This window comes from Streptomyces lothianensis (genome assembly GCF_047779955.1).
In the GTDB taxonomy this organism is placed as follows: domain Bacteria; phylum Actinomycetota; class Actinomycetes; order Streptomycetales; family Streptomycetaceae; genus Streptomyces.
The window spans coordinates 115344-173014 of the sequence record NZ_JBLMKT010000027.1 but is presented as its reverse complement, the minus strand read 5'-3'; the positions used below and the strand labels follow the sequence as shown (position 1 = coordinate 173014).

Here is a 57671-nt window from a genome sequence, read left to right as displayed (position 1 = left end):
CGTACCGCCGGAGTCAGCTCCTTCGGCGCGGGCGGCGCCAACGCCCATGTCGTACTGCAGGAGTACGTACCGGACCCGGCGCGCCTGCGCTACGCGCCGACGCGGGATGGCGAGGAGCAGGTCTTCCTCCTCTCGGCCCGCACCGAGGCGCAGCTGCGCACGCAGGCTGGACGGATCGCCGACCGGCTGGCGCGGGACACCGAGGCGGCCACGCTCGCGGAGCTCGCGTTCACCAGCCAGGTAGGACGCCACGAACACCCCGTACGCCTTGCCGTTCGCGCCGCGGACCCCGCCGGACTCGAACGGCGGCTGCGGGCCCACGCCCTGGGCGAGAACTCCCCCGACCAGATCACGCCCGACCTGATCACGGGTCAGGCCGGCCGTCGCCGCCAGGGCGGGCCCGCGGACGAGGGAGCCGTCGAACAGCTCCTCGACGCACGCGATACGGCTGCCCTGGCCCGCCTGTGGACCGCGGGCACCCACGTCGAGTGGGCCCGCCTGTGGCCCGCCCCGCGGCCCCGCCGCGTCCCGCTTCCCTCCTACCCCTACGACAGGACCCGGCACTGGCTGCCGGCCGAACCGGAGGTGCTACCGGTGACTCCGCCCGCATCCGACGGCAGGACGCCCGATGAGGGACAGCCGGCCGCGGGAGTCCGATATCTGCGGCCCATCTGGGAACCCGCCCCGCGGGCGGTTCCCGGCCCCGCGCCGCGTACGATCGCGCTGATATCCGACGATGCCGCCCTGGGCCGCGCCCTCGCGGCCGCCGCCGGGCGCCGGGGCAGCCACTGCGTGCTGCTCGGCCACGGCGAGCGGCTCGCCGAGACACCCGCGGGCTGGAACCTCGACCTCACCGACCGGGAACAGCACCGGCAACTGGCCGATGCGCTGGCCGAGCGGGGGATCCTGCCGGACGCGGTGCTGCGGCTCGCGGGCGGGGATGCCGCCGCCGAACCGGCTCCGGGCGGGGAAGGTGCCGTCGAAGCGGCTCCGGGAGGGGAAGGCGCCGTCGAAGCGGCCGATGACGCCGTCGCCCCGCTGGAGCAGGGCGTGCTGCCGTTCCTGTGGTCCGCCGCCGCGCTCCTCTCGCGTCGCGGCGAGGGCACCGTACGAGGGCTGTACGCCCATCTGTCACCGTCCGGCACCCCCCAGCCGCAGCACGCGGCCTCCGGGGGCGCGATCCGCACGCTGGCGGTGGAGCACCCGCGCTTCCGCGGCGGCCGGGTCGTCGTCGAGGAGTCCTGGACGGCCGAGACGCTGGCCGAGCAGCTGCTCACCGAGCTGAGTGCACTCGGCGAGGAGCCCACCGAGACCGCACTGCGGCCCGACGGCCGCCGGCAGCTCCGGCTCACGGAATTCACCCCCCGTACCGCAGGCCTTCCGCAGGAGCTGCCGCTGCGGCCCGGCGGCACCTACCTGGTGACCGGAGGCACGGGCGCGCTCGGGCTGCGGATCGCCGAGTACCTGGCGGAACACGGCCGCCCGCTGCACCTCGTCCTCGCCTCCCGCACCGCACCCGACACCGCCGCACGCGCCCGGATCGACGCCATGAGCAAGGACGGCGTGAGCGTGCGCTGGGCGCGGGCCGATGTCTCGCGCGCCGAGGACGTCCAGCGGCTCGTCGAGGAGATCCGCGGCAACCACGGCGCCCTGCACGGCATCGTGCATGCGGCGGGTGTCACCAGGGACGGTCTGGCCGCCCGCAAGACCCGCGCCGACGTGGACGCGGTCTGGGGGGCCAAGGCCGCGGCCGCGGTCCATCTGGACGCCGCCGTCGGCGACGGACCGCTCGACTTCTTCGTCCTCTTCTCGTCCCTCGCCGGGCGTACGGGCAACCTGGGCCAGGCCGACTACGCCTGCGCCAACGCCTACCTCGACGAGTTCGCCGCACTGCGCCGCGGCCGCGTCCTCGCCGGTGACCGCTTCGGCACCACCGCCTCCGTCTGCTGGCCCCTGTGGGAGGACGGCGGCATGACGGTCGACGAGGCGGCCCGTGCGCGCTTCGCCCGCAGGTGGAAAATGGTGCCGCTGAGCACGGAGGCCGGACTGACCGCGTTCTGCCGGGCGCTGGCGGGGGAGGAGGGACCGTGCTTCGCGGTCCTGGAGAGCCCCTCCGCCGAGGACGCGGGGACGGCCCCGGGGGCCGCCCCCGGGGTGGCCCCGGAATCCGTGGCCCGTGGGCCGGTGGCCTCGGAACCGGTGGTCCACGAGCCCGTGGCCTCGGAATCCGTGGTCCACGAGCCGGCGGCATCCGAAACTGCGGTCCGCGAACCGGTGGCCCCCGGTTCCGCCGCGTCCGAACCGGGCCCGTCCGTCGAGGAGCTCGTCGGGCGGATCGAGCAGGGCCTGCGCCGTACGGCGGCCGGTTTCCTCCTTGTCGACCCCTCCGACGTACCGCTCGACGAGGAACTCCTCGAAGTGGGCTTCGACTCCATCTCCCTCACCCAGCTCGTCAACGAGGTGAACGAGGAGTACGGCATCGACCTCCTGCCGACCGCGCTCTTCGAGGCGCCGACGCTGCGGGACTTCGCGCGCCACCTGGAGCGAGAGAACGGTGCGGAGATCGGCCGGGTCCTGGCCGATCGCACCCATCCGGCCCAGACCCAGAACCAGACCCAGAACCCGACCCAGCCCCAGCCCCAGACCCAGAACCCGGACACGCCCCCGACCCCGGACACGGCTCCGGCCCGGGACACGGCTCCCGCCCCGCTCACGACGCCGGGCCCGCAGGCCGCCCGGCCCACCGCCCAGGCCGGTACCGGCGCACAGCCCCGGCCGGACGTACCCGCCGAGGCCGTCCCGACCGCCACCCCGCAGTCCACGGCCCCCGCGGAGACCACCGAGCCCACCCCGCAGCCCACGGCGCCCGTGACGGTCACCGAGACCACCGCCACGCCCGCCGCCACGCCCGCCGCCGCACACGCGGAAGGCGGCACCCGCCCCGTCGCCGTGATCAGCATGGCCGGTCTGCTCCCCGGCTGTGACGACCTGGAGAGCTTCTGGCAGCACCTTGCCGCGGGCGACGACCTCGTACGCCCGGTCCCCGAGGACCGCCCGTACCTCCTCGGCCACCTGGGCCTGGAGAACCTGCGCGGCGGATTCCTCGACCGCGTCGCCGAGTTCGACGCCGGCTTCTACCGCATCTCCCCGGCCGAGGCCGCCCTGATGGACCCGCAGCAGCGGCTGTTCCTCGAAACCGTCTGGCAGCTGCTCGAACACGCCGGTCACCGCCCCGCCGACCTCGCGGGCAGCGCGACCGGACTCTTCGTGGGCGTCTCCACCTCGGACTACGCGGAACTGATGCGCGCCGAGGGCGGCGAGGTCCAGGCGCACGCCGCCACCGGCCTCGCCCATGCGATTCTCGCCAACCGCGTCTCGCGCCATCTCGATCTGCGCGGCCCGAGCGAGGCCGTCGACACCGCCTGCTCCAGCGCCCTCGTGGCCCTGCACCGAGCGGCCCGCGCTCTCGCCGACGGCGAATGCGAACTCGCCATCGCCGGCGGCGTCAACCTGACCCTGAGCGCGGGTCTGTTCAGCGCGTTCACCAAGTCGGGCATGCTCAGCCCGGACGGCCGCTGCAAGACCTTCGACAAGGACGCCGACGGATACGTACGCGGTGAAGGCACTGGCGCCGTACTGCTCAAGCCGCTCGACCGGGCCGAGGCGGACGGCGACCGGATCCTCGCCGTACTGCGCGGCAGCGCCGTCAACCACGGTGGCCGCTCCACCTCGCTGACCGCCCCCAACCCCGAGGCACAGGCCCGCGTCGTCGCCGAGGCCTACCGCCGCGCCGGCATCGACCCGGCGACCGTCAGCTACATCGAGACCCATGGCACGGGCACCCGGCTCGGCGACCCGGTGGAGCTCGAAGGCCTGAAGAAGGCCTTCACCCAGCTGTACGCGGAGACCGGACGCCCGCTGCCCGCCGAAAAGTCGGTCGCCCTCGGCTCGGTCAAGACCAACATCGGCCACCTGGAAGCCGCGGCGGGCATCGCCGGCGTCCTGAAGGTGCTGCTCAGCCTGCAGCACACGGAGCTGCCGCCGACGCTGCACGTCGAGGAGCTCAATCCGTATCTGCGGCTCGACGAGACCCCGTTCCACGTCAACGACCGCGTCCGGGCCTGGGAGGGCGTGGCCGACGGCAGCGGCAGGCCCGTGCACCGGGCGGGCATCAGCTCCTTCGGCTTCGGCGGCACCAACGCGCATGTCGTCCTCGAAGGCCACCGGGCGCCCGCGCGTCCCGCCGTGCCCGTACCGCCGGGCGCCGGGGTCGCGGTGCTGTCGGCGCCCGACGGCGAGGCGCTCGCCGACTACGCGCTGCGGCTCGCCGGATACCTCAAGGACGAGCGCGAGACGGACCTCGCGGCCCTCCTGTGGACGCTGCAGACCGGCCGCGAGGAGTACGCGGAACGGCTCGCGGTGGTGGGCACGGACCGCGAGCAGCTCGTGGAGCGGCTGACGGCCGCCGCGAGCGGGGAGTTCACCGCTCCCGGGATCCACCGGGGCACCGCGGGACCCGCCCCGGCGCACGCTTGCGGTGCGGACGCGGAGGCCAACGCGCGGGCCTGGGTATCGGGCGCGCCCGGCACCTGGTCCGCCCTGTGGGCGTCCGCCCACCCGGTCCGCCTCGCCCTCCCCTCGTTCCGCCGTACGGGCACGCCGTACTGGTTCACCTCGCGCGGCGCGGGCCGGGCCACGGCTCCGGCTCCTGCGCCCGCGCGGGTACCGAACCCCGTCCCGGCACCGGAACAGGATCCGGCTCCGGCCGAGGTGACGCCTCCCGCGCAGGCCCTGGCCCCGGCGCCGACCAGGTCTCCGTCCGCGGTGCGGCCCCCCGCGACGGCCGGGGCACCGGCCCCGGCACCCGTACGGACCCTCGCACCCGCCTCCGCCACGACAGCCTCCCCGGCGGTAACCCACCCGGCAGTGCCGAGCCGCGGCCGTGGCACCCCGCTGCGGCTCGCCCCGGTCAACACGGCGCCGAAGCAGTCGCCTTCCGTGGCGCAGGCACCACCGCGTGACGAGCCGTCGCCGCGCCGCCCGGAAGCCGCACCGGCGCCCGCAGCGGCTCCGGCGGAGGCCGGCGCACCGGCGCACACCCCGGAACCGACGAACTCCCCGGCGCCGGCGACCCCGTCGGCACCCACCGCCGAGCCCTCGGCCGACCGGAGCGCGGTCGCCGAGACGATCCGCACCTCGCTCGCCGACATCATCGACGTGCCCAGCACCCAGATCGCCGACGGAGACTCCTTCACCGATCTCGGCCTGGACTCGATCTTCCGGATGCAGCTGGTCAGGGAGCTCAACGAGACCTATGGCCTCGACCTCAAGGCCGCCGAGCTCTACGAATGCGACTCCGTCGCCGCCCTGGCCGCCCGCACCTGGGAGGAGATGACGACGACCGCGAGCGGCCCGGCCCACACCCCGGCCCCGGTCATGGCACCGGAACCCACCCCGGCCCTGACCCGCACCCCGGCCCCGGTCATGGCACCGGAATCCACCCTGGCACCGGAACCCACCCCGACACCGGAGCCCAGCCTCCCGCCCGTACCCGACGCCGACCCCCGCACCCTCCTCGCCGAGGTCATCACCCGAGTCGTCGGACGCGTCCCCGAAGGCGGAGAGAGTTTCGCCGACGCCGGGTTCACCTCCTTCGACATGCTCCGCACCATCAGCGCCCTGGAGCGCAGGTTCGGCGCCCTGCGCAAGACCCTGATGTTCGACCACCCGACCCTGGAGGCTCTGACCGGGCAATTGCTCGCCGACCACGGCCCCCGCACCCGCACCCTCCTGTCCGAGACGGCCCAGGCCCTCGACGCGGGCGACAAGCAGCAGCCGTCGCCGACGCCCGCCCCGGCCCCCGAGCGCACCACGGCCGGGCACTCCGCACCGGCCGCTCCGCAGGACGAGGGCCCGCTCATCATCCGCAAGCGCAGTCTGCCCGAACTCCCCGACCTGGCAGCGCTGTTCGCCGACCTCGACCGCGCCCACGCGAAGGAGGGCGGTCTAGCGGGCCGTGACATCGCCCCGCTCGCCTTCCTCGGCAGGGACCGCGCCGGCTACTTCAACTTCTCGCGCCGCGACGACGTGCTCTTCGCCTGGAGCTACGTCGGCTCCGCCGAGTACTTCCCGGTGCTCGCCGCCGAGTACCTGGCGTATGCCGACCGGGAGGGCCTGAAGCCCAACTTCCTGTCGGTCCTGCGCCTCGACGAGGTCGGTGGCCGCCGCCTCACGGCTACCCCGTTCGGGGCGATCCAGCGCCTGGAGAACCTCGACACGTTCACCATGTCCGGCGGCCGGATGCAGCGACTGCGGTACCTGATCGGCAAGTTCACCAAGAACAGTGCCTGCCGCACCGAGGAGTACGAGGTCGGCTCGGACCCGGCGACCGACGCGGGCATCGTCTCGCTCATCGACCAGTGGGCCTCCGTCAAGCAGATGACCAACCCGTACGTGGACGTGGTGCGCCGCGAACTCGGCGCCGGGCGCCTCGACTCCCGGCACCGGATGTTCCTGACCTACCGCGACGACGTGCTCGCCAACGCGGTGATCGTCACCAAGCTCGCCTCCGAGCCGACGTACCTGCTCGACCTGGAGTTCTACGCGAAGGGCCTGCCGCCGGGCGGCATCGAGTACGCGATCGTGCAGATCGTGGAGCGGCTGCGGCCCGAAGGCATCACCTGCTTCAGCTTCGGCGCCAGCTTCGGTGTCCGGCTCGGCGATTCACCGAACGCCTCGCCCGCGGTGGCCGAAGGCATGGCGGAGCTGCGCTCGGTCGGCATCTTCAACGAGGGGAACTTCCAGTTCAAGAACAAGTTCCGCCCCGTGAACACGCCCGTCTACCTGTGCCAGCCCGATGACGAGAGCCGTACCGGGGTCTCGGACGTCATCCTGATGATCGCCAACCCGGACCTGGACGCGACGGCCCCCGGCGAACTCACCCCCGAAGGCGCCCCGCACCGGCCGGCCGGCCACCCCCGGCCCACCCCGGACGCGCGCCCGGCGGCCACCGCAGCCACCACGCCGCCCACGCCCCCGAGCCCGGCGGCCACACAGCACCCGACCCCGACCCCCACCTCACACCCGACCCCCGCACACACCCCGACCCCGACCCGAACCGCCACCACGTCCACTCCCACGTCCACTCCCACGTCCACTCCCACCTCCACCTCATCCCGCGACCACCTCCTGGCCGCCCACGCCCACAACCCCCTCGCCCTCCCCACCGAATCCGTCGAACACGACCTGATCACGGACTCCTGGGCCGAACTCGACCTGCCGGCCGTCACCACCCGGCTTCACGAGCTCGCCACCACGGCGGCCGCCCTCCCTGCCTCGGCCGGGAACGAACTCCGCCTGCCCTGGCTGCCCTTCGACTGTGTGATCCCCACCCAGTCGGGCCGCGCCGCCGAGACCCTCCTGTGCCGCAACTGGCCGGGCGCACCGGGCGCGGTCGTGCACAACAGCCTGTTCCCGACCTGGACCCTGAGCCTCCTGGAGCACGGTTTCGAACCCGTCCCCGCCGGCGGCCCCGCGGTCGCCGAGGGACCGGCCCTGCGCGGCGGGCTCACCCCGGACAGCCTCGACCAGGCGCTGGCGCGGCATCAGGCACGTACCGCCTTCGTCTGCGTCGAGCTCAGCGACAACGCGCGCGGCGGCTACGCCTCCGCGCTGGCCGAGCTGCGTGCCGTACGGCGGACCGCGCAGGCCCACGACGTACCGCTGGTGCTGGACGCCTCCCGTGTCCTGGAAACCGCCCACCAGCTCATCGAGCACGAGCCGGAGCAGTCCGGCCGTGAGGTCTGGGCGGTCGTACGGGACATCCTGGGCACGGCCGATGCGGTCACCCTCAGCCTGTCCAAGGACTTCGGGCTCGACTTCGGCGGCCTGGTCGCCACGAGTGAGCCGGCCCTCGCCGAGCGGCTGCGCGAGGCGGTGTCGCTGCGCGGCCACCAGATCGGCCGCGGCGCCCGCAGGACCCTGGCCGCGGCACTCGCCGACCAGGACTGGGCCGCGGAGCAGGTCCGGCTGCGGATGCGGAACGTGCGCACGCTGTGGCAGCGCCTGACCGACGCGGGAGCACCCCTGCTCGCCCCGGCGGCGGGGCACGCCGTCGTTCTCGACGTCGGCGCCCTGCCGGCCTTCGCGGACCACGAGGAGCCGGTGGCCTCCTGCCTCGCCTGGATCTTCCGGCACACCGGGGTACGCGGCGCGCCGCAGCTCCTCGCCGGTGACGAGGGCGCGGCCAGGCCGTGGATCAGGCTCGCCGTGCCCGTGGGCCTGGGCGCGGCCGAGACGGAGGAGATCGCGGACCGGCTGGCCACCCTGTTCCGTACCGCGCCCGAGCCCGTACGTCTCGTACGGGTCGACGCGGCGGACGGCATCGGCTCCGGCGCCACGGCCGCCTACCACCCCGCCCAGGCGCTCCCGCAGGACGTCCGCGCCTCCCTGCACGACGGATCGCGCGCCGCCGACGACAACCCGGGCGTCCTGCGTGAGCTGGGCGCCGACGTCCACCACCACATCCTCACCCTCCCCGAGGGCGAGGTGGAACTCTTCGAGGCGGGCCAAGGCTCCCCGCTGCTGCTCATCCACCCGTTCAACATCGGCGCCGGCCTGTTCGCGCACCAGTTCCGGGCGCTCGCCCGGGAGCACCGGGTGATCGTGATGCACGCACCCGGCGTCGGCCGCACCACCGCGATCCCGGAGCTCACCCTGAGCGGACTCGCCGGCCTGCACCACGCGGCGCTGCGGGCGCTCGGCGTGCAGGGCCCGGTGCATGTGGCGGGCGCGAGCTTCGGCGGTCTGACCGCGCAGCGCTTCGCGCTCGACCGGCCCGAGGAGACCGCCTCGCTGAGCCTGCTGTGCAGCTCGTACAAGTGCGGCAACCGCGTCGGGGAGGTCAACCGGCTCTCCGTCGTCGTCGGCGAGGACTTCGACGCGGTCGGCGAGCACGTGAGCCCCGCCGACCGCGGCCGCTTCGAACAGCTGCTGCTGCGCTGCGAGAGCATGGACCCGCAGACCGGGCTGCGCTATCTGGACGTCTTCGCCCAGGAGCCCAACCTGCTCGCCGTGCTTCCGGAGATCGCCGTTCCGACCCTGATCGTGCAGGGCGCGCACGACTCCGTGATCCCGCTCAAGACGGCCCACCTGCTGCACGGAGCCATCCCCGACGCCCGGTACGTCCAGATCGAGGGCGCCGGCCACTTCCCGACGCTCACCCACCCCGACGAAGTGCACGGCGCCCTGCGCGAGTTCCTCGCCGTACAGGAGTCCGCGCGCACCGAACGAAAGGGTTCCTGACCATGACCGACACACTCACCACCGCCCCGCAGCCGCGGGACCGGGTGCGGCACTTCGCCCGGACCGAGCGCACCGGTGTGGCGACCGTGCGCCGGGAGGCGACCGTGCAGCCCGGGATGTGCGGGCCGAACTCGCTGCTCATCGGCCGCATCGGGGACTGGACCTGGGAGACCGTCAGCGAGGTCTGCGGCACCGATGTCTTCAACGCCCGCGATCCCAAGGGCCGTGCCACCTACCTGTCCTTCTACTACTACCGGGTGCGCAGCGGCGGCAGCCTGCTGCACCCGCGGGCCATCTCCTTCGGCGACCGCCTGGAGGTGATCTCCCGGGTGTTCGGCTACGGCAGCGAGTCCGTGCTGACCCTGCACCGCATCCGCCGGATCGGTTCGGGGCCCGGCAGCCTCGACGCCGAGGTGCTCAGGGAGGACTCCTTCGAACCCGAGGAGTTCTACGAACGCCCACGCCCCGACTGTCTGTACGTCGAGAACTTCAACCGCTGGGTGGCCCGCGGCCGTTCGGACAGCAACGTCGGTCTCGTCCGAGCCTCGCCCGCCGACTTCTGCCATGCCCAGCTGCCCAGGCTGCCCGATGCCTACTCGCCGCGCCTGGCCTGCAACGGCGCGCGCAGCGAACACCGCTTCCTCGACCCCCTGACCGCCGGATACGTGCCGCTCGGCGAGGAGTTCACCACCGAACACCCAGTCGACGTCAGCAGCGACGTCAACGGGGTGGGGCTGCTCTACTTCGCCTCGTACTTCGCCATCGCCGACGGCGCCCTGCTCAAGCTGTGGCGCAGCCTCGGCCGCAGCGACCGCTCGTTCCTCGACCGGACGCTGCTCGACTCCCGGGTCTGCTACCTCGGCAACGCCGATGTCGACTCGACACTGCGGCTGCGCGCCCGCCCCTGGCACCGGGCCGGCGACCGGGCCGAGGAACTGGTGGAACTGGTCGTGGAGGACCTCGCGACCGACCGCACGCTCGCCGTGTGCAGCTTCGAGATCCGCAGGGAGGTGGAGCGTCATGCCGACGCAGCATGAGACGGGACAGCGCACCGGCCAGCACACGGGCCAGCACACGGGGCAGCACACGGGCCAGCACCCCGGACAGGACACCGGGCGCGCCGAGATCGAGGCGCTCGTGCACGACACGATCCGCTCGATCCTGCCCGGCCTGCCCGCGGGCGCGGTCGACGGCGGGCGGCATCTGAAGGAACTCGGCGCCGACTCGGTCGACCGGGTGGAGATCATCATGGCCCTGATCGAGCAGCTGGGCATCGAGGCGGACATGTCCCGGTTCAGCGAGATCCCGTCCGTGGACGGCCTGGTCCAGTTCCTGTGGGAGGAGAAGCGCTCATGACCGCACAGCCCGTCGAGGCCCCTCAGGGCTACGGCATCGAGGCGCTCAACGTCTACTGCGGCGCCGCCCATCTGCCCGTCAGGACCCTCTTCGAAGGCCGCGGCCTCGACCTGGCCCGCGTGGACCATCTGATGATGGAGACCCGCTCCGTCAGCCTGCCCTGCGAGGATCCGGTCACGCACGCCGTCAACGCCGCGAAGCCGCTGGTCGACGCGCTCGACGCGGAGGACAAGGAGCGCATCGAACTCCTCATCACCTCCAGCGAATCGGGCGTCGACTACAGCAAGTCCATCGCCAGCTATGTGCACGAACACCTCGGCCTGAGCCGGCACTGCCGCGTCATCGAGGTCAAACAGGCCTGCTACGCCGCCACCGCGGCCCTGCAACTCGCCGTCGCCTACGCCGCCTCCGGTGTGTCACCGGGCGCCAAGGCCCTCGTCATCGCCACCGACGTGGCCATGGTCGACGAGAACGCGCACTACGCCGAGCCGGCCACGGGCGCCGGGGCGGCCGCCCTGCTCATCGGCGACCGGCCCGAGGTCCTCGCCCTCGACGTCGGCGCCTTCGGCACGTACAGCTACGAGACCCTCGACTCGGCGCGCCCCGGCCCCGACTTCGACATCGCCGACGTCGACCGCTCCCTCTTCGCCTACCTCGACTGCTTCTCGCACGCCTTCGCCGACTACCGCAGGAAGGTCCCCGAGGCCGATCTGCGCACCGACTTCGCACAGTTCGCCCTGCACACCCCGTTCGCGGGCCTGGTCAAGGCCGGACACCGCAAGCTGATGCGGGACGTCCTGCGGGCCTCGCCCGAGGAGATCGACGCGGACTTCACGGCACGGGTCACCCCCTCGCTCACGTATCCGCGCATCGTCGGCAACCTCTGCTCCGGCTCCGTGTACCTGGCGCTGAGCAGCATCATCGACAACCTTCCCTACGAGGGGGAGCTGCGCGTCGGCCTCTTCTCCTACGGGTCGGGGTGTGCCTCGGAGTTCTTCAGCGGGGTCGTCTCCCAGCACTCGCGCGCCGCGCTCGCCCGTCAGCGGATCGGTGAACGGCTCGCCGCCCGCGCCGAGTTGTCCTTCGCGGACTACGAGGACCTGCTGGCCGAGAACATGCGCTGCCTCGTGCCCGCGCGCTCCCGGGAGGTCGACGTGGCGCGCTACAAGCCGCTGCTGCACGGGGTGACCCGTGACGGCGGGCATCTGGTGCTGCGCGGTGTCGAGGAGTACCACCGCGTCTACGAGTGGGTGTGAGCAGGCGATGACGACGTACTCCCCGACGCAGGCCGTGACCCACCCGGCACCCACGGCCCACCCGGCACCCACGGCCCACCCGCCGGCCGCGCCGGTGCCGCCCGCGGGACGGCCCCCGACGGCGACACCTCCCGCCACCGCACCTGCGTCCGCGAATCGCTGGCTGGGCGGTGTGCCGCCCGGCACCGACGCCCCCGTGCGACTGTTCTGCTTCCCGCACGCCGGGGGCGGCAGCAGCGCCTTCAGGGGCTGGCACCAGGCGCTCGCGCCGCTGGCCGAGGCCCGCCCGGTGGTGCTGCCGGGACGCGAACGCCGGCTCAGAGAAGTGCCGTACGTGGCGATGGAGCAGCTCGTCGAGCCGCTGTACGAGGGGCTCCTGCCGTTCCTCGACCGGCCCTTCGCCTTCTTCGGGCACAGCATGGGGGCGGCCGTCGCCTACGAGATCGCCCGCCGCTGCACCGCCGAGGGGCGGCCGCCGGTCCGCCTCCTCGTCTCAGGACGGCGGGCCCCGCACCTGCCGTCGCGGCGCAGCTCGTACGCCGAACTCCCCGACGAGGCCTTCCTCGAAAAGGTGGGCGGCCTCAACGGCACCCCCGCCGACGTCATGGAACAGCCCGAGCTCTTCCGGCTCTTCCTGCCGTGCCTGCGCGCCGACTTCGAGCTCAACGACACCTACCGACCGCTGCCCGGCCTGCGCCTGGCCTGCCCGGTCACCGCGCTCGCCGGCAGCGAGGACCCCGAGGCGAACCGCACGGAGCTGAGCGCCTGGTCCCAGGTGACCTCGGGGCCGACGGAGGTGCACACACTGCCCGGCGACCACTTCTACCTCAAGGACGCGCCGCGCGCGCTGCTCGACCTGGTCCGCAGCCGCATCGAACAGTCCGCGGCAATCTGAGCACACGGCCGCGGGCCGCCCCCACCATGAGCAAACGGCCGCGGGCCGCCCCCACCAGGGGACGGCCCGCGGCCCGCTGCCCTGTTCAGCCGCCGATCTCGTACTCCAGCGTGAACAGCCGCTCGTCGCCGCGGTGCACCCAGGTGCACTTCCCGGTGAGCCCGCTCAGCGCACCCCGGCCCGAACCCGGCACCACATAACCGGTCGCGGGCTCCGGCGGGGCATCACCGCCCATGATGTTGGAGTGGTGCAGCACGAAGCTGCCCTTGCGCCCGCCCAGGGTCCCCTCGAAGCGCTCGCTGGCCACATAGCCCGCGGAGCCGTCCTCGGACTGGCTCATCAGCAGCACCGCGGTGCTCTCGCCCTCCAGGTCGCCGCGCCACACCCGGCCCACCTCACCGCGCACCATGCGCGGGCCCTCCTCGGGCTCCAGGTACGGGTGCTCCTTCCAGGAGACGCTGTCGAATTCGGCCGATGCCGTCTGGCCCATGCCTCAACTCCCTTGTGCCTCAGCGGAACAGCGGGCACCTCCGAGCCTGTGGATGCCCCGGCCGCCGAAACTACCCGAGCACCCCCGCGGGCACGCGCAACCTTGAGCAGACGGCGTGGATCACAGCCTTCTAGCTTCGGCTCAGGGGCTGTCCGGTGATCCGCCGGACACCCGCCAGAGGGTGTCCCCGACCCACCGGACACCCCCTGAGCCGCCGAGCCGAGGAGCCTTCCGTGACCGAGCCCAACCACCTCGTCGTCCCCGACCTGCTGCGGATCCGCTCGTCCGACACCCCGGACCAGTCGGCGCTGATCGTCGACGGAGTGCAGAGCCTCAGCTACGGCGACTGGGAACGCCGTTCCAATGCCGTCGCCCACCAACTGATCGCGCGCGGCGCCCGCCGCGGCACCCGGATCGCGCTGCTCTTCACCGGGATGGACTGGATCCACTACGCGGTCAGCTACCTGGGCCTGCTCAAGACGGGCGCGACCGCGGTCCATCTCACCGACCAGCTCGACACGGCCGAGCAACTGCGCCGCCTCGGCCAGACCTCGGCGACCGGCCTCCTGCACACCGCGGGCGTCAAACCGCCCGCCGGCTTCACCGGATGGTCGGCCCCGGGCGCGGCACTCGAAACCGGCGACGCGTCACCGGTCGACGCGTCCATCGCCATCGAGGACCTCGCCGACATCCTCTACACCTCCGGCACCACGGGCCCGGCGAAGGGCTTCGGCAACCCGCACGGGGTCCTGACCTTCGGCCGTGGCCCCGAAGGGCTGCGGAACTTCGACGAGCGGTCCCCGCTGATGGCGCCCATGCCGCTCGGTACCACCTCCAGCGCGACCACCTGCGCCGTCGTGGCCCTCACCGCCCCCGGACCGACCGTCGTGGTCGACCCCGAGAACGTGGAGCGGATGGCCGAACTCGTCGGCCAGCTCGGCGCCGGATCCCTCATGCTCCAGCCCTGGACGGCCATCCAGCTGGTCGCCTCGCGGGCCCACGAACGTCACGACCTGTCAAGCGTCACCCGCATCGGCTCCGCCTCCGCACCCCTGCCGCCGCGGATCGCCAAGGCGCTCCTTGCGATGATGCCCGGCGCCCAGGTGAACAGCGCCTACGCCCAGGGCGAGGCGGTACCCGCCGTCATCCTGGGGACCGTCGACCCCGAACGCCCCATGGTGATGGGACGGCCCGCACCCGGCACCGAGGTACGCATCGTGGGTGCGGACGAACAGCCGCTGCCCGCGGGCGAGCTGGGCGAGATCTGGCTGCGCTGCCCGGCCCCCAAGCGCCGCTACCTCGAAGAAGCGCGCAACCGCGACAAGTGGCGGGACGGCTGGGTGCGCACCGGTGATCTGGGCCGGCTCACCGAGGACGGCGAGGTCGTCCTCTTCGACCGCCGCGAGGACGTCATCAACACCGACGCCGGGCCGGTCTCCAGCATCGAGATCGAGGAGACGGTGTACGACCATCCGGCCGTCCTGGAGGCCGCGGTGATCGGCCTGCCCGAGAGCGGCGGCGCCGGACACCAGGCCGTCACCGCCGTCGTGGTCCTCGACGGCCCCGAGGAGCCGGACCTCAAGTCCTTCCTCGCCGAGCGCCTCGCACCCCATCAGGTGCCGACCGTCTGCCACTTCGTCGAGGAACTGCCCCGTGGGGTGACGGGCAAGGTGCTCAAGCCGCTGCTGCGACGCCGCCTCACGACCACGCCCGCATGAGCGCACCGCCCCGCGTCGGCCCGCGGGCGCCAACCCGTGCCCGCACACGCTCAGTTCTGAGCATCGCACCCTCCACCCGCGAACCTACGCTGAGCCGGCCTCAAGGGCACGGCCGCGCCGTGACCAGGAACCAAGTCCACCTCCACCTGCGACGATCGGGGACACCGGCATGTACGACGTGATCGTGGTGGGGGCGCGCTGCGCCGGATCCACCACAGCGCTCCTGTACGCCCGCGCGGGCCTCAGGGTCCTGCTCCTCGACCGGGCCCGCTTCCCCTCCGACACCCTGTCCACCCTCTACATCCAGCAGCCCGGCGTGGCCCGCCTCGCGCGCTGGGGCATCCTCGACGCGCTCACCGCCACCGGCTGCCCCCGCCTCGACCACGTCGTCTACCAGCTCGACGACGTACGGGTCGAGGGCTGCGCCTCCGCCCACGAAGGCATCACCGGGGCCATCGCCCCGCGCCGCCACACACTCGACCGGATCCTCGTCGAACACGCGGTCGCGGCCGGCGCGGAACTGCGCACCGGCTGCCAGGTCACCGGCCTGCTTGAGGAGGACGGCCGGGTCGCCGGCGTCACCTGCAAGGAGGGCGGCCGCTCCTTCACCGAGCGGGCCCAGCTGGTCGTCGGCGCCGACGGCATGCGCTCCACCGTCGCCCGGCTCACCGGCGCCGAGGAGTACCACGAGGCCCCCCGGCTCACCTGCGCCTACTACACCTTCTGGGACGGACCGAAGACCCACTTCGAGCTGTACGAGGGCAAGTCCGGCTGGGTCTCGGCCGTACCGACCAACGACGGCGCCGTGCTCGTCTCCGCGTACTTCCCGCAGGACCGCTTCGACGAGGTACGCGCCGACGCACTGGCCGCGTACACCGAAGGCGTCCGCATCAACGCCCCTGAGATACACGAGCAGTTGAAGTCCGCCGAGCGGCTCGAACGGCTCCGCGGCACAGGGGAGCAGCGCAACTACTTCCGCCGCGCGGCAGGCCCCGGCTGGGTGCTCGTAGGCGATGCCGGCCACCACAAGGACTCCCTGACCGCCCGCGGCATCGGCGATGCCTTCCTGCAGTCCGAGCTGCTCGTCGAACTGACCGCGGGCGTGCTCCACGACCCGGAGCGGCTCGCGGACGCCCTCGGCAGCTACGGCACCCGGCGCGACGAACAGCTCATGGAGGCCTACCAGGGCGCCCTGATGGTGGCGAGCACCGAGGCGAAGGACAAGCGGCGCGCCCTGCTCTCCGCCGTCCGCACCAGCCCCGACCTCACCCAGCGCTACTTCGACACGGTGGCGGGCCTGCGTCCGGTCGCCGACCTCTACACCCCCGAACTCCTGGCCCTGATGTCGGCCAGGTGACCCAAGCCGCATCCCCGCACGGGACGCGCCCCCGTACGAGAAAGGACCGCGCATGCCCGCGCTCGCACAGCTCAAGGGCGTCACGCTCGACTGCCCGGACCCGGTGGCCCTCGCCGAGTTCTACCACCGCTTCACCGGCTTCGACATCGCCTTCAGCACGCCGGAGTTCGCCGGACTGACCGTGCCGGACAGCCCCGGCCTCGGCTTCCAGAAGGTCACGGACTACCGCGAGCCGCGCTGGCCCGGCCAGGACGCCCCGCAGCAACTCCACCTGGACTTCGCCGTGGACGACGTGACCGAGGCCGAGAAGCGCGCCGTGGAACTCGGCGCCACGGTGCCGGCCGACCAGCCCGGCGGCGAGCGCTGGCGTGTCCTGCTCGACCCGGCGGGCCACTCCTTCTGCCTCTCGGCGTCGAACTGACCCCCACACCCGGAAGGTTCCCCAAAGATGTCCGCAACCGCTTCACAGACCCCGGCCGGCAAGGCGCCCGGCTCATCGGGGGGCAGCGGCCTGGCCCTGACGGTCATCGCCGTCGCCCAGCTGATGGTGATGCTGGACGCCACGATCGTCAACGTCGCGCTCCCCGAGGTCCAGAAGGACCTGGGACTCGCCACGACCGACCTGTCCTGGGTCGTCAACTCCTACACCCTCGCCTTCGGCGGCCTGCTCCTGCTCGGCGGGCGCATCGGTGACATCCTGGGCCGCCGCCGGGTCTTCCTCGGCGGTATCGCCCTGTTCACCCTCGCCTCCCTGGCCGGCGGCTTCGCCCAGTCCTCGGTCTGGCTGATGGCCGCGCGGGCCCTGCAGGGCGTCGGCGCCGCGGTGATCGCCCCGTCCATCCTGGCCCTGATCGTCACGACCTTCCTCGACGAGGGCATGCGCAACAAGGCCTTCGGCGTGTACGCGGCCGTCTCCGGCTCGGGTGCCGCGATCGGCCTGCTCGCGGGCGGGGCGCTCACCCAGGCGCTCTCCTGGCGCTGGGTGCTCTTCGTCAACGTGCCGATCGGTATCGCCCTGTACCTGGTCATCCCGAAGGTGCTCCGCGAGACGGACCGCCAGCCCGGACGCTTCGACCTCTACGGCGCCCTGACCTCCACCCTCGGCATGGGCGCCCTCGTGTACGCGTTCATCCGGGCCGGCGACAAGGGCTGGGGCGACTCGGCGGCGCTCGCCACCTTCGCCGCGGCGGTGGCGCTGCTCGTCGCCTTCGTGGTCGTCGAATCGCGCACCAGGATGCCGATCATCCCGCTGCGCATGTTCCGCGACCGCAACCGGGCCGGGATCTACGTCATCGGACTGTGCCTGACCGGTTCGGTGATGGGGCTGTTCTTCTTCCTGACCCTGGTGATGCAGAACGTCTTCGCCTACGACCCGCTGCAGGCGGGCCTCGCCTTCCTGCCGGTGAGCGTGTCCATCGTGTTCACGGCGGCCGTGGCCTCCAAGCAGCTGCCGAAGATCGGCCAGAAACTGCCGCTCGTCCTCGGCGTCAGCCTCAACACGGTCGCGCTGCTCTGGCTGTCGAACGTGACCACGTCCACCGGGTATCTGACCGGTCTGATCGGCCCGATGCTCCTCTTCGGCATCGGCACGGGGCTGCTGTTCGCGCCGCTCGCGCAGCTCGGCGTGTCCGGCGTCCCGATGGAGGACTCGGGTGCCGCCTCCAGCCTGCTCAACGCCACCCAGCAGGTGGGCGGTTCGCTGGGCCTCGCCGTCCTGATGACGGTCTTCGGCGCCACCACCCGCTCCAGCACCTCGGGCGACCCGGCCGCCGTCCTCACCGACGGCGCCTCGGCGGCCTTCCTGACCGCGGCGGCCTTCGCCGTAGTCGCGCTGCTGATCGCCGCGGTCGTGGTGAAGGTGCCCGGCCAGGAGCCCGCGGCGGCCGAGGCGAAGGACCAGGAGCCGGCACCGGACGCGTCCGCCGCACAGTCGCCCGCCTGACGTCCGCCCGTACGAGCGCCTGACGTCCGCCCGTACGAGGAGGGGCCGGGCCTTCACCGTCGAAGGCCCGGCCCCTCGCCGTGCCGTCCGCCCCGGCGCTCAGCCCACACTCCGCGTGGCCAGCCCCAGCAGACCGGCCACCGAGTGGTCGAGGACGGGCAACGGCGGCTCGACGGGGCGGATCCCGCCCGAGGACCCGGGAGACCCGGGGACGCGGACGCCCCCCTCATCCGCCCCGACCACCCGCCAGATCATCTCGTCCCGCAGCACATACGTACCCGAGGTGACCACCTTCTCGCCGCGGACGGCCATGATGCAGCGGGCCATGATCGTGTCGTCGGAGTGCATGTACTCGTGCATACCGATGAAATCGAGACCGAGTGCCCAGTCCTGCGCGATGCGTTCCCGGATCGCCTCGCGGCCCTTGACCACCCCCTGGAGACGGAGCCACTCCGCTTCGGGATGGTAGGTGGCCATCAGGGCGTCGAGATCATGCCGTGCGAGGGCGTCCAGCTGCTTCAGGAAGACGGGGTGGATCCGGGGTCGCGCTGTCTCGTGCGGAGTCATCACCAATGATCCTCTCCGGCATGACGGATGCGCCGATGGCTGATGTGCCCCGATGGTCCGTACATTTCCGGCCGTTGTCCGCTCACAGTTGAGCGGGCCACGCCGGATTCCGGTTCCACGGGTTAGAGTGCGCCCCGGTGCGGCTCGGGCCGGAAGGTATGACGGGGGAGTACCGGAAGGTATGACGGGGGAGTAATGGTCAGGGTTCTGCTGGCTGAGGACATGCCGATGCTGCGTCGGGCGCTCGTGTCCCTGCTGGAACTGCAGGAGGACATCGACGTCGTCGCCGAGGTCGAATCCGGTGACGCGATCCTGCCGAAGGCGCTCGAGGTCCGGCCCGAGGTGGCGGTCCTCGACATCGACCTTCCGGGCATGGACGGCATCCGTGCGGCGGCCCTGTTGCACGAGGAGCTGCCCAAGTGCCGCACGGTGATCCTCACCAGCCTCGGCCGGCCGGGCAATCTGCGCCGTGCGCTGTCCGCGCACGCCTCCGGTTTCCTCCTGAAGGACGCCGATCCCGACCAGCTCGCCGGTGCGATCCGGGATGTGGCGGCGGGACGGCAGGTCATCGACCCGCAGCTGGCGGTGGCCACCCTGCAGGCCGGGGACGGCCCGCTGACCGAACGCGAGACCGAGGTGCTGCGCCTTGCGGCCGACGGCGAGGAGGTCCCGGCGATAGCCAGGACGCTGTTCCTCTCCTCGGGGACCGTACGCAACTATCTGGCCACCGCCGTCACCAAACTCGGCGCGCGCAACCGCATGGACGCGGTCAGGATCGCCCGGGAATCCGGCTGGCTCTAGTCCTTCCGGCTCTGGTCCTTCCGGCTCTGGTCCTTCCGGCTCTGGTCCTTCCGGCTCTGGTCCTTCCGGCTCTGGTCCTGGTTCTCGCGCGAGGCGCGGCAGGCGGGGAATCGCTGACAAGACCTGAGCAGGACCTGAGACAGGGCCCGGGATGGGGACGGGGCCGCCCTGCGCCTACGGTCTCGTGCTGAGCCGCAGCGCCTCCTCACCGCCGTCCCGGCTGGCATCGCGCGGTACGACCGCGGTCAGTTCGAACCAGCCGTCGGCGTCGCGCACCCCCGCATCCAGCCGCCCGCCGAGCGACTCGACCCGGGCCGTGAGGCTGTCGAGGCCGTTGCCGCCGTCGTCCGCCTCCGGGCCCAGGTGTGCGAACGGGGTGCCCACACCGTCGTTCGCCAGGGTGAGCCGTGCCATGCCGTCCTCGGTGTCCACGGCCTCGATCAGACAGTGCTCCGCCTTGCTGTGCCGGAGCATGTTGGTGATGCCTTCGCGCAGCACCGTGGCGAGCACGGTGTCCGCCGCGGCCGACAGCGTTCCCACCTGAGAACGCTCCGCCGTCTCGATGCCCATCGCGTTGAGCAGTGACTGGGCCGCGCCGACCTCGGTGGACAGACACAGCTTGCGGTAGCTGCTGGCCACCGACCGCATATCGGCGAGCGCCTGGTTGCTGAGCGCGAGGATCTCCCGCATCTCCTCCTCGGCCTGTTCCGGCCGCAGGGCGATGAGCCGGCAGGCGAGTTCGCTCTTCAGCTTGACGGTGGCGAGGCTGTAGCCGAGCAGATCGTGCAGGTCCCGGGAGAAGCGCATCCGCTCCCGGTCGACGGCCATCCGGGTCAGCTCCCCGCGCGCCGCCTGCACCTCGTGCATCAGACCCGTGAGCCGGCTGAGCCCGTAGACCACGAGCCCGGTGAGCACGGTGGCCACCGCGTTGTAGCCGACCTCGTCGGTGCCGAAGCCGACAGCGAACTGGATGCCGATCACCGAGGCCACGACCGCCGCGCAGAGCAACAGGCTGGTCAGGCCCCGCAGCAGGAGCAGCACCGAACCGAGCAGGAACCCCGGCATCCCCATCCACGCGGCACCGAAGACGGCGAACGGCGCGTAGGTGAGCACCGCCTGGGCACCCAGCGTCCGCCATCCCCGGTAGCGGGCAACCCAGGGGACGAGCGAGGGGATCGAGTGGTTCAGCTGGAGCACGAACAGGCCGCCGAGCAGCACGAAGCAGCCGGCCAGGCTGAGTGTGGTGTACGGGGCGCGCAGCACGTACGTGATGGCGACGGCGAAGACGCAGAAGATCACCACGAGGGTGATCGTGGCCGCGAAACGGGGCGCGAGGTCCGACTCGGCGACGGGAGCGCGGCGGGGGCGGTGCGGAAATGAACTGGGCATATGTATACGCACCATGGGCAGCACCTCACCAGCGGATTGGCCAAGTGTGCGTAGCTTAGGCCAACTTCCGTCATTCAACGGTCGGTTGATCGCACATCGGAGGTCTGCGAAGCGTGTGCGGTCCACAGGCCGAGCACACGTCGGCAGCGCTCCTGCCAGTCCGGCCCGTTGACCGGCGTCTCATGCTCGGCGGCCGGAGTGAATCCGGGGGGTCCCTGAGGCAACGGACCGAGGACGAACTCGCCGATACTCGACTCCTTCGACCAGTCGAGCCCGAGCGCCCGCGCCGACAGGTCACTGTCGCCGACGGCCAGCGCGCACGGGGCGAGCCCCATCGCCGTGCACACCAGATAGAGGGTCTGCTGCAGCACCCCCACGTCCTTGAGCAGCCCGCTGTAGGCAAGACCGCTGAACCGGGCCATGACCTGCTGGAACCTGGCGGTCATCACGATGAGTACGGGCGGGTCCGCCACGAGCCCGCCGACCTCCCGTGCCTCGACGACCAGTTCGGCGGCGAGCTCCGGATCCGCGTCGACAGGCCTGAGCGCATGCGCCACGGGGTCGTAGTGGTACGCGCCGGGAGCAAGCCCCTCACAGCTGCTGACCAGCAGATAAAGCTCCAGGGCATACGAACGGCCGACACTGGGATACGGGCGGCTGCTCGCCGCATCGCCCGGCCCGCCCGCCTCCTGGGAGCCGTGCGCAGCCCCTTTTGCCGCCCCTGCCACCGAACCCGCGGACGCCATCGTGCGGACCCGTGCCGCCCGGAACAGCAGTTCCGCGAGCTGCGCCAGCGTCAGCGGACGCGCTCCGTAGGCGCGTACGGAGCTGCGGGCCTCCAGGGCCGCAGTGAGCGGCGGATCCTTGTCGAGCAACGCGTCGAGTTCCGGTCGCGGCAAAGCGATCGGCTCGCGTACGACAGGGGCGGCCGCACCCGCGGCCACCGGCTTGTCGCGTGGCACACCGGTCGCCCCGACCGGCCCGTCGTCCCGTCCGGTCCGGCTGCGCGCGTGCATCATCAGCTCGACCGGCGACCAGGAGGCGAGCGAGGGATCGTGGTCCTCCTCGAACGAGGGCTGCGCCGCACCGGGCGCCACGGCACCCCGGACCAGCACCCCGGCCCCCTCCAGATACCCCACGACCGCGCGCACCACGCCCAGCGGCAGCCCCATCCGTCCCGCCAGCTCCTCGACCGTGGCCGGATGGGCGAGTGAACACACCAGCGCGGCCGCCTCGAACCGGTGCAGCACCACCCGCTGTTTGCGCAGCGGAGATTCGACGCACAGCTCCTCGGTGTCGCCGCTCACCATCGCGTAACGGGACAGCCGCAGCAGCGTGTCCGCCCGCGGAACCAGCGGACGGAACCGGGCGTCGCGCGCGATGGGCACCACGGAGAGCAGCGGCCTGCTGCCGTCGACCGACAGGGAACGCACCATGACGTTCTCCAGCGTCTCCAGGGTGCTGTCGAGCAGGTCGCGTTCCCTGCGCGCGGCCTCGGTGATGTCGGTCGTGACCAGGTTCCGCAGGACCACAGGGCCGTACGACATCCGCTCCAGCGCGGGATGCAGCCGGGGCGGCAGCCGTACCTCGCCCCACCGGGTGGCGAGCACCAGGCTGTCCTCGTCGCCGTCGGGCAGCTCGACGAGCGTGTCCTCGCGCAGCGACCACAGCTCGACGACTTCCGGCGCGGGCTGGGGAGGCGGTGCTGCGGGAGGCGTGGACACGGGGGGCCTTTCGGTACGGGATGCGTGCGGGTTTCACAGGAACAGGGGGACCGGGTTCAAGTCCTCGTAGGCGGTGGGAGTTTCGAGCCGTCCGAGCCGGACCGGCACGTCGTAGAGCCGGCCTGGGCCGAACCGCGTCCAGAAGGTGCGCAGCCCCGGCACGATCACCTTGACCACCGGCACACCGAGATCCGGCCGGGTCTGGTCGAGCACGAGGAGCTCCATCCCGTGGCGGCGCACCAGCTCCTCGACGAACCTCAGATCGTCGAGGAGATCGGGGCGCTGCTCGTACGGGAAGTCGGCGGCGGTGCGGGCCCGCCCGCCGGACGCGGGAACGAGGTAGGGCAGGTTCGCCGCGGTCGCCTCCCGCCACCAGGCGAGCGCGGCCGGATCATCGCAGGCATAGCCCGAACCGTCGGCCCGTGCGCCCACGACGGGCGGGAGCATCTGGTTGAGCTCGGCCAGGGCCCGGCGCAGCGCGGTCCGCGGGTCGAAGTGCGCGCCGAACCCGAGGGTGATGTCCTCGGCGGGCTTGTCCACACGGCGGGAGAGCGCGGCGAACACCGGGATGCCGAGATCGCTGCTGACGTCGAGGACCCACACCTCACGCCCCAGGCCGCGGTGCGCCGACCGGACCTGGGCCACCCAGGGGTCGTCGAAGGAGTCGAGGTCGACGCCCGCCTGTCGGGTGCGGTTGTACCACCACAGGCCGACGGCATCGCGTTCGACCAGCTCCAGGAAGCCCTGGACGACGGCGTCCTCCACACAACTGCCCGCGGCCGAACCGTTGGAGTGCGCGAGGCAGGCGGCGGAGCCGGGGGATTCGGGGGCGTTGTAGTAGAGCAGGGACGTCGGCAGCAGACGGTGGGTGCGCTCGGTCAGCGACCAGACCGGCGTCCAGTCGAGCGGCGCGTTCTCGTCGAAGGGCTCGGGAACCCGGTGCGCCGCGGTGTGCACGGCGTTCCAGCGCTCACGCCCCGCGTACTGCCGCGGATGGAACAGCTGGACGAGATCGGGGTGTACGGCCCGGTCGTCGGCGTCGGCGAGCTCGGTGAACGTGGCCCGTAACGTGGGCTCGTCGCCCTGGAACCAGCCGCTGTGCCGCTCGATCGCCTCGCACATGGCGCTGATCCGGGCGTGCTGCTCCGAGGTTCCCTTGCCGCTGCTGTGACTGCGCAGCCCACGCCGCACGGAGGCGAGACCGGAGGGGTCGGTCACCGGGTTGTGGCCGGCGTGGAAACAGTTGAGGAACCGAGGGCCACGGGTGTCGCGCCGTATCTCCTTGACCACACCCGTCAGGGGGTCCACGAGATGCCCGTACCGCTCCAGCATCTGATCCGGCGTCAGCCACCGGTCGCCCGCGCTGCCCTGGGCCGCCTTCGGCCGGCTCCGCAGCTCCAGCGGCTCCCGCACCCGCCTGGCCACGAGCTCGGGGTCACCGCAGCTCGGGCACTGCGGGCGGCGGCGCACCGCGTGGTGCCGCCCGGCAAGCTGCAGACTGTCGAGCGTCCAGATGGCCTCCTGGCCCGGATACCGGTAGCCGGCCAGCCATTTGGAGGCTTCGAGCGCGGCCAGCTGAAGCCCCATGCCGTGGCCGGCCAAGAGGCAGGAGCGCGGCGCGGACACCGGATGGCCGAGCAGTCGTCCGACGTATGTCTCCGCCTGCCGGTTGCGGCGCAGCTGATCGGCGAGACACCGCCAGCAAGGGCCCTCGCCGGGCCGCAGGAACGGCCCGATCCAGGGCTGGTTGCCGTGCAGCCGCACCGGCAGCCAGGGACGGCCCGCGGCCCGGTGCTCGGCATCGATCTCGCGCAGCGCTGGGTCGAGATAGTCCTCGCAGAGGACGACGCTGAGCGCTGTCTCCGGTTGCGGGCCGCCGGAGGCGTCGGCCACCCGCAGACCGGCCTTGTCCAGGGCCGTGCGCAGCCCCTGGCCGTCGGCCGAGCCGACGGCCAGGGCGGCGACCCGGCTCCGGCGCATCCGGTGCACGGCCGCGTCCCCGTCGAGACCCGCGAGCTCCCAGAACGCCCGCTCCGCCGCATCGCCTTGATCAGGTGTGTCGGGAAGGCAGAGCAGGCCGGCGTCGCTGAGCAGCGACACCAGCCGCCCCGCCTGCTCACCAGGGACCGCGGGGGAGGCGTCCCTCTTGAGCTGCTCCAGATCGCGGGTGCCGTCGAGGAGCGGCACGAGCGCGGCGACGCCCGTGCCGCGCAGCGCGGTCACCCCTTGTTCCGACACCAGATAGGCGCCTTGCCCGGGAGCGATCTCGGCCTTCAGGTGCGGCTTGAACGCCAGTCCGTGCGCAGTGTTCCGCGAGCTGTCCATGGCTTCATTCCTGCCTTAGAAGGGGGAACCAGGGGCTGTACGCGTGGGGGGGGGACCGTGAGCGCGGGAGCCGGACCCGGGTGGCCGGCGGGCAAGATGCCTGTGGGGGGGTGTCAGGGGTGTCCGGCGGCATGATCCGCCGGACACCCCCTAGGCGGCCTAGCCGTCGGCGGACTGGGTCCAGCAGATGCAGGTGCCCGGCTGGAACTCCTCGGCGGACAGCTGCGTGAGGTTCTCGATGACCAGCTCGTCGGCGGTGGCGGCCGGAGCAGTGAGAGCGGTGGAACCAGCGGTGATGTTCATGGCGGGATCCCGTCTGTCGTCGAGTACGCCGTGGCCGGCGTCTGCGCCCTGGGTGGCGCCGTATCGCCTCGGCGGCGATGACCGGAAGTTTTCCGCCGCCGAGGCGGCCGGCGCCAGTGCCGGCCGCATGCGAGCCATGTGCATTCCTCACATGTCCTGTGTGCGCCTTGAGCGGCACTTGGGGAGCGCTGCACTGGTCCCCGGAGCCCGCCCGGTGAGAGCTTCGGTACAGCTCGATTCAGGCCGGGTTCGGTACGGCTCGGTTCAGGGCGTGACAGCTCACCGAACCCCCACGTAGGAGGTCCTCCATGGAGATCAGGCTGCTCGGACCGTTGAATGCGCGGACCGGTCGGGGCTCGTTCGCGCCGACCGCCGGCAAGCCCCGGCAGATCCTCGCGATGCTCGCGATGTGCCCGAACCAGGTCGTCCCCGTGGGCACGCTCATGGAGGAGCTCTGGGGCACCAAGGTCACCCGCGGCTCCCAGACCACACTGCAGACGTACATCGTCCAGCTCCGCCGCCTGCTCGCGCAGGCCCTGCGCGGGACACCGCACGGCGCGACACTCGACGGGGCGCACACCGCGTCCCACTCCGGGTCCCACACCGCGTCCCACCCCGCGTCCCGTGACGCGCGGCATGACGCGCCGCACGGCGCAGCGCGTGACGCGGCGGGTGAGGAACCGCGCGATCCGAAGGACATCCTGGTCACGCGGCAGGGCGGCTACCTCCTGCGGGTGCCGCGCAGCAGCGTGGACGTCCATGTTTTCGAGGACCTGGCCGCCGAGGGCAGGTCCGCCTTCGGCCGGGGCGAGGACAACCGCGCCGCGGAACTGCTCAACCGGGCGCTGGGGATGTGGCGCGGCTCCGCCCTGGTGGACGTCCCGCTCGGGCCCGCCCTGGAGATCGAGGAGATGCGCCTCGCGGAGAGCCGCCTCGGTACCCTGGAACTGCGTATCGACGTCGATCTGCGCCTCGGCCTCGAGGCCGAACTCCTCACCGAACTGACGGCACTGACCGCCCGTCACCCGCTGCACGAGGGCCTGCACTCGCAGGCGATGGTCGCGCTGTACCGCTGCGGCCGCCAGGCCCAGGCCATCGAGGTCTACCGCAGCCTGCGCGCACGCCTCGTACACGAACTCGGCGTGGAGCCCTCGGCCCGTATGCAACGCCTCCACCAGGCAGTCCTCACGGCGGACCCGGCCCTCGACACCCCCGCCGGCCGCGGCCCGTCCTCGACGTACCACCTCTTCGCGGCCTGAGCAGCTTCCGCCTCCCCACGCCCGGTGTTTCCGCCCGGCCGGTGAACTCGCGGCTCCGGTGTCCGTGTCGGTGTTGGGCCGAACGGGTGAGGCTGGGCGAGAATCGGGGCGTGCAGATCATCAGTGCGAACAGTGAGGCCGGTGCGGCGGCATGCCGCCCCGGGGGACGACAGACGTGGCAGGTGCAGCAGTGAGCCGGCACAGCCGCGATGTCACGGACGAACAGTGGGAAGGACTCGCCGAAGTCGTGCCGCTGCGCGGCGGCGACGCATGGCCGTCCTGGCCGGGCCAACGCGGTCTGCCCGAGGCGGAGACCGAGGCACGGCGCCGCTTCACGCTGCTGCGGTGCAGCGTCTTCGCCGACGCCAGGGACGTCGCCCAGTCGCTCCTGGTCGGCATCCCCGTACTGCTCGACCTGACGGCCGCCGAGGCGCCGGTGGCCAAGCGGGTCCTGGACTTCAGCAGCGGCGTCGTCTTCGGCCTGAACTGCGGGATGACCCGCGTGGACCGCAACGTCTTCCTGCTCACGCCGCCCGACACCGAGGTGCAGGGGTTCGTGGAGCAGGTGACTGGGGTGGCGCTGCCCCGGATGTGACGCGGTCCTCCGATCGTAGGAAGGCGGATCCGGCGGAACGGTTCCGCATGCGGGGCCGCGCATAGCCTCCCGGCATGACGCTGCTCCACGACGCCCAGCCCGCCGCGCCCGGCCACCCAGCGGACTCGGCAGCCCCAGCGGTCGCGGGGGCCGCCGCGACCTCCGTGGCCTCCGCGGTCCCGGCGGCCCCGATGGTCCCGGCGGCCCGGGAGTCCCCCGCGCCGACCGGACCCGCACCCGCTCGCCCCGCTCGCCCCGCCGTCACGGCCCTGCGGCTCTCCGCCTTCGCGGGCCACCGCGGCACCCTGCTGCCGATCGGGCCCTTCACCCTGCTCACCGGAGCCTCCGGCAGCGGCAAGAGCAGCGCGCTGAGGGCCTGCGAACTGCTCGCCCACCTCGCCTCGGGCGCCCCGCTCGACCGGGCGGTACCCGACCCGCAGGACTGCGTGCCCGAAGCGGCGCGCCCCGACCGGCAGGGCAGACGCGGCTTCCGCATCGGCTGCGCCGTCGACGGCCCCGCGGGCCGGGTGCGGCTGGAACTCGCCGTCCAGGTGGAGCCCGAACTGCGGATCGCGGGCGAGCGGTTGAGCCTCGACGGCGTGGCCCTGATGGAGACCGCGCTGCGCGATCCGGCACGCAGGACGGTCCAGGCCGTCTGGCACACCGCGGGCAGCGCGCCCGTCACCCGCACACCCCTGCCCGACGACCGGCTCGCCACCGCACTCCTCCCGCTGCGGATCGCCGGCACCACCGAAGGCCAGCGCAGCGTCCTCGCGGCGGCCGAACAGCTGGTGCTCGCGCTGCGCTCCTCCTACGCCTGCGATCCGCAGCCCGCGCGCATGCGCGCACCCGTGCCGCCGGGAGCGGGGCGGCTGCTGCACGGCTGCGACAACCTTGCCGACGTACTGCGGCGCACGCGTCAGGAGTGCGCGACACGGCATGCGCTCCTGGTCGCGGCGGCCCGCGCGGGCTGCGCGGGCCCGGTCGCGGACGTGCGGGCCGAAGGCCCGGCGGGCGGGCCGGTGCACGGGGTGCTCGACCGGGGCGCGGACGGTGTGCGCACCCCGCTCGGGCGGCTCGGGGACGGCGAGCTGCGTTATCTGGCACTGAGCCTCGTCCTGCTCACAGGACCGGGCGTGCTGGCCGTCGACCAGGTCGGTGAAGTTCCCTCGGCGCTCCAGCCGTTGACGGTCCTCGCCGACGGCTTCGACCGCGGCCTCGACCGCCGCCAGCGCGAGGAACTGCTGCGGCTCGCGGCCCGCATGTGCGCCCGAGGCCACATCCGGCTGCTCGCGGCCGCGGGCGAGGAGGCGGCGGGGGCGGGGCGGGCCGCCGGGGCGGCGGTGGTAGACCTGGGGGGTGACAGAGAAGGAAGACAGCCCTGCGACCAGCCCTGAGAGCGGCATCGAACCCGGCGCCGATCCTCGCCCCGGCCCCGGCCCCGGCCCCGGCCCCGGCCCCGATTCTCGCCCCGGCCCCGGCACTGCTTCCGGCACCACTCCGGGCACCGCTCCGGGCACCGAACGCGGCGCCGATGACCGCGCCGGGACCGGCGGCCTGGATGTACGGGACCTCCAGCGCAGACTCGCCGACTTCGCCGCCGCGCGGGACTGGGGCCCGTACCACACCCCGAAGAACCTGACCTCGGCGCTCAGCGTCGAAGCGGCCGAACTGGTTGAGATCTTCCAGTGGCTGACGCCCGAGCAGTCCGCGCGGGTCATGGACGATCCGGATTTCGCCCACCGTGTACGGGACGAGGTCGCCGACGTCCTCGCGTACCTGCTGCAGTTGTGCGAGGTGCTCGGCGTGGACGCGCTTGCCGCGCTCGCCGACAAGATCGACCGCAACGAGCGCCGCTACCCGGTCGGCGGGAGGGCACCGGCGGTACCGGGACGCATCAAGTCGACGCCGGGCGAGGCGGGTTCGGGGGAGGCGGGCGCCGCCGGATCCCCGGTCGGGTGAAGTTCGTCAACCCCGCGCCCGGCGGCGGATCCGGCCAGTGACCGGCCAGGACGGGTGATCGTTGGCTCGGGCGGAGCCGGAACGCCCGGCACCGGCACGCCGCCCGGGCGTCGCCCGTACGAACTGCTCCGCGCCGCGGGCCGGAGCGCAGGCCGAGGAGGCCGTCATGACCCAGGAAGCCGCTCCGGAGCAGGAAGCCGCGCCGGATCCCTCAGCCGCGCCGGACCCCTCAGCCGCTCCCGCCCCCGCACCGGACGGCCGCCCCACGGGTCTGCTGCAGCAGATGGAGGAGCTGATGGCCGCACTCAACGCGGACCTCTCCCGCCTGGACGCCGAACTCCAGACCCCGCCCCGCTCGTCGTCCGCCGAGGACGGGCCACGGCCCGAGGACCGGCCGTGACGGATCGCGTGCCGGGGACCGGTCCTGAGCGTACGAGGACCGGCCCTGCCGGACCCGCCCGCCGGGACATGCCCTAGGGTGACGCCCCGGACGCCGGGACGCCGGGACGCCCGGACGCCCGGACGCCGGGACGCCCGGACGCCGGGATGCCCGGACGCCCGGATGGGCGGAGGTGCGAGGTGGGGGAGATGACGCAGCAGCCGCACGACAGCGGTGTGACGGGCTGGATCCACGCGACGGCCAGCGTGCTCGTCGGCTCGGGAGCCGTGCTCCTGCTCGGCGTCCGGTTCTTCTCCGCCTCGACGGCCGGCGTGATCGCCATCGGCATCGCGCTGGTCGGCCTCGTCGTCGAGGCCAAACACGGCGACACCTCACCCCGCCGACGCTTCCACCTCGCGGGACTCGTGATGGGTATCACGGCGGCGGTCCTGGCCCAGATCGTGCCGGGGCTGTTCTTCTTCGCGTCGGTATAGCGCGCCGCGTCCCACCGGACCCCCTGCCCGAACCGGCCCGCCCCACTGCCCGTATCGGCCCGGCTCCCCTTTCTGACCTCGTTCTTTGCATAATGCTCGGATGACAGACGGACGGCACCGAAGAAGCGGCCCGGAGACGGGGGACGAGACCCCCCGTTCCTCCGGTTCCGTCCGCATCTGCCGCGCCGTCGCCGCCCGACTGCACCGTCCCGCCGCCCTGCCCCCGCCCCGCTGGCTCCGGTTCGAAGGACTCGCCGTCGGATTCCTCGGGACGGCCGCGATCGTCGTCTGCGGGGCATCGGGCGTGCTCGCCGGGCTGCCGCGCTCGCAGGCCGGGGCGGCCGGGATGGTCGCGGCGCTCGCGCTGACCGTGTACCTCCTGGTCACGAAGGCCGGCCGGCTGCTCAGCGGAGCCGTCGCCGCCCTGGGTCTGGCGCTGGCCCTGCTCATGCCGCAGGTCGCCACCGAGCTCACCCTGGCCGGGCGCGGCGAGCAGGTCGAAGTGGTGGTGACCGCCGTCGACCTGAGCGACGAGGACCGGGGCCGGTACCTCTGCTCCGTGCAGTACGGGGACGGCACCCCCGTCAACCGCCGTATCTGGCGCGGCTGCACGGCCACGGTGACGCCGGGTTCGTCGATCGGCATGGTCTACGACCCCAAGGGACTGCTCGCCCCGCACGGCATCGGCGCCGGGCACTCCACCTGGCGCCTCGTCGGCCAGGGCGCGGGACTGGCCGCACTGCTCGCCGTGCTCTCGTACGCGGCGGTCGTACGCTCCATCCGCCGCGAGCCCTGACCTGGCAGGACGCGCCCGGGGGGAGGATCCGGCACACAGGATTCGCGACCGGTCCGGCGGGTCGAAAATCCCTGCGGGTCACGGCACTGTCCGGGGTAGCTTGTGCGCACGCCCGCCTCCCGGGCGCATCCCCGCAACCACGACACCCCGCCCACGTATCGAGGCACCCACCGTGTTCCTGACGATCTCCACCACCGGCACCCCGGACCGCCCCGCCACCGACCTCGGCTTCCTGCTGCACAAGCACCCCGACAACGCGCAGGTGTTCAGCACGGCCCAGGGCCGCGCGCATGTGCTCTACCCCGAGGCGGACGAGCAGCGGTGCACGGCGGCGCTTCTCCTGGAGATCGATCCCATCGCCCTTGTCCGCAAGGGAAAGGGAAAGGGCCGCGGCGGCGCACCCGACACGGCTCTCGCGCAGTACGTCAACGACCGCCCGTACGCCGCGTCGTCCCTGCTCGCCGTGGCCCTGAGCACGGTGTTCAAGTCCGCGCTGCGCGGCGTCTGCAGCGCACGGCCCGAGCGTGTCGGCGAGCGGCTTCCGCTGCGTATCGAGGTGCCCGCGCTGCCCGCCCGCGGCGGCGCCGCCCTGGTCACCAAGCTCTTCGAACCGCTCGGCTGGTCCGTCACCGCCGAGCCGGTGGCGCTCGACACGCGGTTCCCCGAGTGGGGCGATTCGCGCTACGTACGCCTCGTACTGGAAGGCGAGCAGATCCTCGCCGAGGCGCTGCGGCACCTCTACGTCCTGCTCCCGGTGCTCGACGACGCCAAGCACTACTGGGTCGCGCCCGACGAGGTCGACAAGCTGCTGCGGGCCGGTGCGGGCTGGCTCCCCGAGCACCCCGAGCACAAGCTGATCACCAGCCGCTATCTCTCCCGCCGCCGGTCACTGACGCGCGAGGCGCTGGAACGGCTCGAACTCGCGCGCCTCGCCGACCTCGACGACCTGCCGGCCGAGGAGGTCGACAACGCGGTCGACGAGGAGAGCGACACCGAGGAGAAGCCGGTCCCGCTCGCCGTACAGCGCCGCGAGGCGATCATCGACGCGCTCCGGGCGGCCGGTGCGCACCGGGTGCTCGACCTGGGCTGCGGACAGGGCCAGCTGGTGCAGGCGCTGCTCAAGGACGCCTCGTTCACCGAGATCGTCGGCACCGACGTGTCGATGCGCGCCCTCAGTATCGCCGCGCGCCGCCTCAAGCCGGAGCGCATGGGGGAGCGGCAGGCCCGGCGCGTACGGCTCTTCCAGGGCTCGCTCGCGTACACCGACAAGCGGCTCAAGGGATACGACGCGGCCGTGCTCAGCGAGGTCATCGAGCACCTCGACCTGCCGCGGCTGCCCGCCCTCGAGTACGCGGTCTTCGGCTCGGCACGCCCCACGACCGTGCTCGTGACCACGCCGAACGTCGAGTACAACGTCCGCTGGGACACGCTGCCCGCCGGACACGCGCGCCACGGCGACCACCGCTTCGAGTGGACCCGCGAGGAGTTCCGCGCCTGGGCGCACCAGGTCGCCGAACGGCACGGATACGAGGTCGGGTTCCGCCCCGTCGGACCCGACGACCCCGAGGTGGGACCACCGACCCAGATGGCGGTCTTCACACTGACCACCGACACCGCGAAGGGAGAGAAGGCGGCATGACAAGCAACGAGACCCCGGCCACCGCACGGGACGCCCGCGAGGCACGCGAAGCCCAGGCAGCACGCGACGCGCGGGAAGCACCCGAACCGCGCGAAGCACCCGAGGGCCGCGTCCTGCCCGTCACCGACCTGTCCCTCGTGGTCCTGGTCGGCGCCACCGGCTCGGGCAAGTCGAGCTTCGCCCGCAAGCACTTCAAGCCCACCGAGGTGCTCTCCAGCGACTTCTTCCGCGGCCTCGTCGCCGACGACGAGAACGACCAGGGTGCCAGCGGCGACGCCTTCGACGTCCTGCACTACATCGCGGGCAAGCGCCTGGCCGCCGGCCGGCTCACCGTCGTGGACGCGACCAATGTGCAGACCGAATCGCGCCGGCAGCTCGTGAAGATCGCCCGGCAGCACGACGTCCTGCCGATCGCGATCGTCCTCGACGTACCCGAGGAGGTGTGTGCCGCCCGCAACGCGGCCCGCCCCGACCGAGTCGACCTGCCCCGCCGCGTCATCCAGCGCCACCAGCGCGAACTGCGCCGCTCCCTGCGGAACCTGGAGCGCGAGGGCTTCCGCAAGGTGCACATCCTGCGCGGCACGGAGGAGATCGAGCACGCCTCGATCACCCTCGAAAAGCGCTACAACGACCTCACCCACCTCACCGGCCCCTTCGACATCATCGGCGACATCCACGGCTGCCGCACCGAACTCGAAGCGCTCCTCGCCGAGCTGGGATACGAGGACGGCGTACACCCCGAGGGCCGTACGGCCGTCTTCGTCGGCGACCTCGTCGACCGCGGCCCGGACTCCCCGGGCGTCCTGCGCCGTGTCATGTCGATGGTCAAGTCGGGCAACGCGCTGTGCGTACCCGGCAACCACGAGAACAAGTTCGGCCGCCACCTCAAGGGCCGCCGCGTCCAGCACACGCACGGCCTCGCCGAGACCATCGAGCAGATGGAGGGCGAGAGCGAGGAATTCCGCGCGGAGGTGAAGGACTTCATCGACGGCCTGGTCAGCCACTACGTACTCGACGAGGGCAAGCTCGTCGTCTGCCACGCGGGCCTGCCTGAGCACTACCACGGCCGCACCTCCGGCCGGGTGCGCAGCCACGCCCTCTACGGGGACACCACCGGCGAGACCGACGAGTTCGGGCTGCCCGTGCGCTACCCGTGGGCAGAGGAGTACCGCGGCCGCGCCGCCGTCGTCTACGGGCACACCCCGGTGCCGACCGCGAGCTGGGTCAACAACACCATCTGCCTGGACACGGGCGCCGTCTTCGGCGGCAAGCTCACCGCGCTGCGCTGGCCGGAGCGCGAACTCGTGGACGTACCGGCCGAGAAGGTCTGGTACGAGCCCGTCAAGCCGCTCGCGTCCGAGGCGCCGGGCGGCCACGAGGGCCGTCCGCTCGACCTGGCGGACGTCCAGGGCCGGCGGATCGTGGAGACCGGGCACGCGGGCCGCGTCTCCGTACGCGAGGAGAACGCGGCGGCCGCGCTGGAGGTCATGAGCCGCTTCGCGGTCGACCCGCGCCTGGTCCCGTACCTGCCGCCGACCATGGCGCCGACGGCGACCTCGAAGATCGACGGCTACCTGGAGCACCCCGCGGACGCCTTCGCCCAGTACGCGGCCGACGGGATCGAGCGGGTCGTGTGCCAGGAGAAGCACATGGGCTCGCGGGCCGTGGCGCTGGTGTGCCGCGATGCCGAGGCCGCACGGGAACGCTTCGGCGCCGAGGGTGTCACCGGCTCCGTCTACACCCGTACCGGACGCCCCTTCTTCGACGACCCCGAGGTCACCGAAGCGATCCTGGACCGCCTGCGCGAAGCCGTCTCGGCCTCAGGACTCTGGGAGGAGCTCGCCACGGACTGGCTGCTCCTGGACGCCGAACTGCTGCCGTGGTCGCTGAAGGCCGGCGGGCTGCTCCGTTCGCAGTACTCGGCCGTGGGTGCCGCGGCCGGGGCGGTGTTCCCGGGCGCGCTCGCCGCACTCGAGGCGGCGGCCGCGCGCGGCGTCGACACCGGCGAGCTGCTCACCCGCCAGCGTGAACGGGCCGCGGACGCGGAGGCGTTCACGGAGGCGTACCGGCGCTACTGCTGGACGACGACCGGCCTGGACGGGGTGCGCCTCGCCCCCTTCCAGATCCTCGCCGCCCGGGGCCGCAGCATGGCCGCACTCCCGCACGACGAACAGCTCGCCCTCCTGGACCGGCTGATCGCCGCGGACTCCACCGGCCTCCTGCAGACCACCCGTCGCCTCCACGTGGACACCGGCTCGCCCGAGTCCGTGCAGGCGGGCATCGACTGGTGGCTGGAGATGACCGGGCGCGGCGGCGAGGGCATGGTCGTCAAGCCGCTGGCCGCGCTCGCCCACGATGCGAAGGGCCGGCTGGTGCAGCCGGGCATCAAGTGCCGCGGTCGGGAGTACCTCCGCATCATCTACGGCGCGGAGTACACCCGTCCGCAGAACCTGGACCGCCTGCGCCACCGTCACCTGGGCCACAAGCGGTCGCTGGCCCTGCGCGAGTACGCCCTGGGAGTCGAGGCCCTCGACCGCCTGGGCGCGGGCGAGCCGCTGTGGCGCGTCCACGAAGCGGTCTTCGCGGTCCTGGCGCTGGAGTCGGAACCGGTGGACCCGCGGTTGTAGGGTCCCGGGGCCCGTCCCGGGCCCCGCATCCGAGCTTCGCCCGGATCGTCTCGAACGCCGGCGGGGCTGAACCTGGGGCCCGGGGGCTGCGCCCCCTGGGCCCCACCCCCACCGTGGGGAAGGATGCCGCCATGGGATTCCACGTAGCCTCCGAGACCGGGCGCCTGCGCCGAGTCATCCTGCACCGCCCCGACCTCGAACTGAAGCGCCTCACCCCCAGCAACAAGGACGCCCTCCTCTTCGACGACGTCCTGTGGGTCCGCAGGGCCCGCCAGGAGCACGACGGCTTCGCGGATGTCCTGAGGGACCGCGGCATCCAGGTCCACCTCTTCGGCGACCTCCTGGAGGAGACCCTCACCCTCCCCGCCGCCCGCGCCCTCGTCCTGGACCGCGTCTTCGACGAGAAGGCGTACGGCCCGTTGGCCACCCCGACCCTGCGCGCGTCCTTCGAGACGATGAGCGCCCAGGACCTGACCAGCGCCCTGGTCGGCGGAATGACCAAACGCGAGTACCTGGAGCGCCATCCGGAACCCACCTCCGTCCGCTTCCACGCCATGGACCTGGACGACTTCCTCCTGGGGCCGCTCCCCAACCACCTCTTCACCCGCGACACCTCCGCCTGGATCTACGACGGTGTCTCGATCAACGCGATGCGCTGGCCGGCCCGCCAGCGCGAGACCGTGCACTTCGAGGCGATCTACCGGCATCACCCCCTGTTCTCGCCGGAGCAGGCGGGCGTCTTCCACCACTGGTCCGAGGGCCAGTCGGACTACCCCTCGACGATCGAGGGCGGCGATGTCCTCGTCATCGGCAACGGCGCCGTCCTCATCGGGATGAGCGAGCGCACCACCCCGCAGGCCGTCGAGATGCTGGCCCACAAGCTCTTCGCGGCGGGCTCGGCCCGCAGCATCGTGGCGCTCCACATGCCCAAGCGGCGCGCCTTCATGCACCTCGACACCGTGATGACGATGGTCGACGGCGACACCTTCACCCAGTACGAGGGCCTGGGCATGCTCCCCTCGTACACCATCGAACCGGGTGCCGGAGAGCGGGAGTTGAAGGTCACCGACCATCCCCCGGAGCACATGCACCGCGCCATCGCCGCGGCGCTCGGCCTCGACGCGGTCCGTGTCCTGACCGCGACGCAGGACGTGCACTCCGCCGAGCGCGAGCAGTGGGACGACGGCTGCAATGTCCTCGCCGTCGAACCGGGGGTCGTCATCGCCTACGAGCGGAACGCGACCACGAACACGTTTCTGCGCAAGGAGGGCATCGAGGTCATCGAGATCCGCGGCAGCGAACTGGGCCGGGGCCGGGGCGGACCGCGCTGCATGAGCTGCCCGGTCGTGCGGGACGCGGTGAGCTGAGCCACGGCCCCTCGCTGTATACATTTACTGAGAGTCGTATAGGCTTGCAGCGGAAAGCGGGCCGACCTCTCATCCCTCCGTCCCGACACAGCCTTGGAGACCGCGCATGGCCACCGACCTGAACGGGCGTTCCTTCCTCAAGGAGCTCGACTTCACCGCCGGGGAGTTCCTCGGCCTGATCGAGCTGGCCGCCGAGCTCAAGGCGGCGAAGAAGGCGGGCACCGAGGAGCGGCGGCTCGCCGGGAAGAACATCGCGCTGATCTTCGAGAAGACCTCCACGCGCACCCGCTGCGCCTTCGAGGTCGCGGCCGCCGACCAGGGCGCCTCCACCACGTATCTCGACCCCTCGGGCTCGCAGATGGGGCACAAGGAGTCCGTGCGGGACACCGCCCGGGTGCTGGGCCGGATGTTCGACGGGATCGAGTTCCGTGGTGACAGCCAGGCGGGCGTCGAGGAACTCGCCGCGTACGCCGGCGTGCCGGTCTGGAACGGGCTCACCGACGACTGGCACCCCACCCAGATGCTCGCCGACGTGCTCACCATGACCGAGCACAGCGGCAAGCCGCTCACGGACGTCGCCTTCGCCTATCTGGGCGACGCCCGCTTCAACATGGGCAATTCCTATCTGGTGACCGGCGCGCTGCTCGGCATGGACGTGCGGATCGTGGCGCCGCGCGCGTACTGGCCGACCGAGGGGGTCATCGCGCGGGCCCGTGAGCTCGCCGCCGCGAGCGGCGCGCGGATCACCCTCACCGAGGACGTCCGTGAGGGCGTGCGCGGTGCGGACTTCATCGCCACCGACGTCTGGGTCTCCATGGGTGAGCCCAGGGAGGTCTGGGCCGAGCGGATCAAGGCGCTCGCTCCGTACGCCGTGACGATGGATGTGCTGCGCGAGACGGGCAACGCGGACGTGAAGTTCCTGCACTGTCTGCCGGCCTTCCACGACCTCGGCACCAAGGTCGGCCGGGAGATCAACGAGCGGTACGGCCTCGACTCGCTCGAAGTCACCGACGAGGTTTTCGAGTCGGCGCACTCGGTGGTCTTCGACGAGGCGGAGAACCGGCTGCACACCATCAAGGCCGTCATGGTGGCGACGCTCGCCTGACCGGCCCTTCAGGCCGCCGCTCGTGCCGGAAGCGTGAACCACACCGCCTTGCCGGACTCGGTGAGGCGGTGTCCGCATGCCTGGCTCAGTGCGCGGATCAGGAGCAGCCCGCGCCCGTGCTCCTGCCAGGGGTCCGGCTCACCCGCGGGCTGCGGGCAGGTCAGATCGCCGGGCGGCCTGGGGGAGCAGTCGTGCACCTCGACCTGGCAGCCGGAGGGCAGCAGCTCCACGACCAGCTCGATCGGCGATGCGCCGGAGGTGTGCTCGACGGCGTTGGCGACGAGCTCGGCGGTGAGCAGCTCCGCGGTGTCGCAGTCGGCGGAGTGCCAGGCGTCGAGTTCGTGCAGTGCCGTACGGACCAGGGCGCGGGCGACGGGCACGGCCGCGGCGGTGTGCGGCAGTGCGATACGCCAGGAGGCGGGGGATTCATGCACGGCGGTTCCGTTCGGAGGCAGGCTGTCCTGCTTTCAACCGTATGAAGATAACTCCAGGGTCAGTAGTGCCGGCGGACCGGGGTTCGCAGGGGCGGACGTCCCGTACCGGGGGGACTTCCGGCTGGTATCGCGCACTCGTGACGACAGTCACTTCGGAGTGATAACTTCTTAGGGCCGCCCAGCGAGGTCACCCACCCCCAGGAGCCCGAGCTATGAGCCCCTTCACCGGTTCCGCGCCCCGTACCCCGAAGTGGCAGCACCTGCGGGTGAGCATCGACGAGAGCGCCGTCGCCACCGTCACGCTCGCCCGCACCGAGAAGCTCAACGCCCTGACCTTCGGCGCCTACGCCGATCTGCGCGACCTGCTCGCCGAGCTCTCGCGCGAGAAATTCGTCCGCGCGCTGGTCCTCGCGGGCGAGGGACGGAGCTTCTGCTCCGGCGGGGACGTCGACGAGATCATCGGCGAGACCCTCGCCATGGACACCTCGCAGCTGCTCGACTTCAACCGGATGACCGGACAGGTCGTCAGGGCGATCCGCGAATGCCCCTTCCCCGTGATCGCCGCGCTGCACGGTGTCGCCGCGGGTGCGGGCGCCGTGCTCGCGCTCGCCGCGGACTTCCGGATCGCCGACCCCACGGCCCGTTTCGCCTTCCTGTTCACGAAGGTCGGACTGTCCGGCGGCGACATGGGGGCCGCGTATCTGCTGCCGCGGGTCGTCGGCCTCGGCCACGCGACCCGGCTGCTGATGCTCGGCGACACCGTACGCGCCCCGGAGGCCGAGCGGATCGGCCTGATCAGCGAGATGGTCGACGAGGGCGGCGCCGACGAGGCCGCCCAGGCCCTGGCCCACCGCCTCGCCGAGGGCCCGGCCCTCGCGTACGCCCAGACGAAGGCGCTGCTCACGGCCGAACTCGACATGCCGCTCGCGGCGGCCGTGGAGATGGACGCGGCGACCCAGGCGCTGCTGATGAACGGCGAGGACTACGCCGAGTTCCACGCCGCGTTCACGGCGAAGCGCCCGCCGAAGTGGCAGGGGAAGTGAGCATGAGCGCGGCTCGGGCACCCCACGGAACCGGGCGGACGCCCGAGGAGGCAGGGCAGGCGCCCGAAGAGGCCGGGCGGACGCCGGAAGAGGCCGGGCGGACGCCGGAAGCGGCCGGGAAGGCGCCCCAGGAGGCCGGGCGGACGCGCGCCGGACAGGCACCACTGCGCGTCGCCGTCATCGGCGGCGGCCCCGGCGGACTGTACGCCGCCGCGCTGCTCAAACGCCTCGACCCGGCCCGCGAGATCACCGTCTGGGAGCGCAACTCCCCCGACGACACCTTCGGCTTCGGCGTCGTCCTCTCCGACGAGACACTCGGCGGCATCGAACACGCCGACCCCGTCGTCCACGCGGCGATGCAGCGCGAGTTCGTCCGCTGGGACGACATCGACATCGTGCACCGTGGCCACCGCTCCACCTCCGGCGGCCACGGCTTCGCCGCACTCGGCCGCAAACGGCTCCTGCAGATCCTGCACGAACGCTGCCGCGAGCTCGGCGTCGAGCTCCGCTTCCGCAGCGAGGCGCCGCCCGCCGCCGAGCTGAGCAGCACGTACGACCTGGTGATCGCCGCCGACGGCGTGCACAGCGCCACCCGCGAGGCCCACCGCGAGGCCTTCGGACCTCGCATCGAGGAACACCGCTGCCGCTACATCTGGCTGGCCGCCGACTTCGCCTTCGACGCCTTCCGCTTCGAGATCGCCGAGACCGACGCCGGTGTGATGCAGCTGCACGGCTACCCGTTCAGCGAGAACGAGTCCACCGTCATCGTGGAGATGCGCGAAGAGGTCTGGCAGACCGCCGGCTTCGAAGGGCTCGACGAGCGCGCCTCGGTCGAGCGCTGCGCGAAACTCTTCGCCGACGCCCTCGACGGCCGCCCGCTCAGATCCAACAACTCCACCTGGATCCGCTTCCGTACGGTCGTCAACGAGCGCTGGTCGCACGGCAACACGGTGCTGCTCGGCGACGCCGCGCACACCGCACACTTCTCCATCGGCTCCGGCACCAAACTGGCCGTCGAGGACGCCCTCGCGCTCGCCGCCTGCCTGGAGGAACAGCCCACGATCGGGCAGGCGCTGAAGGCCTACGAGGAGGAGCGGCGCCCCGTCGTCACCTCCACGCAGCGGGCGGCCCGAGCGAGCCTCGAATGGTTCGAGGGGATCAAACGCTATGTCGACCAGTCGCCACGGCAGTTCGCCTTCAACCTGCTGACCCGCAGCCGCCGCGTCACCCACGACAACCTTCGGCTGCGCGATCCGCGGTTCACGGCGGAGGTGGAGCGCGAGTTCGGCTGCCCGCCGGACACCCCGCCGATGTTCACCCCGCTGCGGATCGGCGCCCTCGAACTGCGCAACCGCGTGGTCGTCTCACCCATGGACATGTACTCGGCCGTCGACGGCCTCCCCGGCGACTTCCACCTCGTCCACCTCGGCGCGCGGGCGCTCGGCGGAGCCGGCCTGGTCATGACCGAGATGGTCTGCGTCAGCCCCGAGGGCCGAATCACCCCCGGCTGCGCGGGCCTGTGGAACACCGACCAGGCCGCGGCCTGGACGCGCGTCACCGAGTTCGTGCACGCCCAGGCCCCCGGCACGGCGATCGGCCTGCAGCTCGGCCACTCCGGCCGCAAGGGCTCCACGAAGCTGATGTGGGAGGGCATCGACGAACCCCTCGACGAGGGCAACTGGCCCGTCTCGGGACCGTCCCCCCTCCCGTACAGACCGGGCAGCCAGATTCCGCACGAACTGACCCGCGGCGAACTCGGCGAGATCCGCGAGCAGTTCGCCGCAGCCGCCCGGCGGGCCGCCCGCTGCGGCTTCGACCTGCTCGAACTGCACTGCGCGCACGGCTATCTCCTCTCCGGCTTCCTCTCCCCGCTGACGAACCGGCGTTCCGACGAGTACGGCGGCTCGCTGGAGAACCGGCTCCGCTACCCGCTGGAGGTCTTCGACGCGGTACGCGCCGTCTGGCCCGAGGACCGGCCGATGACCGTACGGATCTCCGCGACGGACTGGGCCGAGGGCGGCACGAGCGGCGACGACGCGGTGGAGATCGCCCGCGCCTTCGCCGCCCATGGCGCGGACGCCGTCGATGTGTCGACCGGGCAGGTGGTGGCCGAGGAACGGCCCGCGTACGGGCGCTCGTACCAGACGCCGTATGCCGACCGGATCCGGCAGGAGACCGGCATCCCGGTGATCGCGGTCGGTGCGATCTCCTCATGGGACGACGTCAACTCGCTGATCCTGGCGGGCCGCACCGACCTGTGCGCCCTCGCACGGCCCCACCTCTACGACCCGCACTGGACCCTGCACGCGGCCGCCGAGCAGGGCTACTCCGGCCCCGGCGCCGTCTGGCCGCTCCCGTACCGGGCGGGCAGCCGCCGCCCGCAGACGGGGCGCACGGATGCGCCGAAGCCGCGGTTGCGGCTGGAGTGACGGGGGTGTTGTCAGTGAGCGGTGTGCATCGTGAAGTGACAGGTCACGGGCTTGGTGTGACTCCGTGCCGGGGTGGTGCTCGTGCTGGTCGCGCACGGCAGTCTGCCGTGTAGATCGTCGGGCAGGGAGGTCCTCGCGGGTTCCGGCCCGTTCCGGCCCGTTCTTCCGGCCCGTTCCGGCCCGTTCTTCCGGCCCGTTCCGGCCCGCGATGCTCGTACGTTCCGGGGCATGGTGGACCGCGAGCTACTGGAACGGATCGCCGCGCGCCGACCGGCAAGCACAAATGCCACGGCCTGCTCGTGATCGCGCTCACCGAAGACAAGGGCCGCCACGGGGCAGCGGGGGGGGGGCGACTTCGGCGGCCGGAAGGCATCCGGCGACACCACCCGGGCCTTCCGCACTTTCCGGCACAGTGAGGACCCGAGGCCGCGCAAGGCATGATCGGTGGATGCATGGTGTGGAGGACTGGTCGGGCGGTGGGAACGTGGAAGAGCCGGCGGAGATCTCGTCGCCGAAGGAGGCCGCGGACAATGCGCTGGTGCTGGCGTTCGGGCGGTTGCAGGGGGCGGCGAACCGGTTGGAGTACCTCCTCGGGCGGTCATTGGAGCTGGAGTGCGGCATCAGCCATCTGATGTTCGAGGTGTTGCTCATTCTCGGGCGGGCGGGCGACCCCGGGCTGCAGATGCGGGCCATCGCCCAGGAGCAGGTGCTGACCACGGGTGGGGCGACGCGTCTGGTGGACCGGATGGAGGCGGCCGGGCTGGTGGAGCGAGCCGAGGAGCCCGGTGACAGGCGTGGGCGGCTGGTACGGCTGACCCGGCTCGGGGAGGAGACCACAGTGCGGGCGTCCCGGGTACACGTGGAGAACATCCGGCGTTACTTTCTGGCGCCGCTGCCGCCCGAGGACCGGGAGCGGTTCGCCGAGGACCTGCGGATCCTGAGCCACTCGGCGCGGGACGCGTTGCCCCGCCTGCCCTGAACGGCCCCCCGCGGGCTGCGGCCGTGCGACCTCACTGATCAACTGGCGCGAGAATTGCTCGGCGTGGCTGGCGTCATACCGGCAAAGAAATATCTGACTGGTCAGTTACTGTTTCCTCAGACGAACCGCTCGCATTCGGCGGGCGCCACACCTTTGCCGGGGCCTTCGATGAAGCTCGTCTACGTCTTCGACGCCTACTGCGGCTGGTCACACGGGTTCTCCGGAACTCTGCGCGAGGTCGTCTCCCGTCATCCCGAGCTGCCGGTCGAGGTGGTCTCCGGCGGCCTGTTCACCGGGGCACGCCGGGTGCCGATCCGCGAGTTCGGCTACGTCCAGGGTTCCAACGCCCGGATCGCCGAGCTGACCGGCGCCGAGTTCGGCGAGGGCTACGAGCGGCTGATCGCCGACGGATCGTTCGTGATGGACTCCGAGGCCGCCGCGCGCGGCGTCGTCGCCCTGCGCCGGGCGGCGCCCGACCGTGCGGCGGAACTGGCCGGCGTCCTCCAGCATGCCTTCTACGTCGACGGCCTCAGCCTCTCCGACCCCGCGACCTACCGGAAGGTCGCCGGAGAGGCCGGTCTGGACGCCGACACCGTCGTCGCAGCCTTCGACGCGCCCGAGGCGCACCACGCGGCGGCGGACGACTTCCACCGTTCCGCCGAACTGGGCGTCACCGGCTTCCCCACCCTGCTCGCTGTCGACGGCGAGCGAGTCGCCGTCCTGGCCCATGGCCACGCCACCGCCGGCGAGATCGACCGGCGAATGGCCGCTCTGACCACCGCGCCCTGACCACCGCGCCCTGACCACCGCACCTTCACCCGCTGAATTCCCATTCCCCAGGAGGCCCCGCATGAGCACCCTCTCCTTCAAGGTCCTCGACCTCGCCTTCCCGGCCGGCAGCAAGAACAAGACCGCCACGCTGGTCACCGGTGAGCAGGAGGCCCTGCTGGTCGACGCCGCCTTCACCCGGGCCGACGGCCACCGCCTCGCCGCCGAGATCCTCGACTCCGGCAAGAAGCTGACCACCGTCTTCGTCAGCCACGGCGACCCGGACTTCTACTTCGGCGCCGAGGTGATCGCCGACGCCTTCCCCGACGCCGTCTTCGTCGCCACCCCGGTCGTCATCGAGCACATCAAGCACTCCTACGAGGGCAAGCTCAAGGCATGGGAGGACCTCGGCCCGAACCTGCCCACCCGCCTGGTCGACCTCACCCCGCTGACCGGCGACCTCACCCTCGAAGGCCACCGCTTCGAGCTCAGGGGCGGCCCGGCCGGCCTGCCCGACCGCCACTACCTGTGGCAGGCCGAGCACCGCGCCCTCCTCGGCGGCGTTCTGCTCTTCCAACAGGAGCACGTCTGGGTCGCCGACACCCCCACCCCCGAGGACCGCTCCGTCTGGATCGAGCTCCTGGACGAGATGGCCGCCCTCCGGCCGGAGCTGGTCGTCCCCGGGCACCGGCTGCCCGCCACGGCCGCCGACGCCTCCGCCATCACCGCCACCCGCGACTACCTGGTCGCCTTCGAGGAGGAGCTCGGCAAGGCGGCCGACGGCGCCGCACTGACCGAGGCGCTCGTCAAGCGTTACCCCGACAACGGCATGCTGATCGCCGCTCAGCTCGGGGCGAAGGTCGCCAAGGGCGAAATGAAGTGGGGCTGACAATGGGCGAGTTCGCCACTTCCACCGCACCCGCCGACGTCGTACGACGCCAGTACCTGGCCTCCGCGGCCGGAGACCTCGCCGCCCTGCGTGCCACCCTCGCCCCCGACGTGGAGTGGACGGAAATGGCCGGCTTCCCCCTGGCGGGCACCTACCGCACCCCCGACGGCGTCACCGCGGGCGTGATGGATCAGCTGGCCAAGGAGTGGGACGGCTGGACAGCGCACGACGACACCTACGTCGTCGACGGCGATAACGTCGTCGTCCTCGCCCGCTACACCGCCACCCACAAGGTCACCCACAAGGCAATCAACGTCCGAGTCGCCCACCACTTCGTCGTCCGCGGCGGACTGATCGTCCGCTTCGAGCAGTTCGTGGACACCGCCCTCGTCCGCGAGGCGTTGACCGGCTGACCAAGCCGGCCCAAGCCGTCTGGAACCGACGTGTGCTGCGTGCCCCGCCCGTGCACGATCAGCGGGAAGCCTTGAGCCGGTTCCGCTGATCGTTTGCTCCTGTACGGCCGAGACCACGGCGACGGGATGACGGGAGATCCGCCAACCCTCGGCCGTGTGGGTCAAGGCGTCGTCCGGTCCTGACGAGGCCGGTGGCGAGCAGCCTCCCACAGGAGAGGCCGGCCGGCAGGGCGTCCAGTCGGACGAAGAGGTACCGGCGCGGCGGCGAGACCCTCGCCGCCGCGCCGGGTGCTGAGATCGCGGAGGAACCGGACCACTCGGCGGCCTCGCGTACGTCCCGCCCGACCTGTTGACCGATCTTGTCGCTGGGGAGGGCGGGGTCTGTCCAAGTACCCGTCAGTTCTGACCGCCCCCGCCCCCGCCCACGAACCCCGCCCCCGCATCCCGCAACCGCCCGTGCAGCCGCCCGAACACCTCCGCCGACCTGCCCCCCGGCCAGTCGCCGGGCAGCAGTCCCGCGGGCAGCACCGGATCGGCGTACGGCAGCTGCCGCCAGCAGTCCAGGGCGAGCAGATAGTCCCGGTAGGCCTCCTCGGCGGGCGTGTCCTCGCGCGCCTCCCATGCCGCAAGCACCGGCTCGTGCCGCTGCAGGAACTCGGCGTGCAGCTTCGCCAGCGCATCGAGGTCCCACCAGCGCGCCACCGCATCGGCCGTCGCCGCGAAGCCCAGGTGCTCGCCCCTGAACAGATCCACATACGGGGCGAGCTGCAGCCGTTCAAGGGTGTTCCGGGTCTCCTCGTACAGCCGGGCCGGCGCGATCCACACCCCGGGCGCCGCCGTACCGAAGCCGAGCCGCGTCAGCTGGGAGCGCAGGACGTGCCGTTTGCTGCGCTCGGCCTCCGGCACCGAGAACACCGCGAGCACCCAGCCCTCCTCGCGCGCCGGCGGACCGGCGGCGTAGATCCGCCGGTCCCCGTCGTCGAGCAGCCGCCGCGCCTCGGCCGAGAGCGCATAGCCCGCGGCGCCCTCCCGGGTGCGCTCCGGCACCAGCAGCCCGCGCCGCTTCAGCCGCGAGACCGAGGAGCGCACCGAAGGCGCGTCCACGCCGACCGCGGCGAGCAGCCGGATCAGCTCGGCGACCGGAACCGGTCCCGGGATCCGGCGCCCGTAGGCCCCGTAGAAGCTGACGATCAGGGACCGCGGTGTCTGCTGCTCTGCCACGTGATCACTCTGCCATGCGGGCCGTCACCCGCGCTTCGGCCGTCGAGCCCCCGGGGTGCCCTCGCCCGCTCACCCGGCCGGCCCGGGCGACGGGTGTCCCCGCCCGCTCACTCGGCCACACGCAGCCTGAAGCGCTGCAGCTTGCCCGTCGGCGTACGCGGCAGGGCCTCGGGGAACTCGATCAGGCGCGGGCATTTGTACGGCGCGAGCTCGCCCTTGACGAAGTCGCGCAGCACCTGGGCCGTCGTCTCGTCACCGGGCACCCCGTCCCGCAGCACCACATACGCGGCGACCACCTGCCCGCGCAGCTCGTCCGGCTGTCCGACGACCGCCGCTTCGAGCACATCGGGGTGCCTCAGCAGCGCGTCCTCGACCTCGGGGCCCGCGATGTTGTACCCGGCCGAGATGATCATGTCGTCCGCCCGGGCCACATAGCGGAAGTAGCCGTCCGGCTCGCGGACATACGTATCGCCGGTGATGTTCCAGCCGCCTTGTACGTACTCGCGCTGCCGCGGATCCGAGAGATACCTGCAGCCGACCGGACCGCGCACCGCGAGCAGCCCCGGCTCCCCGTCCGCGACCGGCTTCCCTTCGCCGTCCACCACGCGCGCGGACCAGCCGGGGACCGGGGTGCCGGTCATGCCGGGGCGGATGGCGTCATCGGCGGCGGAGATGAAGATATGGAGCAGTTCGGTCGCCCCGATCCCGTTGATGATCTTCAGCCCGGTCCGCTCGTGCCAGCTCTGCCAGGTCGCCTGCGGCAGGTTCTCGCCGGCGGACACGCAGCGCCTGAGCGTGCTCACGTCCGCGCCCTTGCCGATCTCCTCAAGGAGCGCCCGGTACGCGGTCGGCGCGGTGAACAGGACCGAGACCCCGTGTCCGGCGATCGCGGGCAACAGCTGCTTGGGGCCGGCCTGTTCGAGCAGCAGCGAGCTCGCACCGGCCCGCATCGGGAAGATGACGAGGCCGCCGAGCCCGAAGGTGAAGCCCAGCGGGGGACTGCCCGCGAAGACATCCTCCGGCTCCGGCTTCAGCACATGCTTCGAGAAGGTGTCCGCGATGGCGAGGACATCGCGGTGGAAGTGGATACAGCCCTTGGGCCGTCCCGTCGTGCCGCTGGTGAACGCGATCAGCGCCACATCGTCCGCCGCGGTGGCGACCGGCGCGAACGCATCGGGGTGCCCCTCGGCGAGGCGCAGGAGATCGTCCTCGCCGGACCCGCCGAACGGCGTGACCCGTAGTCCGGGCACGTCCTTGAGGTCGGCGAGGAAACGGGAATCGCAGAGCGCGTGCGTGACCCGGGCGATCTCGCACATCGTGGCGAGTTCCTGGGCCCGGTGCTGTGCCAGCACCGTCACGGCGACGCCGCCCGCCTTCATCACCGCGAGCCAGCAGGCCGCGAGCCAGGGGGACGTCGGCCCGCGCAGCAGTACCCGGTTGCCGGGAACGACCCCGAGCTCCGCGGTCAGCACATGCGCGATGCGATCCACGTACCCCTGCAGCTGTCCGTACGTCCACACCTCACCGGAGTCGGTACGGAAGACGGGCCGCGCGGCGCCGAAGCGTTCGATCGTGGTGTCGAGCAGCTCCGCACCGCAGTTGAGGCGGTCGGGATAGTGCAGTTCGGGCAGGTCGAAAGTGAGGTCCGGCCACTGGTCGGCGGGCGGCAGATGGTCCCGCGCAAAGGTGTCGGCGTGGGCGGACGGGCTGAGCGGTGTCGGCTCCATGTGGCTGCCCCTTGGTTGTGGTGGGGTCGCGCGAAAAGCGTATCGTGATGATGACGACAGTCAACGGTGCGCGATACACCCGTCGGAGGGAGAGGTACGGTGCCGGAATTCGCCTTGGACCCGAAGTCGGTCCGGTGGTGCGAGGAACTGCGCACGCTGGCCGCACAGCGTCTGCGTCCGCTCGCGGAGGCGGGCGAGCCGGGTCAGGTCAACCGTCCGCTGGTCGCCGCACTCGGCGAACTGGGACTTCTCGCCCGCCTGTTCACCTCGGGCTCGCTCGACCTCTGCCTGATGCGCGAATCGCTCGCGTACGGCTGTACGGAGGCCGAGACGGCCCTCGCGCTCCAGGGCCTCGGCGCGTATCCGGTCCACTACCACGGCACCGACGCCCAGCGCGCCCGCTGGCTGCCGGAGGTCTCCGCCGGACGCGCGGTCGCCGCCTTCGCGCTCAGCGAGCCCGGCGCGGGCTCGGACGCGGCGGCGCTCGCGCTCGAGGCGCGCCCGGACGGCGCCGGGGGCTGGCGTCTGACCGGCTCCAAATGCTGGATCTCCAACGCGCCCGGCGCCGACTTCTACACCGTATTCGCCCGTACGAACCCGGGTGCGGGCTCCCGCGGAGTCACCGCGTTCCTCGTACCGGCCGACCGGCCCGGACTGACCGGCGAGGCGCTGGACATGCTCTCCCCGCACCCGATCGGCTCCCTCACCTTCGACGGTGTACCGGTGGACACATCCGACGTCCTCGGCGAAGCGGACCGCGGCTTCCGTGTCGCCATGACCACCCTGAACCTCTTCCGCCCGAGCGTGGGCGCGTTCGCGGTGGGCATGGCACAGGCGGCGCTCGACGCGACGCTGGAACACACGGCCGGCCGCGAGGCGTTCGGTGGCGTCCTCAAGGACCTCCAGGCGGTCGCCCACCAGGTCGCCGAACTGGCCACGCGCACCGAGGCGGCCCGCCTCCTCGTCTACGCCGCGGCCGCCGCGCACGACCGGGGTGACCCGGACGTCCCGCGCCGCGCGGCCATGGCGAAACTGCTCGCCACGGAGACCGCGCAACAGGTGGTCGACGCGGCCGTGCAACTGCACGGCGCCCGCGCCCTGCGCCGCGGCCACCTGCTCGAACATCTCTACCGCGAGGTCCGTGCGCCCCGTATCTACGAAGGCGCCACGGAGGTTCAGCGCGAGATCATCGCGAAGGAGCTCTACAAGTCACCCACCCCTGCCGAGGAGACCGGTTCCGCATGAGCCTGGAACGTATCAACCCCGCCGAACTCTCCCCGCCCACCGGCTTCTCCCACGCGGTGACGGTGACGGGCTCCCGCCTGGTCTTCCTGGCGGGCCAGACCGCCCTCGACACGGACGGCAAGGTGGTCGGCGAGACCCTCCCCGAGCAGTTCGAACAGGCCCTGCGCAACCTCCTGACCGCCCTCGCGGCGGCGGGCGGCACCCCGCACGACCTCGCCCGCGTCACCGTCTACCCCACGGACGTGGCCGACTACCGCCATCACGCCCACGAACTCGGCCGCATCTGGCACCGCCTGGCGGGCCGCGACTACCCCGCCATGGCGGTCATCGGCACGACCCGCCTGTGGGACGCCGAGTGCCTGGTGGAACTGGACGGGGTGGCGGCGCTGGATTGAGCCTTGCCCGGATCCAGGCGGGCGTGCGATGAGTGTGGCTGCGGGAACCAGCGGGTGACGCGGTGGCGTTATCACTCAAGACGCCACAATCATGTAGTTCGGTGGAGGGCCCATGGAATCGGTCACGGCGGAACTCCTGATGGCGCTGGCGGGCGGGTCAGCCGGTGCCGCGGGGCATCAGGCGTGGGAGGGGCTGCGCGCGCTGGTGCGGCGCCGGTCTTCGGCGCGTGATGAACAACCACAGTCGGCCGAGGGTGAGTTGATGGCGTTCGAAGGGGCGCCGGAGGACGCCGACCGGGCCCGTGAGCTGGTCGTGGCGCTGCGGCTGCGCGCGCGGCAGGACCCGGAGTTCGCCGAGGAGCTCGCGGCCTGGGGGACGACGGCACCGAGGGTGCGCACCGGCTCGGGGGACGTGCACAACGAGATCTCCGGTGGCACCCAGGAGACGGTCATCCAGGCGCGGGACATCAACGGCACCATCGATTTCGGCTGATACGGCGGGCGAGGGTGCGTCGACGACGGCCGGGCGCGCCGCACAACGAGGTGTCGGGCGGCACCCAGGGGACCGTCATCCAGGCGGGCACCGTGGAGCGATTGGCGATCGCGGTCGGCGTCGGAGCCAGGTCTGCGGTGGCTGCCCTGGCGGTGGTGCTTGTGGTGGCCGAACCAGAGCTTCCGTTCCCGCCCGGGTACGGCGTCGGGCCTACGACAGTCGGCTGGGCGCTCCTCGCCGCCGTCCTGGTGACGGAGTTCGTCAGCCGCATCACGGCTCGACGGCAGGCACGCCGAGAGCGCAACTGGCTCACGGAGAAGAACCTCACGCGCGCCACCGCGGACCTGGCCGAGGGGCTGCGTCTCACATACGCGCAGGACGAGCGCCTCGGTCAGGTGCAGGATCCGGAACCCATCGAGGTCACCTGGGAGGGTGCCGGAACCGCGGAAGCGGCGTCCATCTCCGAGTACTTCACGGGGGTGCGCGATCGGCGCCTGGTCGTCCTCGGAGGTGCGGGAGCGGGCAAGTCCGTGCTGATGCTGCGGCTTGCCCAGGAGTTGTTGGAGGTATGGACCGACGACAGGGGCGAACCTGTTCCCGTCATTGTTCAGCTCGCTTCCTGGGACTCGCGCCTGGGGCTGATGGAGTGGGTGGCGGGTCTGCTCGCGCTGGATTATCCGGAAGCCTGCACTCCGGTGGCGGGGGCGGACGCCGAGCGGATCGCCCTGCACCTCCTCCAGACCGGGCGGGTGCTTCCCGTGCTGGACGGGTTCGATGAACTCCCCGCAGGAGTGCGTGCCGAGGCCTTCGCGCAGCTGCGGGCCATGCCGGCTCGTACCCCCTTCGTGCTCACCAGCCGTGTCGAGGCATATGTCGAGCACGTGGTCGAGGACAGTACGTTTCAGCGCACCGAGACGACCCTGCGGCCGTTGGGCCCGGACGCCATGGCGGCGTATCTGTGCGCGGGGAACCGGCAGGCGAGGTGGCGAACGATCGCGGAGCGGCTCCGAGCGGATGAGGAGGGTGACACTCCCGAAGTCGCGATGCTGCGTGATGTGCTGCGGGTGCCCCTGATGATCGTGCTCGCCCGGACGGCCTACGACGAAGGGCGCGAGCGGCCACAGCAGCTTCTGGAGCCAGGGCGGTTCGCGGACGCACCGGCACTGGAGGCCCATCTGTACGACTCCTTCCTCGACGTGGCGTACAGCCGGTCCCGCGACGCCCGAGCCCTGCACGGCGGCTGGGATCCGGACGAGGCACGGCAGTGGGCCGGATATCTGGCGCGCAGCATGAAGGAGACGAACGACACGGAGCTGGCCTGGTGGCGCCTGCACGAGCGGGTGCCCGGGCTCGTGCGGGCTCTTGCCCTGCTTCCGGCCTACGCCGTCGCAGTGGCCGCCGTGTGGTCGGTGCCGTTCGGGGAGCCCTGGTGGACGTCCCACGTGGGCCTGTCGGTCGCGGGGGGTTACGCCTTGGGGTGCTTGTTCGCCCTGTGCTGGGCGGCCCTGGACAAGCGCGCCGCCTGGTGGCATGCCCCGCACTGCCTTTCGCCGCCCGGCCGGGGCGCGGTGCGGCGTCGGCTGCGGAGCCGTGCGGGCTGGACCTGGACGATCCTCCTGGCGGCGGCGTGGGCGGCCGCGGCGTTCGTCCCGCGTGATCCGGGCCCGTGGTTCGTCCTCATGGCAGTGATCAGCGTGTTCGCCCTGTATGGCCTCGTGCTGCGGATCGTGGGCGCGCTGCGGCGGCCCGCCGATCCCGCGCTGGCCCGCTCACCGGGCCAGTTGCTGCGCGACGACCGAAGTTCCACGCTGGCCTTCGGCCCGCTGGCCGCGGTCGACGACAACCTCGCCTCGACGCCGTTGGCGCCGCTGCTGCTGCCGGTGCCGCTGCTCGGGGTCTGGCAGATATTCGGGGGCAGGCATTCGGTGACGCTCGGTCTGTGGGCCGTCGTCGTCCTCGGGGTGCTGCTCGGGCTGCTGAACTATGTGGTCGCCGCGTCCGCCTGGGGCCGATACTGGGTGGCCCGCCACTGGCTGGCGCTGACGGGCGAACTCCCCCGTCAGACGATGAAGTTCCTGGCGGACGCGCACCGGCGCGGGATCCTGCGCCAGTCCGGCGGGCTCTACCAGTTCCGTCACATCGAGCTGCGCGACCACCTTGCCAAGGAGGTCCCGAAGGGGGACGGCCGCGCACCCGCGCCGCGCCGTGCCCGCCGTCGGGTGATCAAAGCCTTGTCCGCGGCGATGGGCCTGGTGACCTTCGCGGCGCTGGCCGCGGTCGGCGCGGCGGCCCTGAAGACGCCGCCACTGCCGGGTCCCGTGACCTCCGTGCCCGCCGCATGCTCGCTCCTTGGGGAGGCGGTCCTGGATCAGGTCATGGAGGATGCCCGTAAGGAGCCCTGGAACGACAGCCGCGCGTGCCTGATCGGCCAGGAGTCGCCATTCGCGCGTGACGTGAGGATATCGGTCAGGGCCGAAGTCAAGGAGCCGGTATTCCGGTACGGCGGCAAGGAGATCATCGCTGATCCTGTGGCGTCGGCGAAGCAGTCCTTCGGATTCGATAAGAAGATCAGCCGGCACGCCCGGGCACTGCACGGTCTGGGGGACGAGGCCTACGAGGCGGTGTGGCAAGGCGGCCTTCGGTACGGCGACTACATGGACTTCCTGGCCCGCCCGTGGGTGTCCCAGGTCGGCGTGCGGTACGGCAACGCGCTCATCAGTGTGCTGTACGTCGAGGAGTTCGCCACCAAGGAGCGTGTCACGCAAGTGGCCCGTATCCTGATCCGCCACGTACTGGACGCGGCCCACCTGGACAAAGCGGTCACGAGCGAGGGGAAGCAGATCGGGGCTGCAAGTCTTGGTGACCTCCCGGCCACCAGGCTGCCGACGGACGATACGCGCTTCGCGTACTACCGCCGTTCGAAGGGCGAACCACGGTCGGTGTACGGAGCCACATGGGAGGGGCGGGAGCGCTCACACCTGTGGCGGCCGGCAGGACTTCCCTTCGCGTTCCGCGCGCCGAAGCGCCTGGACTGCAGGACGGCGGGGGCGGGCGATGACTCCGTCATCGAGTACCGCTGCGCGTACCAACCTGACTGCGACGGCCTCCTCGCCGAAGGCCCATTGGCCCATGCCCACCCGCCTGACTGGTGCCTGGGCGTGCCGGAACACCGTGAAGAGGCGTCGTTCTCGTTCCATGTCGCTCTCATGATCTGCGGCACCTCCTGCAGCGACAAGGAGGCCGACACGCTCCGTGCGCTGATCCCTGAGGAAGAGAGGGGGCGCGAAACATGGCAGCGGGCCGACGCGGAGACGCACTACGCGACCCGAAGTTTCCGCAGCGGTGGTGAACCGCGCTACGCGATGTCCCTGTGGCGGGCGTGGTCGTACCGGTCCTCCGACGTGACGCGCGGCCTGATGCTGTGGATGCGTGCCGAAGGTCCCCAGGAATACACGCGGTTGGCGCAGAAGATCGTCAACGATGTCTACGGCCAGACCGGAGGCGAGCGCACGCACCCGTAGCCCACCCCGCGCCCCGGCGAAGCGCGCGCCCCGGGTCGGCCCGCGCCCCGCCTCCCAAGATGCCTGTTCCGTCCAAGATGCCTGTTCCATCGCGATCCGACGGAACATTCCTGGCTAGATATCCCGGAATGTCTCGATCTGTGCACCCACCGAGTTGAGGCGCTCCGCGAGATCCTCGTAACCCCGGTTGATGACATAGACGTTGCGCAGCACCGAGGTGCCGTCGCCCGCCATCATCGCCAGGAGGACGACGACCGCGGGGCGCAGCGCCGGCGGGCACATCATCTCGGCGGCGCGCCAGCGCGTCGGGCCCTCCACCAGGACCCGGTGCGGGTCGAGGAGCTGGAGGCGGCCGCCGAGGCGGCCCAGGTCCGTGAGGTAGATCGCGCGGTTGTCGTAGACCCAGTCGTGGATCAGGGTCTGCCCCTGGGCCGTCGCCGCGATCGCCGCGAAGAACGGGACGTTGTCGATGTTCAGACCCGGGAACGGCATCGGGTGGATCTTGTCGATCGGCGCCTCCAGCTTGGAGGGCCGCACGGTCAGGTCCACGAGGCGCGTACGGCCGTTGTCCGCCGCGTACTCCGCCGAGCGGTCGTGGTCGAGACCCATCTCCTCCAGGACCGCCAGCTCGATCTCCATGAACTCGATCGGCACCCGGCGGATCGTCAGCTCGGACTCCGTCACCACGGCAGCGGCGACCAGGCTCATCGCCTCGACCGGGTCCTCGGAGGGGGAGTAGTCGACGTCGACGTCGATGTTCGCGAGCCCGTGCACGGTGAGCGTGGTGGTGCCGATGCCCTCGACCTTGACGCCGAGCGCCTCCAGGAAGAAGCAGAGGTCCTGGACCATGTAGTTGGACGAGGCGTTGCGGATCACGGTCGTGCCGTCGTGGCGGGCGGCCGCGAGCAGTGCGTTCTCCGTCACGGTGTCGCCGCGCTCGGTCAGCACGATGGGCCGGTCCGGTTTGATCGCGTGGTCCACCTCGGCGTGGTACAGGCCCTCGGTCGCCGCGATGTCCAGACCGAAGCGGCGCAGTGCGATCATGTGCGGCTCGATCGTGCGTGTGCCGAGGTCGCAGCCGCCCGCGTAGGGGAGTTTGAAGCGGTCCATGCGGTGCAGGAGCGGGCCGAGGAACATGATGATGGAGCGGGTGCGGCGGGCCGCCTCCGCGTCGATCGCACCCATGTCGAGCGAGGCCGGCGGGACGATCTCCAGGTCCTTGCCGTCGTTGATCCAACGCGCGCGGACCCCGATGGAGTTCAGGACCTCGAGCAGACGGTAGACCTCCTCGATGCGCGCCACCCGGCGCAGCACGGTGCGACCCTTGTTGAGCAGCGTGGCGCAAAGCAGCGCGACGCAGGCGTTCTTGCTTGTCTTGACGTCGATCGAGCCGGAGAGCCGGCGTCCGCCGACGACTCTCAGGTGCATCGGACCTGCGTAGCCCAGAGAGACGATCTCGCTGTCGAGAGCTTCACCAATTCGGGCGATCATCTCAAGACTGATGTTCTGGTTACCGCGTTCGATGCGGTTGACGGCACTCTGGCTGGTACCGAGAGCCTCGGCCAACTGCGACTGCGTCCAGCCCCGATGCTGCCGGGCGTCACGGATGAGCTTGCCGATGCGCTCGAGGTAATCGTCTGCCATGCCGCGACCGTATACCGGATGTGAGATAGAAGGAAACGGAACACGCCCATCCGGGTAGTTGGCCGCAGGTGGGTGGAGCGGCACCCTCCCGGCCGAGGCGCTCTGTTACGGTCGCCGCCGTGACCGAGCACACCCTCCGACTGCTGCGCAGCGCCCCTCGACTGGCCGCACTCGCCGCCTTTCCGTTCGACTTCGACCTCGACCGTGCCGCGCACGGACATGTCGAGCCCGTGCGGCTCGCCTCGGGCGCGGAGCTGGAAGTGCTCGCCGGGGACGACACCGGCGGCACCTACTTCCGCTGTGCCGACGGTGCCGTGCTCTATGCCTCCTCGGAGGGCAGCGCCGGCCTCATCGGTTCCACCGTCGACGAGGCGCTCGACATACTGACCGGGCTGCCCGGCTGGCGCGACCACCTCGGCCTGTCGCCGCAGGACGGCGAGGAGGCGATACGGGCCGCCGTCACGGAGACGGAGGCCGATCTGCGCGAGTCCTACGGCATCGACGACGAGCGCACCGAACTGCGCACCGCCCTCGGCTTCCCCGACCGCTCCCCGGCCGAGCTCATCGGCCTCCTGCACGCCGCGCTCCTTCGGACCGAGCCCGACCACGTCCTCCTGAACGCGGACGAGGGCCTCGCCTACAAGCTCCTCGACGACCATCCGCGGCCCCCGCTGTGGGACGCGGTCCTGGCGGCCGGCCGAACCGACCTCGCGGCGGTGCGCGCCGGAGACGAGGAGGCGTGGCAGGCGATGGCGGACGATCCCGTTCGGCGCCGACTGGCCCTGCGGGCCGCGCAGTTCGACCGCGAGGACGCGGACCTCCCCGTACTCCTGAGGCTGCTGCCCTACGAGGCCGAGTCGTCGATGACGGAGGAGCTGAGGCTGACCTGCGTACTCGTAGGTCTGCACGGCAGAGCCGAGGACCTGCCACTGCTCGACGCGGTGCGCCGCACGGACTTCGACACGGCGTGCGGTCTGAGCGAGCTGCCGGGCCCGGACGCCGACGGTGGGGCGCTGCGCCGGTGGGCGCGGGAGCTGGACGAGTGGATGTTCGGCACCGACCCCTCCGACGAACCCGTGGACACCTGGATCGATCTGGCCATGGCCCAGGGCCTGACCGAGTACGCCCGTGTCCCGCTCATCCGCCGCCTCGACGAGATGATGCTGGACCAGAGCCTGCTGCGGGACCCGCGCAGGCCCGGCAAGCTGGATCCCCATCCGCTCCACTCCCTCGCGTCCGCCTTCGGCCGACTCGGTGATATGCCGCAGGCCCTGCGCGCCCAGCGGCTGTGCACGGCACTTCAGGAGACCGCATGGGACCGCGTCTCCGCCCTGCGTGACCTGGCCCAACTGGAGCGCAGCGCCGGACACCTTGAGTCGGCTGCCCACACGCTGTCCCGTCTGCGCGCCGTCCTGGACGCGCCCGGGGACTACAGTCTCGAATGGCTGTACCGGGTGAACCTCGGCCGCTTCGTCGTGCGCGAGCACGAGGACCTGGCCCGTGCCCTCGCCGGTGACGCCGGTGACGCCGGTCACGCCGCGCTCGCCGCCGAGGTGGCGTGCGCGGCGGATGAGCTGCGGGGGCGGCTGACGCCGTGACCCCGGGCGGTGCGGCCGGCGCCAGCCGCCTCTTCCTCTGACCCGGCTGTGGGCAGACGCATTGACCTCTCCCCAACCATCGGATCTCCTGGCCCGATGGCGACCGACGAGGCAACAGAAGCCCTCCGCACCGACCCCCTGGTCCAGCTCACCCTGGACCAACTCCGCCGCCGCACCAGCGCGAAATGGCGAACCCACGCCGAGGACGTCCTGCCCCTGTGGGTCGCCGAGATGGACGTGCCCCTCGCCCCGCCGATCGCGGAAGCGCTGCGCGAGGCGGTCGACCTCGGCGACACCGGATACGCACAAGGTGACGGATACGCCCACGCTCTGGCCGCCTTCGCCGCCGACCGCTGGTCGTGGGACGGACTCGCCGTCGAGCGCACCGCGATCGTGCCGGACGTGATGCTCGGCATCGTCGAGATCCTCCGCCTGATCACCCGCCCCGGCGACGCGGTCGTGGTCTGTTCACCCGTATATCCACCCTTCTACGCCTTTGTGGGACATGACGCCCGCGAGGTCCTCGAAGCCCCCCTCGACCGGAACGGCCGCATCGACCCCGCCGCCCTGGAGGAGGCGTTCCGCCGTGCACGCCAAGGCGGCCGCGGCGCCGCGTTCCTGATGAGCAATCCGCACAACCCGACCGGCGTGGTGCACACCCGCCAGGAGCTGGAGACCGTCGCGGAACTGGCCCGCCGGCACGGCGTACGCGTCGTATCGGACGAGATCCACGCACCCCTGGTCCTGCCGGGCGCCGTCTTCACCCCGTATCTGAGTGTCCCCGGTGCCGAGAACGCCTTCGCGCTCACCTCGGCCTCCAAGGCCTGGAATCTCGCGGGCCTCAAGGCGGCCCTCGCCGTCGCGGGACCGGAGGCCGCCGCCGATCTCGCGGGGCTGCCGGAGGAGGTGAGCCATGGCCCCAGCCATCTGGGCGTCATCGCCCATACGGCCGCGTTCCGCGAGGGCGGCGGCTGGCTCGACGAGCTGATCGCGGGGCTCGACGCCAACCGGGACCTCCTCGGCAAGCTGATCGAGGAGCATCTGCCGGGCGTGCGCTGGCTGCGCCCGGAGGGTACGTATCTTGCCTGGCTCGACTGCACAGCGCTCGACCTGCACGAGCGGCGCCCGCTCGACAGCCCGGGCATCGTCTCCGAACTGGCCGGACCGGCGAAGATGTTCCTCGATGACGCACGGGTCGCTCTCAGCTCGGGCCATGTCTTCGG

General features: G+C 71.9%; 43 protein-coding genes (2 of these 43 cut by a window edge). 33 read left to right on the top strand and 10 right to left on the bottom strand.

The window, feature by feature from the left end:
- The 5 genes in view from ACLF6P_RS07805 to ACLF6P_RS07785 are tightly spaced (at most 7 nt apart) and all read left to right on the top strand, a layout consistent with a single transcriptional unit that may run on beyond the window.
- On the top strand, positions 1–9303 hold the final stretch of the coding sequence (locus tag ACLF6P_RS07805; protein WP_415949102.1) for an SDR family NAD(P)-dependent oxidoreductase. It extends 12426 nt beyond the left edge of the window; the window shows 9303 of its 21729 coding nt (coding positions 12427–21729); the start codon falls outside the window, past its left edge; it ends in the stop codon at positions 9301–9303.
- A gap of 2 nt (positions 9304–9305) precedes the next feature.
- A complete protein-coding gene (locus ACLF6P_RS07800) occupies positions 9306–10340 on the top strand; it encodes an LnmK family bifunctional acyltransferase/decarboxylase (RefSeq protein ID WP_415949101.1) in 1035 nt (344 codons plus the stop codon).
- On the top strand, positions 10324–10659 hold the full coding sequence (locus ACLF6P_RS07795) for a phosphopantetheine-binding protein (RefSeq protein ID WP_415949100.1): 336 nt from the start codon (positions 10324–10326) through the stop codon (positions 10657–10659). The genes ACLF6P_RS07800 and ACLF6P_RS07795 overlap by 17 nt, the downstream gene beginning before the upstream one ends.
- A complete protein-coding gene (locus tag ACLF6P_RS07790; RefSeq protein WP_415949099.1) occupies positions 10656–11915 on the top strand; it encodes a hydroxymethylglutaryl-CoA synthase family protein in 1260 nt (419 codons plus the stop codon). The genes ACLF6P_RS07795 and ACLF6P_RS07790 overlap by 4 nt, the downstream gene beginning before the upstream one ends.
- A gap of 7 nt (positions 11916–11922) precedes the next feature.
- Positions 11923–12810: a thioesterase II family protein gene (locus tag ACLF6P_RS07785; RefSeq protein WP_415949098.1), complete on the top strand. Its 888-nt coding sequence runs from the start codon at positions 11923–11925 to the stop codon at positions 12808–12810.
- 85 nt (positions 12811–12895) lie between these two features.
- On the opposite strand, the gene ACLF6P_RS07780 is transcribed toward ACLF6P_RS07785, so the two are convergent.
- Complete coding sequence (locus ACLF6P_RS07780; RefSeq protein ID WP_415949097.1) at positions 12896–13300, bottom strand: DUF3224 domain-containing protein; 405 nt, start codon at positions 13298–13300, stop codon at positions 12896–12898.
- A 233-nt stretch (positions 13301–13533) separates the two neighbouring features.
- Here ACLF6P_RS07780 and ACLF6P_RS07775 point away from each other — a divergent pair, with 233 nt between their 5' ends.
- The 4 genes from ACLF6P_RS07775 to ACLF6P_RS07760 all read left to right on the top strand — a co-directional run bounded on the left by ACLF6P_RS07775 (position 13534) and on the right by ACLF6P_RS07760 (position 18317).
- A complete protein-coding gene (locus ACLF6P_RS07775) occupies positions 13534–15018 on the top strand; it encodes a class I adenylate-forming enzyme family protein (RefSeq protein WP_415949096.1) in 1485 nt (494 codons plus the stop codon).
- 169 nt (positions 15019–15187) lie between these two features.
- Positions 15188–16375: an NAD(P)/FAD-dependent oxidoreductase gene (locus ACLF6P_RS07770; protein ID WP_415949095.1), complete on the top strand. Its 1188-nt coding sequence runs from the start codon at positions 15188–15190 to the stop codon at positions 16373–16375.
- A gap of 52 nt (positions 16376–16427) precedes the next feature.
- Positions 16428–16796 (top strand): VOC family protein, encoded by a 369-nt coding sequence (locus ACLF6P_RS07765; RefSeq protein ID WP_415949094.1) that lies wholly within the window; start codon positions 16428–16430, stop codon positions 16794–16796.
- A gap of 27 nt (positions 16797–16823) precedes the next feature.
- The gene (locus ACLF6P_RS07760; protein WP_415949093.1) at positions 16824–18317 is read left to right on the top strand and encodes an MFS transporter; all 1494 of its coding nucleotides are present in this window, start codon (positions 16824–16826) and stop codon (positions 18315–18317) included.
- Between the two features lie 99 nt (positions 18318–18416).
- On the opposite strand, the gene ACLF6P_RS07755 is transcribed toward ACLF6P_RS07760, so the two are convergent.
- Positions 18417–18884, bottom strand: coding sequence for a nuclear transport factor 2 family protein (locus ACLF6P_RS07755; protein WP_415949092.1), 468 nt, complete (start codon positions 18882–18884; stop codon positions 18417–18419).
- 195 nt (positions 18885–19079) lie between these two features.
- Between ACLF6P_RS07755 and ACLF6P_RS07750 the strand changes: the two genes are divergently transcribed.
- A complete protein-coding gene (locus ACLF6P_RS07750; protein WP_415949091.1) occupies positions 19080–19685 on the top strand; it encodes a response regulator transcription factor in 606 nt (201 codons plus the stop codon).
- A gap of 174 nt (positions 19686–19859) precedes the next feature.
- On the opposite strand, the gene ACLF6P_RS07745 is transcribed toward ACLF6P_RS07750, so the two are convergent.
- The 4 genes from ACLF6P_RS07745 to ACLF6P_RS07730 all read right to left on the bottom strand — a co-directional run bounded on the left by ACLF6P_RS07745 (position 19860) and on the right by ACLF6P_RS07730 (position 25426).
- Entirely contained in the window at positions 19860–21089 is a 1230-nt protein-coding gene (locus tag ACLF6P_RS07745; RefSeq protein ID WP_415949090.1) for a sensor histidine kinase, read from the bottom strand.
- Between the two features lie 59 nt (positions 21090–21148).
- A complete protein-coding gene (locus tag ACLF6P_RS07740; RefSeq protein ID WP_415949089.1) occupies positions 21149–22798 on the bottom strand; it encodes a SagB family peptide dehydrogenase in 1650 nt (549 codons plus the stop codon).
- Between the two features lie 33 nt (positions 22799–22831).
- The gene (locus ACLF6P_RS07735; RefSeq protein ID WP_415949088.1) at positions 22832–25123 is read right to left on the bottom strand and encodes a TOMM precursor leader peptide-binding protein; all 2292 of its coding nucleotides are present in this window, start codon (positions 25121–25123) and stop codon (positions 22832–22834) included.
- A gap of 159 nt (positions 25124–25282) precedes the next feature.
- Positions 25283–25426, bottom strand: coding sequence for a hypothetical protein (locus tag ACLF6P_RS07730; protein ID WP_415949087.1), 144 nt, complete (start codon positions 25424–25426; stop codon positions 25283–25285).
- Between the two features lie 308 nt (positions 25427–25734).
- Here ACLF6P_RS07730 and ACLF6P_RS07725 point away from each other — a divergent pair, with 308 nt between their 5' ends.
- From ACLF6P_RS07725 to argF, 11 genes are all read left to right on the top strand, one after another.
- The gene (locus ACLF6P_RS07725; protein ID WP_415949086.1) at positions 25735–26685 is read left to right on the top strand and encodes an AfsR/SARP family transcriptional regulator; all 951 of its coding nucleotides are present in this window, start codon (positions 25735–25737) and stop codon (positions 26683–26685) included.
- Between the two features lie 151 nt (positions 26686–26836).
- Positions 26837–27280, top strand: coding sequence for a cell division protein SepF (locus ACLF6P_RS07720; protein ID WP_415949085.1), 444 nt, complete (start codon positions 26837–26839; stop codon positions 27278–27280).
- A 191-nt stretch (positions 27281–27471) separates the two neighbouring features.
- A complete protein-coding gene (locus ACLF6P_RS07715; protein ID WP_415949160.1) occupies positions 27472–28677 on the top strand; it encodes an AAA family ATPase in 1206 nt (401 codons plus the stop codon).
- Positions 28678–28684: 7 nt separating this feature from the next.
- Positions 28685–29242, top strand: a complete 558-nt coding sequence (locus ACLF6P_RS07710) for a nucleotide pyrophosphohydrolase (protein ID WP_415949159.1) — start codon at positions 28685–28687, stop codon at positions 29240–29242.
- Between the two features lie 166 nt (positions 29243–29408).
- On the top strand, positions 29409–29642 hold the full coding sequence (locus ACLF6P_RS07705; protein ID WP_415949084.1) for a hypothetical protein: 234 nt from the start codon (positions 29409–29411) through the stop codon (positions 29640–29642).
- Between the two features lie 188 nt (positions 29643–29830).
- Entirely contained in the window at positions 29831–30115 is a 285-nt protein-coding gene (locus ACLF6P_RS07700; RefSeq protein WP_415949083.1) for a hypothetical protein, read from the top strand.
- Between the two features lie 100 nt (positions 30116–30215).
- A complete protein-coding gene (locus ACLF6P_RS07695; protein WP_415949082.1) occupies positions 30216–30911 on the top strand; it encodes a hypothetical protein in 696 nt (231 codons plus the stop codon).
- A 172-nt stretch (positions 30912–31083) separates the two neighbouring features.
- Positions 31084–32550, top strand: coding sequence for a 3' terminal RNA ribose 2'-O-methyltransferase Hen1 (locus ACLF6P_RS07690; protein WP_415949081.1), 1467 nt, complete (start codon positions 31084–31086; stop codon positions 32548–32550).
- Positions 32547–35177 (top strand): polynucleotide kinase-phosphatase, encoded by a 2631-nt coding sequence (locus ACLF6P_RS07685; protein ID WP_415949080.1) that lies wholly within the window; start codon positions 32547–32549, stop codon positions 35175–35177. The genes ACLF6P_RS07690 and ACLF6P_RS07685 overlap by 4 nt, the downstream gene beginning before the upstream one ends.
- 131 nt (positions 35178–35308) lie before the next feature.
- Positions 35309–36544 carry an arginine deiminase gene (locus ACLF6P_RS07680; protein ID WP_415949079.1) on the top strand — a complete coding sequence of 412 codons (1236 nt, stop codon included), beginning with the start codon at positions 35309–35311 and terminating at the stop codon, positions 36542–36544.
- Between the two features lie 106 nt (positions 36545–36650).
- A complete protein-coding gene (argF, locus tag ACLF6P_RS07675) occupies positions 36651–37649 on the top strand; it encodes an ornithine carbamoyltransferase (RefSeq protein ID WP_415949078.1) in 999 nt (332 codons plus the stop codon).
- A gap of 8 nt (positions 37650–37657) precedes the next feature.
- Here the strand turns inward: argF and ACLF6P_RS07670 are convergent, their stop codons facing one another.
- Positions 37658–38104 (bottom strand): ATP-binding protein, encoded by a 447-nt coding sequence (locus tag ACLF6P_RS07670; RefSeq protein ID WP_415949158.1) that lies wholly within the window; start codon positions 38102–38104, stop codon positions 37658–37660.
- Between the two features lie 191 nt (positions 38105–38295).
- On the opposite strand from ACLF6P_RS07670, the gene ACLF6P_RS07665 reads away from it, so the two are divergent.
- The 6 genes from ACLF6P_RS07665 (at position 38296) to ACLF6P_RS07640 (ending at position 44604) form a co-directional block, all read left to right on the top strand.
- A complete protein-coding gene (locus tag ACLF6P_RS07665) occupies positions 38296–39126 on the top strand; it encodes an enoyl-CoA hydratase family protein (protein WP_415949077.1) in 831 nt (276 codons plus the stop codon).
- Between the two features lie 2 nt (positions 39127–39128).
- A complete protein-coding gene (locus ACLF6P_RS07660; RefSeq protein ID WP_415949076.1) occupies positions 39129–41555 on the top strand; it encodes a bifunctional salicylyl-CoA 5-hydroxylase/oxidoreductase in 2427 nt (808 codons plus the stop codon).
- 484 nt (positions 41556–42039) lie between these two features.
- Positions 42040–42534, top strand: coding sequence for a MarR family winged helix-turn-helix transcriptional regulator (locus ACLF6P_RS07655; RefSeq protein WP_415949157.1), 495 nt, complete (start codon positions 42040–42042; stop codon positions 42532–42534).
- Positions 42535–42702: 168 nt separating this feature from the next.
- Positions 42703–43323, top strand: coding sequence for a DsbA family protein (locus tag ACLF6P_RS07650; RefSeq protein WP_415949075.1), 621 nt, complete (start codon positions 42703–42705; stop codon positions 43321–43323).
- A 61-nt stretch (positions 43324–43384) separates the two neighbouring features.
- Positions 43385–44191 carry an MBL fold metallo-hydrolase gene (locus tag ACLF6P_RS07645; RefSeq protein ID WP_415949074.1) on the top strand — a complete coding sequence of 269 codons (807 nt, stop codon included), beginning with the start codon at positions 43385–43387 and terminating at the stop codon, positions 44189–44191.
- 2 nt (positions 44192–44193) lie between these two features.
- Entirely contained in the window at positions 44194–44604 is a 411-nt protein-coding gene (locus tag ACLF6P_RS07640; RefSeq protein ID WP_415949156.1) for a nuclear transport factor 2 family protein, read from the top strand.
- Between the two features lie 396 nt (positions 44605–45000).
- Here the strand turns inward: ACLF6P_RS07640 and ACLF6P_RS07635 are convergent, their stop codons facing one another.
- Together ACLF6P_RS07635 and ACLF6P_RS07630 are read right to left on the bottom strand one after the other, a co-directional pair.
- Entirely contained in the window at positions 45001–45825 is an 825-nt protein-coding gene (locus tag ACLF6P_RS07635) for a PaaX family transcriptional regulator (protein WP_415949073.1), read from the bottom strand.
- A 107-nt stretch (positions 45826–45932) separates the two neighbouring features.
- Positions 45933–47552 (bottom strand): AMP-binding protein, encoded by a 1620-nt coding sequence (locus tag ACLF6P_RS07630; protein ID WP_415949072.1) that lies wholly within the window; start codon positions 47550–47552, stop codon positions 45933–45935.
- A 99-nt stretch (positions 47553–47651) separates the two neighbouring features.
- Here ACLF6P_RS07630 and ACLF6P_RS07625 point away from each other — a divergent pair, with 99 nt between their 5' ends.
- From ACLF6P_RS07625 to ACLF6P_RS07610, 4 genes are all read left to right on the top strand, one after another.
- Positions 47652–48797 carry an acyl-CoA dehydrogenase family protein gene (locus tag ACLF6P_RS07625; protein WP_415949071.1) on the top strand — a complete coding sequence of 382 codons (1146 nt, stop codon included), beginning with the start codon at positions 47652–47654 and terminating at the stop codon, positions 48795–48797.
- Positions 48794–49192 (top strand): RidA family protein, encoded by a 399-nt coding sequence (locus ACLF6P_RS07620; RefSeq protein ID WP_415949070.1) that lies wholly within the window; start codon positions 48794–48796, stop codon positions 49190–49192. Before ACLF6P_RS07625 ends, ACLF6P_RS07620 begins: the two co-directional genes overlap by 4 nt.
- Before the next feature lie 112 nt (positions 49193–49304).
- A complete protein-coding gene (locus ACLF6P_RS07615; protein ID WP_415949069.1) occupies positions 49305–49685 on the top strand; it encodes a hypothetical protein in 381 nt (126 codons plus the stop codon).
- Between the two features lie 14 nt (positions 49686–49699).
- The gene (locus ACLF6P_RS07610) at positions 49700–53206 is read left to right on the top strand and encodes an NACHT domain-containing protein (protein ID WP_415949068.1); all 3507 of its coding nucleotides are present in this window, start codon (positions 49700–49702) and stop codon (positions 53204–53206) included.
- A gap of 114 nt (positions 53207–53320) precedes the next feature.
- Here ACLF6P_RS07610 and ACLF6P_RS07605 read toward each other — a convergent pair whose 3' ends face one another.
- Positions 53321–54850: a helix-turn-helix domain-containing protein gene (locus ACLF6P_RS07605; RefSeq protein WP_415949067.1), complete on the bottom strand. Its 1530-nt coding sequence runs from the start codon at positions 54848–54850 to the stop codon at positions 53321–53323.
- 119 nt (positions 54851–54969) lie between these two features.
- On the opposite strand from ACLF6P_RS07605, the gene ACLF6P_RS07600 reads away from it, so the two are divergent.
- Both ACLF6P_RS07600 and ACLF6P_RS07595 read left to right on the top strand, forming a co-directional pair.
- Positions 54970–56448, top strand: coding sequence for a hypothetical protein (locus ACLF6P_RS07600; RefSeq protein WP_415949066.1), 1479 nt, complete (start codon positions 54970–54972; stop codon positions 56446–56448).
- A gap of 96 nt (positions 56449–56544) precedes the next feature.
- A protein-coding gene (locus ACLF6P_RS07595) for a MalY/PatB family protein (protein ID WP_415949065.1) crosses the window boundary here: on the top strand, positions 56545–57671 show its 5' portion. The gene runs 100 nt beyond the window's last position; only the first 1127 of its 1227 coding nucleotides appear in the window; the start codon lies at positions 56545–56547; its stop codon lies off the right edge, out of view.

Coding starts and splice junctions, on each gene's coding strand:
- ACLF6P_RS07800 (WP_415949101.1), top strand. CDS start 9,306: ATGACCGACACACTCACCACCGCCCCGCAGCCGCGGGACCGGGTGCGG.
- ACLF6P_RS07795 (WP_415949100.1), top strand. CDS start 10,324: ATGCCGACGCAGCATGAGACGGGACAGCGCACCGGCCAGCACACGGGC.
- ACLF6P_RS07790 (WP_415949099.1), top strand. CDS start 10,656: ATGACCGCACAGCCCGTCGAGGCCCCTCAGGGCTACGGCATCGAGGCG.
- ACLF6P_RS07785 (WP_415949098.1), top strand. CDS start 11,923: ATGACGACGTACTCCCCGACGCAGGCCGTGACCCACCCGGCACCCACG.
- ACLF6P_RS07780 (WP_415949097.1), bottom strand. CDS start 13,300: ATGGGCCAGACGGCATCGGCCGAATTCGACAGCGTCTCCTGGAAGGAG.
- ACLF6P_RS07770 (WP_415949095.1), top strand. CDS start 15,188: ATGTACGACGTGATCGTGGTGGGGGCGCGCTGCGCCGGATCCACCACA.
- ACLF6P_RS07765 (WP_415949094.1), top strand. CDS start 16,428: ATGCCCGCGCTCGCACAGCTCAAGGGCGTCACGCTCGACTGCCCGGAC.
- ACLF6P_RS07760 (WP_415949093.1), top strand. CDS start 16,824: ATGTCCGCAACCGCTTCACAGACCCCGGCCGGCAAGGCGCCCGGCTCA.
- ACLF6P_RS07755 (WP_415949092.1), bottom strand. CDS start 18,884: ATGACTCCGCACGAGACAGCGCGACCCCGGATCCACCCCGTCTTCCTG.
- ACLF6P_RS07750 (WP_415949091.1), top strand. CDS start 19,080: ATGGTCAGGGTTCTGCTGGCTGAGGACATGCCGATGCTGCGTCGGGCG.
- ACLF6P_RS07745 (WP_415949090.1), bottom strand. CDS start 21,089: ATGGTGCGTATACATATGCCCAGTTCATTTCCGCACCGCCCCCGCCGC.
- ACLF6P_RS07735 (WP_415949088.1), bottom strand. CDS start 25,123: ATGGACAGCTCGCGGAACACTGCGCACGGACTGGCGTTCAAGCCGCAC.
- ACLF6P_RS07730 (WP_415949087.1), bottom strand. CDS start 25,426: ATGAACATCACCGCTGGTTCCACCGCTCTCACTGCTCCGGCCGCCACC.
- ACLF6P_RS07725 (WP_415949086.1), top strand. CDS start 25,735: ATGGAGATCAGGCTGCTCGGACCGTTGAATGCGCGGACCGGTCGGGGC.
- ACLF6P_RS07720 (WP_415949085.1), top strand. CDS start 26,837: ATGCCGCCCCGGGGGACGACAGACGTGGCAGGTGCAGCAGTGAGCCGG.
- ACLF6P_RS07715 (WP_415949160.1), top strand. CDS start 27,472: ATGGTCCCGGCGGCCCGGGAGTCCCCCGCGCCGACCGGACCCGCACCC.
- ACLF6P_RS07705 (WP_415949084.1), top strand. CDS start 29,409: ATGACCCAGGAAGCCGCTCCGGAGCAGGAAGCCGCGCCGGATCCCTCA.
- ACLF6P_RS07700 (WP_415949083.1), top strand. CDS start 29,831: ATGACGCAGCAGCCGCACGACAGCGGTGTGACGGGCTGGATCCACGCG.
- ACLF6P_RS07695 (WP_415949082.1), top strand. CDS start 30,216: ATGACAGACGGACGGCACCGAAGAAGCGGCCCGGAGACGGGGGACGAG.
- ACLF6P_RS07685 (WP_415949080.1), top strand. CDS start 32,547: ATGACAAGCAACGAGACCCCGGCCACCGCACGGGACGCCCGCGAGGCA.
- ACLF6P_RS07680 (WP_415949079.1), top strand. CDS start 35,309: ATGGGATTCCACGTAGCCTCCGAGACCGGGCGCCTGCGCCGAGTCATC.
- argF (WP_415949078.1), top strand. CDS start 36,651: ATGGCCACCGACCTGAACGGGCGTTCCTTCCTCAAGGAGCTCGACTTC.
- ACLF6P_RS07665 (WP_415949077.1), top strand. CDS start 38,296: ATGAGCCCCTTCACCGGTTCCGCGCCCCGTACCCCGAAGTGGCAGCAC.
- ACLF6P_RS07660 (WP_415949076.1), top strand. CDS start 39,129: ATGAGCGCGGCTCGGGCACCCCACGGAACCGGGCGGACGCCCGAGGAG.
- ACLF6P_RS07650 (WP_415949075.1), top strand. CDS start 42,703: ATGAAGCTCGTCTACGTCTTCGACGCCTACTGCGGCTGGTCACACGGG.
- ACLF6P_RS07645 (WP_415949074.1), top strand. CDS start 43,385: ATGAGCACCCTCTCCTTCAAGGTCCTCGACCTCGCCTTCCCGGCCGGC.
- ACLF6P_RS07640 (WP_415949156.1), top strand. CDS start 44,194: ATGGGCGAGTTCGCCACTTCCACCGCACCCGCCGACGTCGTACGACGC.
- ACLF6P_RS07630 (WP_415949072.1), bottom strand. CDS start 47,552: ATGGAGCCGACACCGCTCAGCCCGTCCGCCCACGCCGACACCTTTGCG.
- ACLF6P_RS07620 (WP_415949070.1), top strand. CDS start 48,794: ATGAGCCTGGAACGTATCAACCCCGCCGAACTCTCCCCGCCCACCGGC.
- ACLF6P_RS07615 (WP_415949069.1), top strand. CDS start 49,305: ATGGAATCGGTCACGGCGGAACTCCTGATGGCGCTGGCGGGCGGGTCA.
- ACLF6P_RS07605 (WP_415949067.1), bottom strand. CDS start 54,850: ATGGCAGACGATTACCTCGAGCGCATCGGCAAGCTCATCCGTGACGCC.